This is a genomic window from Caenimonas soli (genome assembly GCF_013155545.1).
Taxonomy (GTDB): Bacteria; Pseudomonadota; Gammaproteobacteria; order Burkholderiales; family Burkholderiaceae_C; genus Ramlibacter; species Ramlibacter soli.
In genome coordinates this window covers 54118-111788 of sequence record NZ_JABJVV010000010.1, presented here as the reverse complement: position 1 = coordinate 111788, position 57671 = coordinate 54118, and the positions used below count along the sequence as shown (strand labels likewise).

Genomic DNA, 57671 nt, shown 5'->3' with positions numbered 1-57671 from the left:
ATGTGACGGCACCGATGATCCTGATCCAGCACACGCTGCCCCACATGAAAAAGCGTGGTTGGGGCCGCATCGTGAACGTGGCCTCCATCAGTGGCATTCGAGCAGGGACCGGTCGCCTGGGATACGGCACCTCCAAAGCGGCACTGATCGCGTTGACCAGGCAATTCGCGATCGAGGTCGCCGAGTGGGGGATTACCGTCAACGCGGTCGCCCCCGGCCCCGTGGAGACGCCCCTGGTGAAAATCAATCACGACAGTGCCACGCGCGCCACCTATGACGACATGGTGCCCATGCGCCGCTACGGGACTCCCGAGGAAATTGCGAATGGCGTGTTGTTCCTGGCCTCGGACCAAGCCAGCTACGTCACCGGACACACCCTCGCGATCGATGGAGGTTTCATCGCAGCCGGTGTCCTCGTACGCGACATGTTCGAAAAGCAACCAGTTCCCCCTATCCCCGCTGCTGCATCGCTCGCGACAGTGGCGCCCTAAGAAACCGCGCTTCACAAACCCCAGGAGACAAAAAATGACGATCTCTCGCCGCAAACTGATCCAGGGCGTTGCCCTGTCCGCTGCCGCAACCGCAGCGCCCGTCAAACTTGTATACGCCCAAGGGGCCGAGTTCACTTACAAGTACGCCAACAACACGCCGCTCACGCACCCGATGAACATTCGGGCCAAGCAGGCTGCCGACGCCATCCGCGCCGAAACCAATGGCCGCCTGGACATCCAGATCTTCCCGAGCAGCCAGCTCGGCTCCGACACTGACACGCTGAGCCAACTGCGCTCGGGTGGCGTCGAGTTCTTCACGCTCTCCGGGCTCATCCTCTCCACGCTCGTGCCGCCGGCCGCCCTGAACGGTCTTGGCTTTGCCTTTCCCAACTACGACACGGTCTGGCGCGCCATGGACGGCGATGTCGGCGCCTACGTACGCGCCCAGATCGCAAAGGTCAACCTGGTCGCCATGGACAAGATCTGGGACAACGGGTTCCGCCAGATCACCACTTCGACGAAGTCGATCACGAATGCCGATGATCTGCGCGGCCTGAAGATCCGCGTGCCGGTTTCGCCGATGTGGACATCCATGTTCAAGGCGTTCGATTCTTCGCCTGCTTCGATCAATGCGTCCGAGATGTATACGGCGCTGCAGACGAAGGTTGTCGACGCCCAGGAGAACCCGATCTCGGTTGTCTCCCTTTTCAAGCTGAACGAGGTGCAGAAATACTGCTCACTGACGAACCACATGTGGGATGGTTTCTGGTTCCTCGCGAATCGCCGCGCTTGGGAACGCCTGCCTCCCAATCTGCGCGAGATCGCCTCGAAGCACCTCAATGCGGCCGCCGTTTCGCAACGAGCCGATGTGGCAACGCTCAACGGCACCCTGCAGCAGGAACTCGCTGCCAAGGGAATGGTGTTCAACGCGCCGAAAACCGACTCGTTCCGGGACAAATTGCGGTCTGCCGGCTTCTACGCGGAATGGAAGGCCAAGTTCGGGGACGAGGCCTGGGCGACCCTCGAGAAATACACCGGCAAGCTTGGTTGACGCGAGGGCTGATTGATGGATCGCGCAACTCCGGTCTCGGCGATGAACCCTACGGCCGACCCAATTGTCACGCTGACGCCGAGTGCTGGAGAGGGCGGATCCGCCGCCTCGACTCCCTGGTGGATGCGGCCGCTCGAGGCTACAGCGGCCGCGCTCATCGCGTCCATCACCGTCCTTCTGCTCCTGGGAGTTGTCTCCCGCTACGTGTTTGGCCGGGCGATCGTCTGGGTGGACGAGGTGGTGTCGATGCAGTTCATATGGGCAGCGATGATCGGCGCGACCATTGCCGTTTACCGCAACGAGCACCTGCGACTGAGCGTGGTCGTCGACCGCCTGCCCGAGAGGTTGCGTGAATTCGTTCATGCATTTGCGCTGGTAGCAATGGCCGCTGTCCTCGTTGCGCTGGTCGGACCCGCCTTCACGTACGCGCACGAAGAGTGGGCCATCCTGACGCCGGCGCTGAACATCCCCAACACGTTTCGTGTTGCTGCCATTGCTTTCGGTATCGTGGCCATGCTGACGCTCCTGGTGATGTATGCGGGGCGCTCCGTCCGCATGAGGCCCCTGATCCTTGCGACGGTGCTGGTCGCAGCGATTGCAGGGCTGTGCTGGATGTTGTCGCCCCAGCTGTCCAAGTTGGGAAGCATCAACATCGCGATTTTCCTGGTTGGCTTTGTCGCCGTGTGCCTGGCTGCCGGCGTCCCGATCGCGTTCTGCTTTGCGGCGGGGGCGGTCAGCTACCTTGCGTTCACCACCCAGGTTCCATTGCTGGTGGTCGTCGGCCGCATGGATGAGGGCATTTCGAGTCTCGTGCTGGTGTCGGTCCCGATCTTTGTTCTCCTTGGCTGCGTGCTCGATGCGACAGGCATGGGAAAAGCGATCGTCGACTTCCTCGCTTCCTTGCTGGGCCATATCAAGGCGGGCATGTCCTATGTCCTGCTTGGGTCACTCTTCATCGTATCCGGCATTTCGGGATCGAAGGTCTCCGACATGGCAACGGTAGCGCCGGCGCTATTTCCGGAGATGAAACGGCGCGGGCACAAGGGACCCGACATGGTGGCGCTGCTCGCGACGGGCGCGGCGATGGCCGACACGGTCCCGCCGAGCATCGTGCTGATCGTGCTTGGGGCGGTGGCGGGCGTATCGATCGCCGGACTCTTCCAGAGCGGCTTCGTCGTCGCCATGGTGTTGCTTGTATCTTTGCTGCTCCTGGCGCGGTGGAAAGCGCGCCACGAAGACATGAGTGGCACCAAGCGCGCGCCGATGCGCGTGGTGGGCCGCATGCTCCTTCTGGCTGGACCAGCTTTGGTGCTCCCGTTCCTGATTCGCAGCCTGGTCGGCGAGGGCGTCGCGACCGCCACCGAGGTCTCCACCGTCGCGGTGATCTATGCGTTGCTGATCGGGCATTTCATGTACGGCGGCCTTGGCCTGCGCAAGCTCTACACCATGCTCGTGGAAACCGCCGCGCTCTCCGGGGCTGTGCTTCTGGTCCTCGGCGCCGCATCCGCAATGGCTTGGGCCATCACGCAAAGCGGTGTCGTGCAGCAACTGTCGCATGTTCTGACCACGTTACCGGGCGGGCCGATCGCGTTCATGGCTGTCACGATCGTGGTGTTCGTCTTGCTCGGATGCCTGCTCGAAGGGTTGCCTGCCGTGCTTTTGCTCGCCCCGATCATGTTCCCGATCGCGAAGAAGCTGGGGATCAACGACATCCAGTACGCGATGGTGGTCGTCTGCGCCATGAACGTAGGAATGATGCTGCCTCCCGTGGGGGTCGGCTTCTACATCGCCTGCAAGATCGGCGGCGCGAAGCCCGACGAAGTGATGGGCGCGATCTGGCCCTACTTGCTGGCGCTTCTCATTGGCGTCGTCGTTATCGCCGCAGTCCCGTGGATTTCCACGGTGGCTCTGTAGGTCTACGCAATTCAAATCAGGAGAAATTCCATGTCCAAGCGTGCCGTTATCGTCGGTTGGTCCCACACACCCTTCGGCAAGCTCGATGCCCCCGATGTCGAGTCACTGATCGCCAGCGTTTCACGAAGCGCCCTCGATCATGCAGGCGTGGCCCCCAAAGACGTCGACTTCGTGACCGTCGGGGTCTATAACAATGGCTTGACGCCCCAGGGTTTCGAAGGAGGCCTGGTATCGCTCGGCGAACCGGCCCTTCGCTTCACGCCGGCGATGCACGTCGAAAACGCCTGTGCCACCGGTAGTGCCGCGCTCTACAGCGCGCTGGACTATGTCGAAAGCGGACGTGGCCGCATAGCGCTCGCCATCGGCGCGGAGAAAATGACTGCGGTTCCGTCACGCCTGGTGCCGGATATCCTGCTCAGCGGTTGCTACCGAAAGGAAGAACAGAACCCCGACGGGTTCGCCGGGATCTTCGCGCGCATTGCCGAGACGTATTTCCAGCGGCACGGCGATCACCGCGAAGAGATGGCCATGATCGCGGCGAAGAACCACGCGAACGGCGTGCACAACCCCTACGCGCACGTCCGCAAGGCCTACGACGTCGAGTTTTGCAACACGGTTTCCGACCGTAACCCGCTGGTCGCGGGGCCCCTGCGCCGTACTGACTGCTCGATGGTGTCCGACGGCGCGGCCGCGCTGGTCGTGGCGGACGAAGAGACCGCAGCGACATTGCTGCGCGCCATCCGGTTCCGGGCGCGCGCGCACGTCAATGACCTCATGCCTTTGTCCCGCCGGGACCCCATCGCCTTTGAAGGCGCGCGGAGGGCCTGGGAGAAGGCGCGCGCTGAATCCGGTGTCTCGCTGGACGACCTGGCATTTGTAGAAACGCATGACTGCTTCACGATCGCCGAAATGATCGAGTACGAAGCGATGGGCCTGGCCAAGCCCGGCGAGGGGTGGAAAGTGATCCGCGAGGGCGTGACCCGCCGGGATGGACGGCTGCCGGTGAACCCCTCAGGTGGATTGAAGGCCAAAGGCCACCCGTTGGGCGCGACTGGAGCGTCAATGCACGTGATGGCGGCCATGCAGCTGTGTGGCGAAGCAGGCGATATGCAAATCCCCAACGCCCAACTGGCGGGCGTCTTCAATATGGGCGGGGCGGCCGTGACCAACTACGTTTCCATCCTGGAACGAACGAAATGAAGACGATCCATCAGGCCCCGGTGTCGCGTCGGGCTATGAACCTGGCTTACTGGGCGACGCAGAATTCCCGCCGCCTGCCGGCGCACATCGCGTTGGTCTGGGGCGAACACTCGTGGACCTGGGCCGAACTTGATGCGCGCGTCTCCGCGCTGGCCGCCGCTCTCGTCGATCTGGGAGTCCAGCAGGGCGAAGCCGTCCTCGTTCACAGCAAGAACAGCAACGAGATGCTGGAGTCCATGTTGGCAACATTCCGGATCGGTGCGGTCTGGGTGCCTACGAATTTCCGGGTGCTGCCAGACGACGTCGTCTACATGGCTAGCGTGGCCAAGCCCCGCGTGTTTCTCTGCCAGTCCGACTTTCCAGAGCATGCGGCGGCGGTGCTCCGCGCCAATCCTGAAACGCAAGTCGTCTGGCTCGCGGGAGACCGCGCTGCCGACGACGATCGCCCTACGGCCGACGCACTGAGCCGTGCATGCAGCGGTCGAGTCGTTCCCAATGCCGCGGTGAAGTGGGACTCAGCTTGCTGGCTTTTCTTTACTTCGGGGACCACGGGACGTCCCAAGGCGGCCGTGCTGACGCATGGGCAAATGGCGTTCGTGATCAACAATCATCTCAGCGACCTCATGCCGGGGGTGACCGAGGAGGATGGATCCCTCGTGCTGGCACCGCTGTCGCACGGCGCCGGGGTCCACCAGCTCAACATGATCGCGCGCGGCGGCAAGACGGTCTTGCTGCCGTCGGATCGGTTCGATCCAGAGCAGGCGTTCGCGCTCATCGAGAAGCACCGGCTCACTAACCTGTTCACCGTTCCGACCATCCTGAAGCTTCTGGTGGAAGACAGCAGTGTCGACCGGCATGACCACTCCAGCCTGCGCTATGTTGTGTACGCCGGCGCGCCGATGTATCGGCAGGACCAGAAGCTGGCACTGCAGAAACTCGGCAGCGTACTCGTTCAGTATTACGGGCTGGGCGAGGTTACCGGCAACATCACCGTACTGCCGCCGCGCGATCATGATGGGTCTGACGATGCAGGCCGTACCGGCACATGCGGCTACGAGCGCACCGGAATGGAAGTGTCTGTGCAGGATGACAAAGGACTTGAGCTGGAACCCGGGCAGCCGGGAGAGATCTGCGTCATCGGGCCGGCGGTGTTCGCCGGCTACTTCGAGAATCCGGAGGCGAACGCCAAGGCATTTCGCAACGGCTGGTTCCGCACGGGAGACATCGGGTACAGGGACCGCGATGGGTATATCTACCTGACCGGACGATCGTCCGACATGTACATCTCAGGTGGATCGAACATCTATCCCCGCGAGATCGAAGAGAAAATCCTCACGCACGAGGCTATCTCGGAGGTGGCCGTCTTCGGCGTGCCTGACCCGAAATGGGGGGAAATCGGAGTAGCCGTGTGCGTGGCACGTCCTGGAGCGCAGGTCGACGAAGGCCAGATCCTGGAGTGGCTGGCTACCCGCGTAGCTCGCTACAAGCTGCCGAAGCACGTCTACTTCTGGGACGCCCTGCCAAAGTCCGCCGTCGGAAAAGTGCCGAAGCATATGATGAAGGATGAGCTGCGGCGCCGAGGGCTCGTGCCGTCGGAGGAGGGTGCCCGTGCGCAGCATTGAACATCCGGGACCAGTGCACGCAGAGCGCGTCCAAAGCATCCCGACTGCAGTCCGGAAGGTCGAACTCGAGTTGCCGCGTGGCAAGTCATTGCTGGACAGCCTCACTGAAGCGGTAGCGGCCAATGGCGCCACCAGTGCCGTGTTCTCACTCCACGGCGGCAGCCTGGCCCCAATGGCATTCTTCATGCCAGCCGAGTCGAAGTCGCCGGAACATGCCGTCTACTTCAGCGATCGCTTCGAAGCAGTCGGCGCGGCGCGCCTTGAGTCTGGGTGCATCACATTCGGGCTGCGCGACGGCCAGTCGTGGCTTCACTGTCATGCGGTCTGGACTGAATCCGACGGACGGCGCCGCTGCGGGCACATCTCGCCAGCGGAGTCGCTGGTGGCCGAGCCCATTCGGCTCAGCGCCTGGCTAATAGCTGGCGCCAACTTTGTAGTCAGCGCCGACGCCGAGACGAATTTCAGCTTGTTCCAACCCGCGGCAATTCCAACCCCCAACATTGACACCAACGCGTTGGTGGTCCGGGTGCGTCCCAACGAAGACCTCTGCACTTCGCTCGAAAACGTATGCATGGCCCACGGCATCCGCAATGCGCAGGTTCGGGGGGGTGTTGGAAGTCTGGTGGGTGCTGCGTTCGATGACGGTAGAACTGTTGAACCGTTCGTGACCGAGGTCTTCATCCGCCAGGGACACATCGCGCCTGGGCCTGACGGCTCGCTTCGCGCGGATGTGGACATCAGTTTGGTCGACCATACGGGCCAGATGGCAGAGGGGCGGCTTAGACGCGGGCAGAACCCTGTGCTGGTGACGTTCGAGATCGTTCTCGAAACAACCGCAGGCCGGTGAGTTCGAAGGAGCAGTAATGGATCGACTGAAGGGAAAAGTGGCCCTGGTGTTCGGGGCAGGGTCATCGGGACCCGGATGGGGCAACGGAAAAGCGGCGGCAGTCGCCTATGCACGCGAAGGCGCACGCGTCGTCGCCATGGATATTGCTGAGGCGGCTGTGTGCGAGACCGTTCAGATCATCGAATCGGAAAATCACGTGGGGATGGCGATCCAGGCTGATGTGACCAGTTCGGACTCGGTGGCGGCAGCGGTCGAGCGAGCGATGCGGGCCTTCGGGCGGATCGACATCCTGCACAACAACGTGGGTACAACGCTCATGGGCGGGCCCGTCGACATAGACGAGGCGGCATGGCATCGGTCCATGGACATCAATGTAGGCAGCGTCTATCGCACCTCAAAGGCCGTATTGCCCCAGATGATCAAGCAAGGAAGCGGCGTGATCATCAACATCTCGTCGCTGGCGGCAATTCGATGGGCCGGGTATCCGTACTTTGCGTATTACGCGGCCAAGGCCGCAGTGAACCAAGCCACCGTGGCGATCGCTTTGCAGTACGCCCGCCACGGTATTCGCGCGAATGCCATTCTTCCCGGCGCGATCGATACCCCGCTGATCTACCGCGAGATCTCGTCGCAGTATGCGTCCGTGGAAGAGATGCGTGCAGCTCGTGACCGCGCTGTGCCAACGGGGAAGATGGGCACGGCATGGGACATCGCCAACGCCGCAGTGTTCCTGGCATCGGACGAGGCGTCCTTCATCAATGGCGTGTGCCTGCCGGTGGATGGCGGCCAGAGTTGCAGTATTGTGGGCGGCGGTGATCAAAAGTGAGCCCCTCCCATGACATCAGTCCCAAGCTAAGCAGTACGCCGTAGGTGCTTTGTACGGGGCAGAAAGTGTCATTTACACCAAACTTGAGTTGGCAGATAGCACGCTAATGAGTACTCATCCCGTAGAGATAGGCGGTCAGCATGAGTACCAGGCAGCTCTGTTTGGCATGGATTCTGTTCCTCTCGTTCAGCGCCCACGCATCTGAATGGTGCCGAGAGCCTGAACTCAATATCTTTGGGCTTTCCGCACACCTCTACGAGACGAAGTACTCCGCCCGGCATGGGTGGAACGAGTGGAACTACGGGGCCGGGTTGACGTGCCACCTCGGCGGCGTGGGACGCTGGAACGACGAGGCCGAGGCCGGCGCTTTCAAGAACTCCTACAGAAGGACATCGTTCTATGCGGGCTATGGGCTCTACTACCCATGGACGCCCGAGATTTCGGGGGGAATCCGAGCTGTCCTCGCCTCCGGCTACCGCGAGGTGAACAGCAGTGGCCTTCGAGTGGGAATCATGCCGGCGGTCAAAGTCAAGCTCAACGAGTCGGTCACCTTGAACCTGCTGGCCAGGCCCTTTTACAGGCCCTTCTTTTGCGCCCACGTCGGGATCAAATTTTGAGCCCGGCAAAATCCATCCGGACATAGGAAGTAGCCTACCTCGCGCTACCCGTGCAGCCTACGGCAAGCTCGGTGTCGCACAGATAGAGTAAGTCTGGATGCCAACGCTGAACATGACCAACATGCAACGTCAGGGAAGCTGATCATGGAGACTGCCCGCGTCTACGTGTGGCGGATCAGGCTCTGCCTCCTCGCGCTGGCCTTGGCGCTGGTCGGCGTCGACAAAGGCGTCGACAAGCCCACCCCTGTGTCTGAGTCAACTCAGCTAAGCCAGTCCAGCCCGACCGTCGAACCAGTCGCCGTGTCATCCGCCAATGCCGGCCCCGTCCGTGTCGGCACCGCCGCTTTTCCGCGGTCGGCGGCGCAGCCACTGAAGCCGGCTCGATCGAAGATCATGGCGCCGCGGCCCCTCGACCTGCGCTGCTCTGGGCGGGGAGCGAAGCCTTCCAGTCCGCTGATCGCGGGAAAGTCAACCAGGGCGCAGAAGTCGAGTGGCTGCAGACTCACTACCGGCGGCAGTACAAACATCAAAACGCCGATTCCCGGACAACGGAAACCGTTCATCTCGGCGGCAAAGAAGCGCGACATATCGATGGCGCCGACCCGCAACGCCGAATCGCCAAAATCCCGGCACAAGGTAGCTCGAAAAGGCGACGGCAAACCTGCCGACAACGTCGCCGCGCTGCGTCAGGCGCGCACCCGGTCAAACGCCTGAAGCAGTTCGCTTGCGGCGCCTCGTTCTCGGCCGCTACGCCACCCGCGATCGCGGCGGTTTCGGATCGCCATCCAGGAGATCCAGTTCCTTCTTGAAGGCTGCGATCAACTCGGACACCCCCGGCTCGGCCATCATCGAGAAATGCGAGCCCGCGATGGTGGTGACCCGGATGTCGTCGCTGATGTGCTCGTCCCACCCCAGCGTGTCGCCTGCCCCCAGGTACTGGGTGTCGGCCTGGGTCGCCTTGAACAGCACCATGGAGCCGTCGTAGGGCGCGGGGTGATAGCGCTCTTGCGCCGCCACGAAGCTGCGGAAGAGGTGAAACTCCACCAGTTCGGGTGGCAGCGGCTCGCCGCGCGCCAGCCGTTGCAACGCCAGCGCATAGGTCGCGTCCGCCAGCTTGCCCCTGCGGCGGCGGCCGGGCCAGTCCAGCGCGAACTGCACGGTCCAGTGCCGCATCAACCAGAGCTTCTTGAAGTTCGATACCTTGCGCCTGGCCGCGGTGGGCGAGAGGGTGTCGATCATTGCCAGAAGTTCGACCGCAGCGCCGTCTCTCTTGAGCTGCTGTGCCATCTCGAGGGCGATCACGCCGCCGGCGGAATAGCCGGCCAGGCGATACGGACCGTGCGCATCGACGGTCCGGATGGCCTCGACATACTGCGTGGCCATTTCCTCGATCGTGGCGAGCGGCGCCAGGCGGCCGTCCACACCCTGAGCTTGCAGTCCATAGAAGGGCTGTTCATGGCCCAGCCGGTCGGAAATGATCTTGAAGTTCAGCACGTTGCCGCCGGCGCCATGGACGCAGAACAGCGGCCTGCGCTCGGCTCGCCCCTTACAGATCGCCACCAGCGGCGACCAGCTGCGAGTGACGAGCGAGATCACATTGGAGGCGTGCTTCTTCGGCTCGGCTGCCGGCTGCGCCGTGTCCAGGCCGCCCGCGTGCGCAACCACGGCCGCCAGTGCTCCCAAGGTGGGGGCCTGGAACAGGGTCGCCAGCGGCAGGTCGACCGCGTACTGCTTCCTGATCCGTGCGAACAGCCTCACGGCCGCCAGCGAATGCCCGCCCAGGGCGAAGAAGTCGTCTTCGGTGCCGATCTCCTCCACGCCCAGCAGTTCGCGCCAGACCTCGGCGAGGATGCGCTCGACCGGATTGAGGCCGGCGCTGCCGGCCGTCTCGCCCGCGGTGCCCGGCTTGCGCACTGTCACCTTGGGCCGGGCTTCGGCCATCGCGCGCTTGATCTGCGAGAGCTCGATGGAAGAAACCATGATGTCGCGGCCGGCACCCGAGAACACACGGGCGAACAGCTCGTGCGAGTCTTCTCCCCTGATGCCACAGGCCAGCATCGCGTCCGTCAGGCTACGCTCCCGCCGGGCGGGGGCCTGGTGCGACACCGCGTCGGGTTTCACGCCGCGCAGGGAGAAGCCCTCGAAGGTGGCGATGGGCGCGCCGTCCGGCGCGTGGAGGCTGACGTCGAAAGCGGCGAACCGATTCTTGGTCTCGCCCCTGAGCTCGACGCGGCTGGTTAGAGTTGCGGGCACCGGCGCGACCAGGCGGATGCGCTCCACGGAGAGCGGCACGTACAGGTTCTGGTCGCGTTCCGCCGCGCTGACCAGGTGAAGGCCGAAGGTCGCGGCCATGTCGGTGATGGCGGGATGGGCGGTGTACGCGGCCAGGTCCCCGGCGAACTGCGCCGGCAGCGCCAGCTCGGCCATGGCGCTGCGCTCGGCGAGACGCATCCGGGTGATGTTGCGCCAACGCGCACCGAAGGCGACGGCTTTCTCCTGCGGGATTTCTCCCCTGCGCCATCCGGCGGACGACACCGGCGCCGCCGCCGGAAGCGTTCCCAGGAACACGCTGACGCTCGCCCTCGCATGCTCCAGCCAGCGGTCGTCGAGTACATCGCGGCTGCGCACCAGGAAATCGTAGCCGGCGGGCGTGCGCGGCATCTCCACGCGAACGATGCGCGCCGACGTGCCGTCGAACACCATCGCTTCCTCGAAAGACAACGAGCGAATCTCAACGGCAGCCCCGGGATGGAGCACTTCCATCGCCGCGCGCGCAATCTCGATGTAGGCAGTGCCCGGAAGCACGGCGCGCCCGGCCACTGCATGTTCCTGCAACACCCACAGGTCGCGGCTGGCATAAGTCGCCTCGAAGGCCGCGCCGTTCTCGCTGTCCACCTGTGCGCCCAGGAGCGGGTGGCCTTCATTCGCCGCTTCGTGGCCCAGGCTCTGGTGGCCGTAGGTGCGCACGGCCATGCCTTTGTCGCCCCACACACCCCAATGAACGGCCAGCCCGTCCGAACGAGAGGCGGCCAGCGAATCGACGAAGGCGTTGGCCGCGACGTAGTCGACTTGTCCCGGAACGCCGAGATAGACGCTGGTGGAGGAGAACACCGCGAAGATGTCCAGATCGCCGGGCGGCAACAGTTCGTGCAGCACCTGCGCGCCACAGGCCTTGGGACTGATCACGCGCGCCACGCTGCCCGACGTCTTGGTGGCGATCGGGCCGTCGTCGAGTACGCCGGCCGCATGGAAAACACCATTGATCGTGCCAAAGCGGGCCCGGCATTCCGAAACCACCCGCGCCATCGCTTCGCGGTCCGCCACGTCGGCGCTGATCGCCAGCACCTGCGCGCCTTGCTGCTCCAAGGCGAGCAGCCGGCGCACGAGCCGCACCTGTGCCGAATGATCGCCGCTGGCGGCAAGGCCAGGCCAGCTGGCCTTCGGCGGCAGGGCGCGCCGGCTGACGAGGGCCAGCCGCGCCTTGTGCTTGGCGGCCAGGAAAGCAGCCAGGTCCAGTGCGATGTCGCCCAGCCCCCCGGTGATGAGATAGGCGCCCCCCGTCCGCAGCAGTTGGCGTTCGCGGCCGGCCGGCTTCGGGGATGGTGCGAGCTGCTGCGTCCAGCGCTCGCCGTCGCGATAGGCGACCAGGTCGGATTCATCCGCGTGCTGGGCCTCGCAGACGATGGCGCGCGCGACCGGTTCCGACGAAACATCGAAGGGGGCCAGATCGATCAGGCGCGTGCTGACGTTCGGTATTTCCTGGGGTATCACGCGGCAGGGCCCCAGGGCCAGCGCCCGCTCGGGATGCGGCACCGCCTCGCCCATCACGGCTTGGCTGCCAGCCGTCACGACGGTGAGGCGCAGTGGTGCGGCCAGATCGAGTTCCTGCAGGGCCTTGGCCGTATTGACCAGGCTGTCGAAGGCCAGTGCCTGCCCCGCGAGCTGCTTGCCCGTACCGCCGGGCATGGTGTCCATGGACCAGAGGTGCAGGATGTGGTCGGGCAGCATCGCCGACTGGTCCAGCGCTGCCAGAAGCTTGCCGTAATGCTGCGCATCGGCCGGCGCGATCTTGAAGCTCCCGTTGCGCTCCCGGGCGAAATCCTGGCCGCGGTGGACCAGCGTCACGCTGCCACCGTCCTGGGTGACCCGGGTAACGATGTCGGCGGTCAGCTTGGAATGATTGCCGAAGACCAGCCACTTGTGGCCCGGCTGCGGATTTGCCGCCGGCAAGGGCGAACGCGTCCACTCGGGAACGCGGAACCAATCGTCGTAAGCGGGCAGGCGCGTCACCGCCGCGGCAGCCGGTGCCGTGGCTTGCGCGCGCTCCTCCTGCTGTTGCTGCGGGCGGATGCCGGGCTCGATCCAGTGGCGCTGGTGATCGAAGGCGTAAGTCGGAAGCGAAACGCGGCGGGGCCGTGCCGGGCCGCGCAGGGCCGCCCAATCAGGCGTGACGCCGCGCGTCCAGAGCGCACCGGCGGCGGTGAGCATCAAAGCGAGATCGGCGTTCGGCTCCTGGGCCTTGCTGGTCGAGGCCAGGATGGTTCGGGCGTGCCCGGCACTGTTCTGCCGGGCGAGGGCGCACAGTCCCTGGCCGGGCCCGGCTTCGACCAGGATGCTGTCCGGCATCTCCTGCAGCAGCTGGCCCAGGCCCGCCGAGAAACGAACCGGGTGGCGCAAATGGCGCACCCAGTATTCCGGGTCGGTGAGTGCCTGCGCGTCGGCCCAGGTGCCGGTGAGGTTCGAGATGAACGGGATCGCCGGTGCATTGAAGCGGATGCGCGAGACGCGCTCGCGGAAGGTATCGAGCACGCCGTCGAGCAAGCGTGAATGCGCCGCGACGTTGATGCGCACGCGCCGCCCCTCGATGCCGCGCGCGGCCAGCCGCTTCTCGAGTTGCGCGATCGAATGCAGCGGGCCTGAGGCCATGCACAGGTCGGGCGCGTTGACGGCCGCGATGTCCAGGTCCAGCCCCGCCATCACGGCTGCCAGCTCGGCTTCCGGCAGATCGACGGACAGCATGCCGCCGGGCCGCGCTTCCTCGAACAGCTGGCCGCGCAGGACGACGATCGAGAGCGCGTCCGGCAGCGACATCACGCCCGCCAGGCAGGCCGCCACGTAGTCCCCGGCGCTGTGGCCGATGACCGCGGCGGGCTTGATTCCCCAACTCTCCCACAGCTTGGCCAGCGCGTACTCGAGCGTGAACAGCGCCGGCATGGCGTAGGTGGGGCGGGCCAAGGTATCGGCGGCCGAGCTACCTGCAGCGTTGTCGAACATGACCTCGCGCAAGTCATGCGGCGCTTCGGCCGGCATCGCGCGCAGGCACTCGCCTATTGCACGTTGGAAGGCCGGCTGGCCCAGCAACTCGCGTCCCGCGCCCGGGTAGTGGGCGCCGCCACCGGGGAACATCAGGACGACGCCTGGCGCGCGGGTCTCTGCCTTGCCGGCGACGCGGTGGGCATGGCTCTTGGCAGCGAGCGCGTCGCGCAAGCCGGCCACGTCGCGCGCCGCGATCGCACAGCGATGCTCGAACGGCCTGCGCCCGACTTGGGCGGTGTAGGCGGCATCTGCCAGCGAAAAACCGGGTGGCGGATCGGCCAGGAAGCCGTGCCATTTGGACTTGAGCCGTTCCAGCGAAGCAGGGGTGCGCGCCGACAGCGTCACGAGCTGCCATGCATCCTGTTGCGGGGCCGTGTCGGCCGCCGGCGGCTCTTCCACGATCACGTGGGCATTGGTTCCGCCAACGCCCAGCGAATTGACAGCGGCGCGGCGCGGCGTGGCGCCGCGGAGCCAGGGCCGGGCCTTGTCGACCACGCGGAAGGGCGTGCTCGCCATGTCGATGCGGCTGTTGGGCCGGCTGAAGTTCAGGCTGGCCGGAATGAGCCCGTGGCGCAGCGCGAGCGACACCTTGATGAGCGAGGCCACGCCTGCCGCCGTGTCCAGATGGCCGATGTTGGTCTTGAGCGAGCCGATGCCGCAAAAGCCGGGTCCGCCCGCACCGTAGGCTTGGGCCAGGGCGGCAATCTCGATCGGATCGCCGACGGGCGTGCCCGTGCCGTGCGCCTCGATGTAGGCCACGCTGCCCGGCTCGACGCCTGCGACCCCCAGCGCCTCGACGGCGGCGCGCGCCTGGCCGTCCACACTGGGTGCGAGGTAGCCGGCTTTCTGCGAGCCGTCATTGTTCACTGCCGATCCGCGGATCACCGCGTAGATGTTGTCGCGGTCGCGGATGGCATCCTCCAGGCGCCGCAGGACGACGATGCCCGCGCCGCTGCCGAAGAGGGTGCCGGCCGCGTCGTCGTCGAAGGCGCGGCAATGGCCATCGGGCGAGAGGATCTCGCCCTGCGCATACCGATAACCCTGGCGATGCGGCAGCTCGATGCTCACCCCGCCCGCGAGCGCCATGTCGCACTCGCCCGACAGCAGGCTCTGGGCGGCCATGTGCACGGCAACCAATGAGGTGGAGCAGGCCGTCTGCACCGAAATGCTGGGCCCCTTCAGGTCGAGCAGGTAGGAAACGCGCGAACAGAGAAAGTCCTTGTCGTTGCCGGTGTGCCGCAGCAAGAACATGCCCATCGATTTGACGAGCTGGGGGTTGGTGAGCAGGTTGTACGGCAGGTACGCCTGCATGCCGCAGCCGCCGAACACACCGATGGCACCGGCAAACGTCTCGGGCATATGACCGGCGTCTTCGAGCGCCTCCCAGGCGCACTCCATGAAATGCCGGTGCTGCGGGTCGAGCACGGCGGCGTCGCGCTTGCTGAAGCCGAAGAACTCGGCGTCGAACATCTCCATGTCGGGCAGCACCAGGCTCGCACGCACGTAATCCGGGTCTTCGATGTCGGCTTCGGCAACGCCGCCCGCCCGCAGTTCATCCGGTGTCAGCCACTGGGTTGCTTCCTTGCCATCCCGCAGCAGCGACCAGAGCTCCGCGGGCGAGCGGGCGGCCGGGAAGCGTCCCGCCAGCCCCACGATGGCGATGCTGCCGGGATCGATATCGTTCATGCGACAGGACTCTGGGTGGGCTGCACGCCGGAGCGTGCCCGCATGAGCCGGCGCGCGTTGGCCCGGTTCAATCCGTCGCCAACCGCGCTGGTTACCGGGTTGCCACCCAGGTGCGCGGCCAGCGAACTGATGGTGGGCAGGCGGAACATGTCCGTGATCGAAACCTCGCGCCCGCAGGCATCGCGCAGCCGCCGCTGCACTTGCACCACCAGCAGCGAGTGGCCGCCCAAGTCGAAGAAATTGTCCGAAGTTCCCACGTGGGGCAGCCCCAGAACCTCCTGCCAGATGGCGGCGATCGTCTTCTCGAGCTCGTTCTCGGGCGCTGCCGATGGCCGCACCGCCAGCGCCGAGTGCGGCTCGGGCAGGGCGCGCCGGTCCACCTTGCCGTTGGGCGTGAGCGGCATCGCCTGCAGCACGACGACTGTGGAGGGCACCATGACCTCCGGCAGTTCCTGCGCCAGCGCCCGCCGCAACTGCTCCGCGTTGGGCACGCCGCCTGCCTTGGCCGTGACATAGGCCGCCAGGCGCTTGTCGCCGGAGATGTCATCGCGCGCGACGACCACGGCTTCCTTCACGCCTGCTTGCCGCGCCAGCGCGGTTTCGATCTCGCCGAGCTCGATGCGATGGCCGCGTATCTTCACCTGATGGTCGATGCGGCCCAGGAATTCGAGCGCGCCATCGGGATGGCGGCGCACCAGGTCGCCGGTGCGGTACATGCGCGATCCGGGTTGCGCCGGGTCGTCGACGAAGCGCTCGGCCGTGAGCTCAGGGCGCTTCCAGTAGCCCTGGGCAACGCCATCGCCACCGATCAGCAATTCGCCGGGTACCAGCGCCGGACATTCATTGCCCCAGGGCGCGCGGATGGCCAAGCGGGTGTTGGCGATCGGCTGCCCGAGCGGAACGAAATCGCCGATGTCATCCAGCTCGCAGGTCGTGGACCAGATGGTGGTCTCGGTGGGCCCGTACATGTTCAGGACCTTCCCCGGCACCAGCGTTTTCAGTTCCTTGGCGAGTTTCAGGGGCAGGGCTTCGCCGCCGACCATGAGCACGGACAGGCGCGACAAGGCCGAGCGGCCGGCGGCGTCCGCCACCAGCATCGAAGCCATGGAGGGCGTGCACTGCAGGTGGGTCACTGCGTTCTGTGCAATCTGCTCGGCGACCGAGGCGCGGTGCACGGAAGGCTGCGAGTGCCGGGCTGCCTCCATCAAGCCTTTCAGATCCGTCAAATGCGCGAGCACCGTATCGGTTTCGATGCCGAAGTCGATCAGGCAGGCGATCTCGTCCACGCCCGCGCCCTTGAGCTTGTCGACCAGCGCCAGGCAGCGCCGCGGCGTGCCGAACAGGGCGCTGGTGCCGTAGTAGCGCGTGAACGCGTGTTCCAGCAGGGCGTCCATGTCTTGCGGCGACAGCGGCTGCGCATCCATGATCTCGACCGGGCTCTTGCCTTGTTCGCCGCCGCGCTGCACGAACGTGGGGAAAGTCCACGCCGCCTGTTTGATGAGGTCCACCGAACTGCGCAGGTATTCCTTCATCGGCCCGCGCACGGTCTCGCGCACTTCGTCCTCATCCTGGCCGATGAAGGTGTGCAACATGAGCGTGACATGACCGTCGCCCGGATGGCCGGCTTTGTGCCAGGCCACGCGGTACAGCCTGATCTTCTCCGCAACGTCGTCGATGTTCTGGCCCAGCAGGTGCGTGAGCAGGTGGCATCCCAGCTCGCCGGCCTGCTGGAAGGTCTCGGGGTTGCCGGCGGCGGTGAGCCAGATCGGCAGGTCTTTCTGGATCGGCCGCGGCAGGGTCCGCACATCGACCGGCTTGCCCAGCGGGCCCGGGAACGCAACGCTTTCCCCGCGCCACAGCCGGCGGACCACGTCGATATTGGCGAGCATCTCGTTCTTGCGGTTGGCGAAGGCGGCCGGCGCGATGACGAAGTCGTTGGGCTGCCAGCCGGATGCGAACGAAACGCCCACCCGGCCTTGCGAGATGTTGTCCACGAAGGCCCATTCCTCGGCCACGCGGATCGGGTGATGCAGCGGCAGCACGCAGCTGCCGGCGCGAATCTTCAGCCGTGTGGTCATGGCCGCGATGGCCGCACTGGTCAACGCAGGATTGGGGTAGAGGCCGCCGAAGGCGTGGAAATGGCGCTCGGGCGTCCAGATGGCGGCGAAGCCTTCCTTGTCGGCAAACTTCGCGCCCTCCAGCAGGAGCTTGTAGCGATCCTGCGGCGTGGACGAGTTGTCGCTGGCGAAATAAAAGAGGCTGAAGTCGACCGGCCGGGTCTCGGTCCGTGCGGTGTTCGAATGCAGCTCGATGGTGAGCCCGCGCGCCAGGGTCCAGCACAGTTCGAGTACCGAGATGTCGAAGGAGAGGCTGGTCACCGCCAGCCAGCGCGCGCCCGGCTCGTGCGGGATCCGCAGGTCCATCCCGGCAAAGAAGTTCATTACGTTGCGATGGGTGAGCACCACGCCCTTGGGCCGGCCGGTGGAGCCCGAGGTGTAGATCACATAGGCAGCGTTGTCGGGTCTTGCCGCCGGGAGCTTCGCAGTTGCATCCGCGGCCGGAAGCTCCGCATCGAGCAGGAGCGCCCTGTCCAAGGGCAAGGTGAGCGAGGCGGCCAGAGCGCCATTGGTGACGACGAGCCGCGTTTGCGAATCCTCGATCATGAAGGCGATGCGATCCGGCGGATAGTCGGGATCGAGCGGCAGGTAGGCGGCGCCCGTCTTCATGATCGCCAGCACGGCAATCACCAGCTCGGGAGTGCGTTCCAGGCACAGGCCGACCATGTCGCCGGGGACGACGCCGCGCTCCAGCAACCGCGCGGCGAGGCGGGTGGCTTTCTCATCGAGGTCGCGATAAGAGAGGGACTGGCCCTGAAAGGAGATCGCCTCTTGCTGGGGTGTGCGCGCTGCCTGTGCGGCGATGGCTTCGTGCACACAGCCTGCAGTGTCGTAGGCCATCGCCGTGGCGTTGATCTGCGCGATCGCCTGCACCTCACCGGGGGGCGCCAGCGGGATCCGGGCCACGGGGCCGGACGCCGAGTCGAAGGCCCTGAGCCATGCGCCGAGGTGGGCTGCCATGAGCTGGACCGTTTGCAGGGCGAATACGCCTGCATCGGCTACCAACTCGAGCCCGGTGCCGGAAGCATCCGCTGTCAGCAGCAGTTCGAAGTCGCCGAGTTGTGCGGCATGGCCGAGGCAAATGCCGGTCTTTCCGACTTGTCCCAAGCCCGGTTGCTTGTCGCCCAGGCGCGCCGGCAGATCACGCGCATAGGGACCGGCTTCGCGAATCCTGGCGACCTGGGTCTCGGCGGCGGCGCCGACCTGCACGGCGCTGTCCTGTGGCGATGTGACCAATGTGAGTGGAACCCAGGGCGACAACCAACTCTCCAGGCCACGCGCCCACTGGGTCAGTACGGTGTCGCGATACATGACCGAAACGCGCTCCTGGCCGGTGAGCGCCGACAGCCATGACAAGAAGGCGGCGGCAGTCTGGCCGCCATGCGCCGGAACATCCAGCCTCTCACGCAGAGGCGCACCTCGGCTCGGGCGCGGCGCCGAAAGACTCCTCGGATAAGGAAGTTCAACCGGCGCCAGCGCCCCGAAAGCCTTGCGCCAGAAAGCCTCGCCCTTCGCGACTTGCGGAACGCACGCCGCCAGCCTTTCGCGCAGCGCGGCATCGATATGGGGGAGCACCGTTCCCGCAGTGAGTCCCTGCGGCGGCCGGCCCGCCGGATCCGTGCATCCGCCAAGAACGATGTCGCCTTCGCCCGTGGCAATGCGCAGCGTCTGCCCATCGATTTCGATCAGGGTTCCCGGTGCGGCGAACGAGGGCTTGGACGCGATGCGCGCCGAAGCAGCCAGCAGCATCGAGTCCCGAAGAAGGACCTTTGGCCGTGCCAGCGGGTTGGGGTAGGGCCCGAAGTCGAGCGCGCGTACCAGCGCGGCAATGTCCGTTGCGGTCTGCGAAAAATCCAGGGTGGCCAAGGCGTCGGGCCGGCGATCGCGGCCGAAATAGCTGCGATGGCCGGTCTGTTCGGTGAGGGGAAGATCGCCGCGACCGATGTCGTGGACGATGGACTTGAAGGTGGCCAGGCCCGCCTCGTAGCATTTGGTGTTGAGGCTGAATGCGGTTTCGGCGGCGTCGATTGCAAATTTCGCCTGGCGAACGATCCGGCCCGCATCCACCGCGGGCGTCATCTCGTGCCAAGTCACGCCGTGTTCTTTTTCCTGGGCGAGCAGCGCCCAGGACGTCGCGTTCAGTCCGGCATACCGGGGCAGGGGCGCGTCGTGGAAATTGATTGCCAATTTCCGCGCCCGCGCAATGAGGTGGGCGGGCAATACATGCAGGTTGGCAATGCTGAAGAGATAGTCGAACTGGTTCGCCGGAATCTCGATGGGCGAGTCCACGTCCAGGTGCACCGCTTCGATTCCCTTCGACTCGGCCCACTGCAGGATATGGGGTGCGTGGCTGGCCACGCACCGGATCGCATGCCCGGCGCTCAGATAGGCCTCGCCGCACTGGACCAACAAACTTCCGTCGCCGACAAACACAGCGCTTGTACTGCTCATCACATTCTCGAACAAGGTCACGATCGATATGTCATCAGGAGGTTGAGTAACTTTTGTTCATCAGCGTCCTCAGGGCATTGCTGGGAACGAAATTCGAGTTGAACTTACGGCATTGCTCGCGCGCATCGCGGCCGCCCCAGAAGAGGAATCGTCCCAGGGTCATGCGGTCGTATTCGCTGTCCAGCGGCAGCGCATTGCGAGAAGGGCGCACGGTGAAGCCGACGCGCAAGCCTGCCGCCAGCGCTGCGTCCACCGCGGCCTGGCAATAGTTGCCGTTGGGGTAGGCGATGGCGATCGGCGCGTAACCGGCAATCTGCGTCAATTCCTTCTGGCACTCTTTGATTTGCCGGAGCATCTCGCAACGGGAATAGTTGGGAAGGATCGCGTGATCGTGGGTGTGATTGCCCAGGCGCACCCATTTGTTGCGGGTGAAATCTGTCAGTTCGCCGGCAGTGAACGGCCGATCGAGATCGCTATGCGGTTGCAGGACCGACTTGCCAAAGCGCTGCTGCAGGTAGTACTCGATTCCCCCGCTGCTCAGGGCCTTGAATTTCCGGATCTGCGTGTTCAGCATCCGCTCCTTCACGCCGGCCCGCGCGAGCTGGCGGCTGAAGGCGTCCCACCAGAAAGCCTTGTTCTGCAGCACATGGCGGCTGGAGACAAAGAAGGTGGCGGGGACCTGGAACTGCTCGAGCACGTCCAGGGCCCGGGTATTGTTGTAGTACCCATCGTCGAAGGTGATCAGCATGTAGTTGCGGCCCGGCTCGAGGCCTGAATCGACCTGCTCCGGAGATATCACACGATAGCCACTGTCCAGCACGGCATCGACGAAACTGCGGAAGTCTTCTTGCGTGACGCCTTGGCCCGGCGCCAGCGCGGCATCCCTCAGTTCGGCCTTGTTCCGGTACAGCGCGTGAAAGAGCACGGAGACCAGGCCGCCGCTTTCGGGAAGCGCCCTGGGACCCAGAGCCACGAAGAAATCATCGGCCAGCCTCAAGCCCTTCCTGACGACCGACCTCAGCATGGGTATCGGCCCGGCAGCGACACGCCTGCATCGCCGTACGACGCAGCCAAATCCTTGGTTGGCGAAGTCATCATCGTCGTCCCTAATTGTTCCGTTTGAAATGAGATGTTGCGCCAGCTGCAAGCCCATCAATGGGTAACTGAATGCATCCACGATCTCGTCCTACAAGGTCGAGATCGGCCGCAGCCTTCCTTGGGCACGTGGATTGCCTGCTTGCATGACATGACAGCGCTGATCGCCCTCATTGCCATAGCCTTGCTCGCAGGGCTTGTCGGGTCGCTGTGGCTGCGTCGGGGCGAACTCGAGATCAACGGCGAATCGGGCTCGATGCTGATCGGCGTTGTCTTCTGCTTCGTTGCCGTGGTGCTCATCCTTGTCGCCGCCGGCAAGCTGTGGGCATGAAGCAGAAGCAGGTACTTCACGGCTAGTCGAGCAATGCGCGCCTGATCGGCTCCAGCCAGGTGCCGGTCTTGGGTGAATACATGCCGAAGGCCGGCGACGCGAATTCCCAGTACGTCCAGCCGATGCCTCGGCGCTCGGCCTCATCACGAACCATGCGCGCATAGGTTTCGCGCGATTTCATGTCTGCCACGTGATGAGTCCCAAACTCGCCCAGATGGAGTGGATAGCCTTTTTCCTGGCTCCATTTGCGCGCCGTGTCCAGCGCATTCGTGAGGGCCTTGCGCTGTGCCGCGTCGCAGCAGGTGGCGCCGACCGGGAAGGGCGTGGCCAAATGCTCTACGCCCTGGTGCGTGAAAGGGAAGGGGTCGTAGTTGTGAATGGACACGATGAGGTTGCGGTCCGCAGGCAGCCGCAGCTTGGACAGCGCGGGGATGCCGTTCCATTCACCCGGCCCGATGAGTACGGTGCGCGTGGGATTGCTCGCGCGTACCACGGCCAGCACCTGCGGCGCCAGTTCGTTCCAGGGTTCGCCGTCCAGGCGGCCCGTAGGCTCGTTGAGCAGCTCGAACAGCAGCTTGGGCGAGCGGTCCTTGTAGCGCACGGCGATCTGGCGCCACATGTTCACCAGCCGCGGTTCCAGCACCGCCGGCTCCACGGGAAACTCGTTCCAGTGCAAGGCGCTGCCGGAGAGCTGGCTGTAGTGATGCATGTCCAGGATCACGTACACGCCCTTGGCCAGCAAGGCGTCCACCACCTGGTCCACCCGCTTGGCAAATGCCTCATCCAGTGTCGCGTCGGCAGTGGGTGCCGCGTGGTTGCTCCAGCGAACGGGTAGCCGCACCGTAGTGAACGCTCCGGCAACGATGTCGATGTAGGCCGGCTCGAGTTTCACGCCCCATTGGCCTTCGACAGGCGCTTCCAGCATATTGCCCAGGTTGATCCCCCGTCCCAGGGCGTTGGCGATCGCGCAGGTCTGGGGGGTGACGGAATGGCAAGCCTGGGGCGCGCGCGCGGGCGCCCGGGAGGCGCTGGAGGATTGGGCATACGCGCCCGTCATCCCCGCTGCAACGAACAGTGCGGCGAACAGTGTGCTTTTCAAAGTGGGTGCATTCAGGAACATGGGATCAAAGCCGCGGCGGTGAGCCGCAAGAGAACAACGTTGGCGAAATTCTCTCTGCGGCAGAGCCGTGGTGGGTGGCATCGGCGCATCTCGCGGCGAAGTCCTACACCTGCGTGCCAATGGAACAACGGGTTGCAATACCACCAAAGCCAAGCGTGACCAATTCACGCCAAAGAGGTAAAGAAGTTCGCGGGATTCCTGCGATCGGTAACTTTTGCTACGCGTGCGGGGGCGCTTTGATGAGCTTTGTTTCTGATGAGCTAGAGCGGGGCTGATCGGTTGTAAGAAAGGTAAGTCGTTCCCTTACCTTTTGTCAGAACACACCTACTGGCCTTGTAGTCCATGTCCTACTACATTCGCGCATGGCTGAGCAGCCGCTCATCCGCAGAACTCATCAGTACCATGCAAAGACGCAGTTTCTCCAAAGCGGCAGCTCTTGCCGCGGCCGCCGCCACCGGTGCCGTTTACGCGGCGCGAAAAAGGCCACGCGCCGAGCCCGCGCCAGCCCCGGCGCCAACGCCCGCTCCAGCGCCGGCACCAGCGCCGGCACCCGCTCCTGCGCCTGCGCCTGCGCCCGCTCCCGCGCCGGCCCCGGTGTCCGGTCTGGCGATTGGCACCAACCTGTCCGGCATGGAGTGGACCCGGCCCGGCCTGCGCTACGGCCAGAGCACCATGCCGAATCTGAACTTCACGGTGCCGCGCGCGGCTGACGTGAGTTACCTGGCGGCAAACGGCTACAACAAGAATCGCCTGCCCATCCAGTGGGAACTGCTGCAGCCCATGCTGCACGACACGGTTGCCAATGCCGCGGCGCAGTCGCTGATCGGTGCACCCGGCGTCTTCCATGAGGGCTATGCCGCCTACATCACCGGCGTGCTGGACGCCCATGCCGCCGTCGGCGCCAAGTGCATCATCGACCTGCACAACTACTGCCGCTACCAGGACTTCAAGTTCCAGGCCGATGGCTCCGTCATCGGGCTGACCGCATCGAACAATGCCTTGATCCGTCCCTATACGAGCGATTCCTCGCAGGTACAGGAGCGCATCTTCGCGCTGGCGCCCGGCGCCACGCTCAAGCCCGCCAACTTCACGGATTTCTGGGTTCGCGCGGCCAACCGGTGGAAAAACCACCCCGGCTTTGGCGGCTACGGCCTCATGAACGAGCCGCACGACCTGCCCGCGCCCGGTGGGCTCGAGGCTGCCTACGGCGGCAGTGAAGACCTGATGATCTGGCCTGCGTTCGCGCAAGCGGCCATCAATGCCATCCGCGCCGTCGACCCGGTGAATCCGATCTATGTGGCGGGCAATGAATGGGGCGCAGCCATGAGCATCGGCACCAAGAACCCGGCCTGGCCGCTGGCCGGCAGCAACCTCATCTATGAGGTTCACATGTACCTGGACGCGTTCAGCAACGGCTTCGCGTTCGACTACGACACCGAAGTGGCGAAGAACTACAGCGCCGGCTTCGGCGTGGGCTCGATCAACCTGGACACCGGCCTGAACCGCCTCAAGCTGGCCACCGACTGGGCCCGTGCCAAGGGCGCGAAGCTGGCGCTGACCGAAATAGGCATGCCCATCGACGATCCGCGCTGGCAGGAAATGTTCAAGCGCGCCATCAACCATGCGCGCCAGGAAGGCGTGGAGATCTACAGCTGGATGGGCGGCAACCACTGGCCGATCCGCAACTATCCGATCAACCACGTGCCCGGCTGGCACCAGAACAAGACCCTGGAGCCGTCCGTATCCGGCCCGATGAAGGCATCGGCGGGCATTTCGCAGGCCACGCTGTTCGACGCCGGTGGCGGCTTCGCACCGGCCGGCACCTCGGTGACCATCACCGTCTATGCCCGCGGCAACCTGGCCAGCCCGGTCAACATCACGGTGTCTTCCAACAACGGCGGCACCCTGAGCAAGTCGGTGCTCACCATTCCTGCCGGCGCCAACGGCCAGGACACTTACACCTACACCTCGGCCTCCAACACCGTGGCCACGCTCAGCTACACCAGTGATGGCCAGCTGGGCGGGCAGGTGCCACCGCCGCGCAAGGTGTATTCGCTTTCCGACCCGGTCGCCTACGCGGCCACCAGTCTGTCCGACGCGGCCATGGCGATCCTGGCCAAGTACAGCGCCTGCAAGTGGGAGATGGCCGACGGCTACACCGATTACCTGCAAGGCGGCCCCGCGGCCGACGGCCAGCCGGTGCGCGCCGTCTCGGACTCGGGCTTTGGCTCCAGCCCGGGCAACGCGATGGAAATGCTCAACTGGATCAACAAGGAGATGGGCGCCACGGGCACCATGTCCGTGCCGGTGATGCGCGTGACCAACGGCAAGAAGAACTCGGACCACACCACCTACGACACCTTCGGCTTCTGGTGCAAGAAGGCCGAGAGCATGCCCGGCGTGCAGGCCAACCCCAAGAACAAGGTGCCGTACAACGTCAACGACGCCCACTTCGCCATCGCCGCCGTGAGCGTTCCCGGCACGGGCAACACCGGCACGGTGCTTCAGGCCTCCAAGGCAGAGGACTACTACAACTCGGATCTGGGCTTCACCAACAGCCAGCCTCGCGCCCGGTGGGTCGATGCCGGCGGCCAGACCGTGGAACTCACCAGTCCGTCCCGCCTGGTGGCCAATACCCCCGCCGTGATCGCGATGACCTCGGTTCCCGGCGCCCAACGGCTGCGCGTCAATTCCACCGTGGTCGGCAGCAGCAGCGCGACATTGGGCGCGGGCGCCTGCACCCAGTTGCTGATCGGGTGGGGCTTCCTGGGTTACTATCCGCGCGACAGTTTCATGGGGCGCGTCTATTCGGTGATCGCCGGCAAGGGCGCGCCGACCACGGGCGAGTTGGCAGTGCTGGAACGCTATCTCGCCTCGACCGCAGGCCTCAGCCTATGAACAGGTAAGTTTTACAGCAGCTGCAGAAAATTCCTTTCCCAACGGGAGCCTCACCGCGCATTTGCCGGTGGGGCTTTTGTCCTTTTTGGGTGCCGCCTCCTGCCTCATTGCCACTATCGCGCTCGTCCTACAAGAACTACGCAGCGTTTCCCACACCAACAAAAACGCGAGCGTTCTTACATTGGAAGCCCTTAAGAACATCAACTTTTACACGCCCATCCGGCTTCGAAATCTTCATGAGCCCCACAACAAACAAGCCGGATCACGATCCCGCGCAATTCCTGAAGATCGCAAGCCAGGGGGCCGGCTTGTCCAGCCATGCGGACCTCTGGCGCTGGCTCCAGGGCGATGTCCAACAGTGGCTCTCGCACGAGGCCATGCTCATCGGGTGGGGCGACTTCCGCACCGGCCAACTGCACTACGACATCGTGTCCAGCCTGCCCGGGATGCGCACGCACCACTGGACGGCCGCGACCATATCGCCCCTGATCAGTTACCTGCGCGATTGCTGGGTGGCCGCCCAGCAGCTGCCGTGCGCCATCGACTTGAGCGGCTGCGGCGACCTGCTGCGGCATTGCAGCGACGACTGGGCCCCACTGGAAACGATTGCCGGCATGCGCAGCGCGCTGGTTCATGGGGTCGGTAACACCCGCAACGGAGAGGAGCGGATCTTTGCGGCTCTCAGCAAGCAGCCCGCGCAGGCGCCGGCTGACGGCGGCGCCCTGAAGCTGCTTTTGCCATTCGTGGACAGCGCATTGCGGCGCATGCCGCCCGCGCCGCTCCGGCAGGCTTCTTGCGAGCGCCGCATGGTGGCGAGGCATCTGGTTCCGCTCACTGCCTTGAGCGAGCGCGAGCGGCAGATCATGGCCTGGGTCGCTATGGGCAAGACCAACCCGGAGATCGGTTGCATCCTTGAAATCAGCGAGTTCACCGTGAAGAACCATATGAAGAGTATTTTCAGCAAGCTCGACGTCACCAATCGCGCACAGGCAGTTTCCAAGCTGACACGGATGACCGCCCATGCGTGAAGCCGAACCGTTGCGTCATGGCGTCCCCTTGCCGTTGCCGTTGCCATCCGCGGCCGCGGCCACTCCCCTGGCGCAGAGCCGCCTGCTGCTCGCGCTGGAGGCCATCCTCGAGCCGCTGGTTACCGTCCTGTCCTTGTGGCTGCTGGTCTGGCTCGTCGAGGGCGAGCTGACACCGTCGTGGCTCATCGCCTCCATCGTCGCCTTCGCCCTGGCGTTTCCCGGCCGCTCATTGCTGCGCTCGCCACCGGACCGGGTCGTCGTCAGCACCTTGCTGGCCTGGGGCTGGATTGCCGGCCTGCTGTTGGCCATGGGCTTCGCCACCGGGCATATCTACGATTTCTCTGCCACGGTCGTGGTGAACTGGTTGTGGTTTGCGCCAGTCTCGCAATTGCTGTCGCACTGGGCGCTGCGTACGGCGGCGCCGCATCTGGTCCGGCTGCAGGGTCCTCCTTTGCGTGCCGTGGTGGTGGGCATGAACGAGCAGGGCTGCTCGCTGGCGGACCGGCTCGCAGCCGCCTCGTACGCCGGCATCGAGCTGGTGGGGTTCTTCGACGACCGAACGCCGGACCGCCAGCACGGCGCCGACCGGCACCGATTGCTCGGGCGCGTGACCGACATCGCCACGTTCGTCAAGGCCAACCGCGTCCAGCTGATCTACCTGTCGCTTCCCATGGCTTCGCAGCCGCGCATCAAGGACCTGCTGGACGCATTGAAGGACACGACGGCTTCGGTGTACTTCGTGCCCGACATGTTCGTGACCGACCTGATCCAGGGCCGCACCGACACCGTTTGCGGGCTTCCCGTGATCTCGGTCTGCGAAACGCCTTTCCGGGGGCCGGCCGGCCTGCTGAAGCGGTCCAGCGACCTGGTCCTGGCGACCTTGATCCTGATACTTTTGTCGCCGTTCATGCTGGCGATCGCGGTCGCCGTCAAGCTCAGCTCCCCCGGGCCTGTCATTTTTAAGCAACGGCGCTACGGTTTGGATGGGCAGGAAATCGTCGTTTACAAATTCCGCTCGATGATCGTCACGGAGGACGGCAGCCAGATCAAACAGGCGCACAAGAACGACAGCCGGGTGACCCGCCTGGGTGCTTTCCTGCGCAAGACGTCGATGGACGAACTGCCGCAATTCATCAACGTGCTGCAGGGCCGCATGAGCATCGTCGGGCCCCGTCCCCACGCTGTGGCCCACAACGAGCTGTATAGGCCGCTGATCAAGAGCTACATGGTCAGGCACAAGGTCAAGCCCGGCATCACAGGGTGGGCCCAGGTCAACGGTTTCCGGGGCGAAACGCAGTCCCTGGAAAAGATGGAAGGGCGTATCCGCTGCGACCTCGATTACCTGCGCAACTGGTCGTTGCGGCTGGATTTGTTGATCATCCTCAAGACGGTACGGCTGGTTTTCCGCGATACCGCCGCTTATTGACTGGACTATAGTGCGATCGAGCCATTGCTGGAGGCGCGCCCTGTGCGCCACCATCCATCCCAGGCCTCGTTGCTCACCGGGGCCCTGGGCGCATGCCCCGGCGCACGGGACGCTTAAAAAGCGCGAGGAAACTGTCTTGAAGAAACTGCCTATTAGCCCATTGCTTTCGATCGCCGCCGTGCTCTTGGCGCCTGCGGTGACGCATGCCCAGTCACCGGGGCCCACGACGCCGAGCGCACCGAGCACCGCTGCCACCCCCAGCACCCCGACGCCCCCGACCGGCGCCAGCATGCCGGGCGCCTGGAGCGGCCCGACCACATTCCCCGGCATGCCGGGCATTCCGCCCGTGGCCGCTCCCGGCGCCCCTGCGGACATCTTCCAGTTCAGGGCGGGAGCCGGCGTGGAGCGTGACAGCAACGTGCTGCGCCAGTCCACGGCCATTTCGGACACGATCGGCATCCTGTCGGTCGGGCTGAGGGCCGACAAGCGCTATGGCTTGCAGCGTTTCCGCGCCGACGTCGAGGCAACCGCCTACAAGTACAGCGACATGGGTGCACTGGACTACAACACGCTCAACTACAACGCCGCGTGGGACTGGTCATTCACTCCCAAGCTGCATGGCGTGGTCAGCGCCGATCGCAAGCAGTATCGCGAGGCGTTCCTGGACACGGCTACCGGTATCAACCGCGTCGGCCGCCGTACCGAACGCAGCGAACTGGCCGAAGGCATCTATGAATTGGGCGCGGCCTGGCGCCTGCTGGCCGGGGCCGCACAGACCAGCAGCAAGAGCAGCCAGCCCGGCAGCTGGGACGCCAGCCCCGAGGTGCGCAGCGTGCACGCCGGCGTGGGCTATGAGATGGCCTCCGGCACCTCGCTGACCGCGCGCCTGCGCCGCGGCGATGGCGAATACAACGATCCTTCGGCTGCGGCGGCAACGGGTGACTTCAAGGAAACCGAAACCGACTTGCTGCTGAAGTGGCCCGTCACCGGGAAGACGGCGGTCGAGGCCCGCGTGGGCCATCTCGATCGCGAGCATTCGGGCGCGCCCCAGCGCGACTTCAGCGGGCTCGTCGGCAATGGCACGGTCAGCTGGGATATCACGGGCAAGACCCGCCTTCTCGCGGGCGTTTCGCGCTATCTCAGCGCGACTGGCCTTGCAACGGGCGGCCACATCGAAAGCGACCAGGTGTGGCTCGGCCCCGTCTGGAAACCCACGGTGCAGACGGCAGTGAAGCTGCGTTACGAGCGCACGGCCCGCGAATGGCGCGACGTCCCGGCGGCTTCCCTCGATGTCGGGCGGCGCGAGGTCATCGAAAACATCATGGCCGGCTTCGATTGGGAACCCCGCCCGGCCATTGCGGTGTCCACTTCGATCCGCCGCGAACGGCTGAAGTCAAACGTTTATTCCGGCTTCCGCGCCACCATCTTCGGCGTGGCAGCGAAGGTCTATTTTTAGACCCGATCCGCAACCTCAACCACGGGAGTACCTTCCATGTCCAACCTGATCCGAACCACGATGTTCCTTGTCGTAGCGTTCTGGGCCGCACTTGTGGTGGCCCAGCCTGCGAGGGCGCAAAGCGCCGACTACAAGCTGAGCCCCGGCGATTCGATCAAGGTCCAGGTCTACCAGCAACCTGACCTGACAGTGGAAGCCCGTGTGTCCGAAAGCGGCTCCATCAGCTACCCGCTGGTGGGGGCCGTGCGTCTCGGCGGCCTGAGCATCAGCGAAGCCGAGAAGAGTATTGCCAGCGCGCTGCAGAAGGCCAACATCCTGAAGCAGCCGCAGGTCAACATCGTGTTGCTGCAAGTGCGCGGCAACCAGGTATCCGTGCTCGGCCAGGTCCAGAAGCCCGGCCGCTTCCCGCTGGAGGCGAACAACGTTCGCGTGAGTGACATGCTGGCCGCGGCCGGCGGGGTCACGCCCACCGGCGACGACGTCCTCGTCTTGAGCGGTACCCGCGACGGCAAGCCCTTCCGCAAGAGCATCGACATCCCCGGCCTGTTCCTGGGCGCGCAGTCCAAGGACGACGTCCTGCTGGCCCCCGGCGACACCATCTTCGTCGACAAGGCGCCGATGTTCTACATCTATGGCGAAGCCCAGCGTCCCGGGACGTACAAGATCGAACGCGGCATGACCGTGCTGCAGGCCCTGGCCCAAGGCGGCGGCCCCACCAACCGTGGCAGTGCCAACCGCCTGCGCCTGAATCGCCGCGCTGCCGACGGCACCGTGGTGCAGACCGAACCGCGCCTGACCGACCCGGTCCAACCCGGCGACGTGCTGTTCGTGCGCGAGAGCCTGTTCTGAAGGACCCACGATGAGCCTGTTCCAACTATTCACAATCCTGCGCGCGCGACGGGGACTGGCGGGTCTGATCGTGCTGAGCACGATTGCGCTGGCTCTGGTCTGGGTCGTGCTGCGGCCCGCCAACTTCACCGCGCGCGCTCCCGTCCTCATGGACGTGAGAACCGACCCGGTGGGGGTAACGTCCCAATACAGCCCGCTGGTCACGCCCGCCTTCATCTCTACCCAGATCGACATCGTCAAGAGCGAGCGCGTGGCCGAACGCGCCGTCCAGTTGCTGCCGGCGGACCAGCCGCCGCTGTCGAAGTGGATCGACTCGGCCAAGAAAAAGCCCGTACCGCCCGCCGTGCTCGCCCATCAGCTCCAGCAGCGGCTGGAGGTGAAACCGGCGCGCGAGAGCAACATCATCAACATCGCCTGGACCGGCCGCACCCCGGCCGAGGCGGCCCGCGTGGCCAATGCCTTCGCCCAGGCCTACCTGGAAGTCGGCCTGGAACTGCGCACCGACCCGGCCAGGAAATATGCCGACTGGTTCGAGGAGCAGGTCAAGGCTTCCAGGGAGAAGCTGGAGAAGGCCCAGGCCAAGCTGTCCGCCTTCCAGCAGCAGTCGGGTATCTTGTCCGCCGACGAGCGTGGCGACTTCGAAACAGCGCGCCTGACGGAACTGTCGCAGCAGCTGATGGCCGTGCAGGGCCGCAGCCGGCGCGGCGGCGAGACTTCCGGCGCGGTGATGGAGAGCGGGTTGGTCAACAACATGCGCGCCGACGTCGCCAAACTGGAAGCCAAGCTCCAGGAAGGTTCCGCGACCATGGGGTCGGCCCATCCGCAGATGCAGCGGATGCAGGCCGAACTGTCGGCCATGCGCAGCAGGCTGGCCAGCGAGTCTTCGCGGGTCGGATCGGCTGCCGACTCTTCCGTCGCAGCCAACAAGAACCGCGAGCGCGAGTTGCAGCAGGCCCTGACCGAACAGAAGACCCGCGTGTTGTCCCTCAACAAGCAGCGCGGCGAACTCAGTTTGCTGCAGCGCGACGTGGATTCGGCGCAGAAAGCCTTTGAAGCCGTGAGCGCCAGCGCCGCGCAATCGCGCCTGCAGAGCCTTAGCAACCAGACCAACGTGATGCGCCTGGCCTCGGCCGTCGAACCGCTCGATCCGAGCGGCCTTTCCCCTGTCCAAGCCTTGCTGGTCGCCGCCTTGGGAGGCCTGCTGTTGGCACTGGCCACGGTGCTCATGCTGGAACTGCTCAATCGCCGGATCCGTTCGGTGGAAGATCTTTCGACGGTCACCCGGTTGCCGATCCTGGCGACCATCCCCGCCGCAGCCTCGGCCTTCGTGCCCCTGCGCTTGCCGGCCTCACGCCGGCTGGCGCTCGCACCCCGCAGGAGCCTCGCATGAACACGCAGATTTTCCCCCTACCCAACCGGGCCGACCTGGAAATCAGCGTTCCCAGCCGGGAAGCATCGCAAACCATCGGAGCCTTGCTGGTCGGCGCCGGCCACCTGGCCCCCGAGAACGTGCAGCGCATCCTGGACTACCAGAAGAAGGCGGGCCTGTTGTTCGGCGAGGCCGGTGTGGCCATGGGCTTGCTCGAGGAAGAGGACGTGCAGCGCGCCCTGGCCTTGCAGTTCGGCCAGACCTACCTGGCGCCCGACTCGGGGCTGGGCAATGAGCTGATAGCGGCCACCGATCCCAACTGCGCCGCCGTGGAGCACCTGCGCGCCCTGCGCAGCCAGCTGATGCTGCGCTGGTTCGAAAACGACGCGCGCCAGGCGGCGCTGGCCGTGGTCAGCCCGGGCTCGGGCGAGGGCCGCAGCTACATCACCGCGAACCTGGCCGTGCTGTTTTCCCAGCTCGGAAAGCGCACGCTGCTGATCGATGCCGATCTGCGCAGGCCGCGCCAGCACCACATCTTCGGGCTGCCCGGGCGCATCGGCTTGTCCAGTGTCCTCGCCGGCCGGGCCGGATGGGACGCGGTCTGCGAGATCAAGCCGTTGCCTGGCCTTTGGGTCCTGCCCGCCGGCGCCATCCCGCCCAACCCGCAGGAACTGCTGGCGCGTCCCGGTTTTGCCAAGTTGATCCAGGCGCTGCGGGCCAGCTACGACGTCATCCTGGTAGATACGCCGGCGGCGGAGAACTGCGCCGACGCCAGCACCATCGCGACGCGCGCCGGCGCGGCCCTGATGCTGGCCTGCCGTGACGCAACGTCGGTCCCGCGAGTGTCCGCCCTGGCGGAAGATTTGCGGCAGTTCGGCGTGACCATCGTGGGGGCAGTGCTCAACGGCGCCGCCAGGGCATGACCACATGGGGGGCCGGTGCCGCCGAATGGCAGATGCGCTGGCACGAACTGGTGAGGGCCGTGGTACGCGTGCACTCGGCCAGCGGCGAAGAGCAGTTGCTCGAGTCACTGGCCCAGCCTGCCGAGCCGCTGGTACTCGCCTTCGTGAATTCGCATGCCATGAATTCGGCGGCAACCTCCCCCAAGTTTTTCGATGCCCTCATGTCCGCGGACCTGGTGCTGCGCGATGGCATCGGCATGCAGATCCTGCTGGCGCTTCTCAACCAGTCACCTGGCCTCAATCTCAACGGAACCGACCTCATACCCAAGATCCTGCGTAGATACGCGGGCCGGCCGATTGCGTTGTTCGGCACGCAGGAACCCTACCTGGGCCAGGCGCAACAGGTGGTGGCTTCCAAGCTGGCGCCGGGCAGCGCCTGCATCACCGCGAACGGCTTTCTGGACACGGCGTCCTATGTTCGGCTGGCCGCCGCGCACAGGCCCAGCCTGATCGTGCTGGGCATGGGCATGCCCAGGCAGGAGGAGGTCGCTGGCGTGCTGAGGGCGGCACTCGGATTCTCCTGCCTGATCATTTGCGGCGGCGCGATCATCGATTTTCTGGGGGGCAAGGCCCCCCGCGCCCCGGGATGGATGCGGCGCGCCGGGCTTGAGTGGCTGTTCAGGCTGGGGCTGGAACCCCGGCGGCTGTTCAGGCGCTATGTGGTCGGCAACCCGCTGTTCATCGCCCGCGCGCTGAGCCTGGCGGCCGCAACCTTCGCGCCGAAGCCGCAAGGCCACAACTCAAGATGACCCAAATACTTCTCACAGGCGGTGCCGGCTACATTGGCAGCCACACATACGTCTCCCTGTTCGAGGCCGGCTACACGCCGGTCATCCTGGACAATTTCGCCAACAGCCAGCCCGCCGTGCTCGAACGGCTCCAGGCAATCACCGGCCGGCCGGCCTTGTGCGAGCAAGGGGACGTGCTCGACACGCCGTGGGTCGAGGAGGTGTTGCGCCGTCACCGGATTGCGGGCGTCGTTCATTTCGCCGGCGACAAGGCCGTCGGGGAAAGCGTCGCGAAGCCGCTGAAGTACTACCGCAACAACCTGGGCGGCGCGGTGAGCCTGATGCAGGCCATGGAGAACGTGGGCTGCGAGACGCTGGTGTTCTCCAGCAGCGCGACGGTGTACGGCGACCCGGACCATGTGCCCATCGCGGAGGACGCACCGCGCAGCCATACCAACCCGTATGGCCACACCAAGCTGGTCATCGAAGACATGCTCGCCGCCCAGCGGGTGGCGCAGCCGCAATGGAAGGTGGCGGTGCTGCGCTACTTCAACCCCGTGGGCGCCCATCCCAGCGGCCTCATCGGTGAAGACCCCGCCGGCATTCCCAACAACCTGATGCCCTACATCACGCAGGTGGCCTTGGGCCAGCGGCCCTACCTCCAGGTATTCGGCAGCGACTATCCAACGCCGGATGGCACGGGCGTGCGCGACTACATCCACGTGTGCGACCTGGCGGAAGGGCACGTCGCCGCGCTCAAGGCGCTGATGGAGCAGGGCCGCAGCTTGAGCGTGAACCTGGGCACCGGGCAGGGCTACAGCGTCCTTGACGTGGTGCGCGCGTTCGAGGCCGCGAGCGGCAAGGCCGTGCCTTATCAATTGGCGCCGCGGCGCGCGGGCGACGTCGCCAAAGTCTATGCCGACGCTCGGCTGGCGCGGGAGCTGTTGGGATGGCAAGCCACGCGCACGCTGGATGAAATGTGCGCGGATGCCTGGCGCTGGCAGAGCCGCAACCCCAACGGCTACCGCGGCTCGTAGCGGTCAACGAAACGCGAAATGCTTGCTGCCCAGGTAGTTGACGACCAGGGCAATGACGGAGGCGATCGCAAGCGGCAATATGGGCAGCGCGGCCATCGCTTGCGAGGCAAACACCAGCAGGCTGTAGATGATGAAATTCGCGCTGGCGCCGACAGCGCTCACCGCTGCATAGCGCATCAGGCTGGCCAGAGGCGGCCCGCCGTGCGACTCGGGAAAGGTGATGGTGCGATTGAGCAGCCAGGTGGCGAAGATCGCCAAAGGCAGGGCCACCGCTCGCGCCCCGACCGGCCCCCAGCCGGCGACACTTATCAGTCCCTGCAGGACGCCGGCGTCCACCACGAAGCCGACCGCGCCCACTAGCACGAAGCGCAGGAAGCGCGAGGACCCGGGCATGGGCAATTGGGCACTCATACGGCGAAGCCCTGGAAGTCGAGCAGCCGGGTGGCGACGCCGATCGCAACCACCAGCCCGACCGCGGCGAGTCCGGCCAGCAGCGGCACCGAGCGTTCACGCAAGCCCTGGACGAGTTGCGGCATGGCCAGCAACGTGGCCACCAGCATGGCGATGAGTGTCCAGTAGTGATAGCGCATGTCGGTCGCCACCCCCACGACGAGGTAGGCCAGCGAGTAGCCCAGGGCGGAGACGACCAGCACGCGGGCGAGCAGCACCGGGTGGGTGGCCGGCCGGCGGGCGAGAAAGGCCAGCAGGACAGCGCCCCAGACCATCCAGGTCACCGGCCAGATGAACGGGTTCTTGCGCAGCAGGTCGAATTTGAGGTCGCGCTCGGTCACTATCTCCATCGGCGGGAAGGCCGGGTCGCCGGTCCGGTATTCGGGCGTGAGCCGGATATGTTTGGGCGGGACCGCGAACAGCACCGCCGAGTTGAAGTGCTTGAGGCGGTGCACGGCGTAGGCCACGGGGTGCGCGACGATGGTCTTGGCCCACTGCGCGGCCAGCCCCTCGCCCACGGTGGCGTGGTCGGTGTCGGGGCGGTGGACGCGCGATGCGCAGCGGCCCCAGGGGCTCAGGGAATCCCACCAGTAGGGCGTGTAGCAGGCCTTGAGGTCAGCCGCGCTGAGCGTGGCGCGCGGTTCCACCAGGCTCGGATCGCCTTCGTGCGCGGCGATCCCCATCAGGTCGAACAGGAACAACGAATGAACCGGGTCCCTGGTTTGGGGATTGAACAGCAGGCGATTGGCTTGCTGCGCCGCGGGAACCGCCAACACGGCGATCACCACCGCGCCTGCCATCAGCCGCGTGCTGCGCAGCCAGCGCGCCGGTGCCAATGCATACATCAGCAACGGCCCCAGTGCAAAAATCGCGTTGCTGCGCACCAGCGTGCCGTAGAGCACCAGTGCCGCCACCGCCACGCCCACGAGCACGGGGATGCGCCGGTCCTGAGCGCGGAACCAGAACAACAACCCGATGGCGGCGAGCCAGAACGACACCATGCCGACGTCCTTGACGACGTTGGCATTGAGGTAGAGGAAAGGCGGGAAGGCCCCGGCCAATGCGATCAGCAGCGCCATGCGCGGGTACCCGGCGCGGCGCGTACCGTCGGCGATCAGGCCGAATCCGGCCCAGTACAGCGCGAGATGAAGCAGCAGGAAGGGCGCGGGGCCATCGCCGACCAGCCGCAGCAGCGACCACAGCCAGGCCATCACGGGCGGGTGCCAGTCGGTGTAGCGGCCGCTGATCGCTTCGGCGTACTGGTTGATCGAATCGTTGGTCATCGTCCCCGGAAAATGGAGAACGACGTTGGCCGCGAACAGCGCGCCGACCAGCAACGCAAGAAAGCTCGCATGCACGCCGGCCCAGGCGCTTGCGACGCCACGCTTCACCGGCTCGCCCGAAGCCGGCTGCGGTGTGAAGGGCAGATTCGAGTCGATGTCCAGGTTCAAAGGTGCCGCCCGGTGTCAGGACAGCGCCAGCGGACCTGGGGGAAGGCGAGCGTCGCCCGGATCGTTCTCTGCGCGCGTACCTGCGGCCACCCGGCCGGTCGAAGGCATCGGCAGGCCCTCGGGCACGGCGTTCGGCGCCACCGCAGGCGCGGGCCACCTGGGCGCGGGAATCTCCAGGTAGTGCAGGCGTTTGAGTTCCCGCCTCGAGTGCGTCACCGTGTCCAGGACCAGGCCGCAGACCAGGGACAGGAAGGCCAGCAGCATGATGGCAGCGGACAGTATGGCCGTGGGAAAGCGCGGCACCAGCCCGGTCTGCAGGAATTCGAGGACCAGCGGCGTCGCGAGCCCTAGCGACAGCAGCGCCAGCGCCAGGAAAGAGCTGCCGAAGAACATCAGGGGCCGTTCTTCCTTGACCAGCACACCGATCATCTTCAGGATGCGCAGGCCATCGCGGATGGTATTGAGCTTCGAGGTGGAACCTTCGGGCCGGTCCTTGTAGCGGATGGGCACCTCGGTGGTCTTCATGCGCAACTCGAGCGCGTGCACGGTGAGCTCGGTCTCGATCTCGAAGCCGCTCGAGATGGCGGGAAACGACTTGACGAAACGGCGCGAGAACACCCGGTAGCCGGACAGCATGTCGTCGAACTGCTTGCCGAAGATCCACTGCACCAGCCCCGTGAGCATCTGGTTGCCCAGGCGATGGCCGAACCGGTAGGCCTCCTTGATGGAGGTCACGCGGGCGCCATTGACCATGTCGAGCTGCATGTCGAGCAGGGCGCGAACGAGTTTCGGCGCCGCTTCGGCGTCGTAGGTGTCGTCGCCGTCGACCAGCACGTAGATGTCGGCTTCGATGTCGCTGAACATCCGCCGCATCACGTTGCCTTTACCCGGGAACGGTTCGTGTCCGACGATGGCGCCCGCCCTGGCCGCCACCTCGGCCGTGTGGTCGGTGGAGGCGTTGTCATACACGTAGATCTTCGCGCTGGGCAGTGCCTGCCGGAAGTCCTGGATCACCCGGGGTACGGCGATTTCCTCGTTGTAGCAGGGAATCAGGACCGCGATTTCAAGTCGCTCGAATTCGTGAGTCATTTTGTCTCTCCCTTAAAGGCTGCCCTTCGAAAACATGCGGCCGGGGCACTGTGCACATTCGAAACATTCGCCACATCGCGTATGAATTTCATCCTAGCAGTCGGGCTTGTAATCATGGGTAACCCAGCCGTTTTTCAGTGGGGAAAGTCACTACCCAAAAGAGCTATAGACGTTTTGGCCGTGTAGTCTTCTTGGTGGAGATACCAGGCCGCGCACTGGTCGAGCGCGTCGGTATAGGGCGTCCAGCGCAGGTCCAGGTCGCGCTCGGCCGAGGTCGAGTCCAGCCAGAGATGGCGCTCCCACAAACCAAGCAGCCCCGGCGGCAGTGCGTCGGGAAGTGCGCGCGAGGGCAGGCCCAGGCGCGCCAAGGCGAGCTGCGCAAGTTTCAATGGCGGACCGGCCAGCAGCGCGTCGATGCGCAACTGTAGGGGCGCGATCCGGCGCACGGGCGTGGCCCCGATGGCCAAGGCCAGGTCGACGAAATATTCGTTCCAGCGCGGGCTGTCGGGAGCCGCGAGGTTGTAGGTCCGGATCTCGCCTTGCGGCTGGGGCAAGCGCAGGGCGGCCAATACCGAGCTGCAGACGTCGTCCACGTGGACCAGGTTGGACCAGCCGTCGCCGGCGGCGCCCAGGTCGCCCAGGCGGCCGGCGCGCAGGAACCTCGCGATGCGGCCGACCCACAGTTCGCTGCCCGGACCCCAGACGCAACCTGGCCGCAATGTCACCACCGTACCGCCGGCGCGGGCGAATGCGGCCATGTGCGATTCGGCTTCGCACTTCGCCCGGGCATACCAGCCCAGGGATGGATCGCTGGGCGCCTCCTCGCGTACCGCGCCTTCCAGCGTTCCATAGACAGCCATGCTGCTGAGGTGCACGATGCGCGGGCACTTCGCCGTGATGCAAGCCTGCACCAGCGCCTGCGCGCCCTGGGAAATGGCGGCAGCGCTGCCGGCGACGCAGTTCACGACCGCATCCATGCCGTCGAGCGCCAGGGCCAGCGCGGCCGCATCCATCGTGTCCACGCGCACGCTCTCGATGCCGGCGGCGCGGCTGCGCGAAGAGCCGCTGACGGGACTGGCCCAACCGCTGTCGCGCAGCATCGCGCAAAGGCGTGAGCCGACATAGCCCGAGCCGCCCAGCACCAGCACTCTCATGAGGTCAGCTCCAGCCGCTGGGAAAGATGCTTGCCCAGCCGCAGCGACAGCGCAACCAGCGTCAGAGTCGGGTTCGCCTGGCCCGAAGTCGGGAATACGGCGCTGCCCGCCACGAACAGGTTGCGGACCGAGTGGACCCGGCAATCGGAATCGACCACGCTGGTGCGAACGTCGCTGCCCATGCGCGCCGTGCCGATGTGATGGCCGCCGTACGCGCCGAAGCGCATCAGGTCCTCCTCGAGCGTTTCGCGGCGATAGTCCAGCCGCCCGGCGCCACTGCGTTCCAGCTCCTGCGCGATCAAATCCAGCGTGCGCCCCACCGATTCGATGTCGCCGCTGCTGTAGCGCCAGTCGACGCGCAGTTGCGGCATTCCCAAGGCGTCGGTCTTCTCAACCAGCGTGATTCGGCTGTCCGCCCGCGGCGCTTGCTCGCCGTGCATTTCCAGGCTGAAGCGGTTGGTTCGGTTGCGCAGGATCACCGAAGGAAACTTGCGCTGCGCCAGCGTCCTGCGGGTGACCCAGTGCGCCAGGAACGCCGTGGTATCGATCGGGTCGGCCACCACGTTGAACAGATGGCGCGCATACAGGCCCGGCGTCATCCGGGTGCCGTCGTTGAGCCGCTTGCCGTATTCGTAGCTGATCAGCCCGCGTGCCAGGAACAGCCCCGACAGCACGCCGTTGCGATGGCATGGGTCGGTGATGCGCGGGAAGTGCAGCCGCGCCACGGCATTGGCCAGCCCGTGCCGGCGCTGCTCGCTCGCGGCAACCGCGAACCGCCGGCGGCAATACACGCCTTCGGGGGTGACCTCATAACCATGGCGCACATCGTTCGGCCGGCCATTGAGCACCAGGGTGCCGACATTGCCGGCCACATGGCACATGTAGTAGCGGCCGACGACGTCGTGTTCGTTGCCTACGCCCGCCGGCGCGACATCACGCGACGCCAGCAGCAACCGGGCGGTCTCCAGCCCGCCCGCGGCGAGCACGGTCGCCCGGGGCGCCACGCAGAAGCGCTTGCCGGCGAGGGTCGCGACCTCGAGTTCACGCACGTCTTGCCCGTCCGCTTCCAGCCGCACCGCGGTGCAGTTCGCGCCGAGCAGCACCTTCACGTCCGATGCGACCTGCAGGCGCCGCGCGTAGCGCGTGCCGAAGTCGGTCGGACAGGAGAAGCGTTCCAGCCCGTTGGTCCGCACGATGGGGCTGTCGAAGCCGCGGATCATCGGCTGCGCCGCGGGCCCGAGCGCTTCTTCGGCGTCATAGCTGAAACGGCCGGCTTCGGCCAGGGCATTGGCCTGCGGATAAAAGGGCAGCAGGTCGTCGAAGGAGATGGGCCAGCCGCTGTGCGGCACCTGGCTGCGTGTCTCGAAATCGATGGGGTCCAGCGGCATGCAGCGGCCTCCCCAGATGGTGGTGGAGCCACCCATGCGGCGCTGGCGATATTTGTCCGGCGGGCTGTGCAGGCGCTCGTCGCTGACTTCGCCCTCATAAAGGGCCTGGGTCGCCTCGTGGGGGGTGGTCCGGCCCGACTCCAGCAGGAGCACCGTCAAACCCTGGCCCGAGAGGGACAGCGCCAGCGATATGCCGGCGGCCCCTCCACCCACGATGCAGACGTCGGCCGCCAGGCGGGAACCGGATTCGACTGTGTTGGCGTCGACGATCAAAGAGCGTGCTCCTCGGCCGCTGCGCCGCAATCCCGAGGCTGCGCGGCGACGCCGAAGGCACGCTGGTGGATGCGAGCGACGCTCGAGAAGAACCGGGATAGCGAGAACTGCTGTTCGTACAGCGCCCGGCCGTTGCGGCCCATCGCCTCCAGCTGCGCAGGCTCCTTCAGCACGTCCTGCAGCACGGCCGCGAGGTCGTCGACGTCGCCCGGCGTCACGAAGCGGGCATCGATGCCGTCGGTCAGCAGCGAGGGAATTTCGCCGACCGGTGTGCAAACGACAGCCACGCCGTTGGCCAGCGCTTCGAGGATGACCAGCGGCAGGACCTCATCGAGCGAGGGGAGCACCAGCACATCGGAAGCCGCCAGCAGGCGCGCCGTCTTCTGCTGGTCGCACCAGCCTTCGAACTTCACGAATTCGTCGATGCCAAGCGCCCTGGCCTTGGCCTGATATCCCGCCACGTCGCCGCCACCGGCGATGACCACCTGCAGGCGGCCGCGATCGAATCCCGGCTTGCTCAGGGCCTGCAGCAGGATGGACACGCCCTTGAGATCGGAAAGGTTGCCCAGGAACAGCACGCGCTGGGAACCGCCGGGCTGGGGCGTGCGCCGCGGCTCGATGGCCTCCGGGACCCCGTTGATCACGATGGCCACGCGCTGGGCGGGAACGCGAAGTGCCTGGATCACGAAATGCCGGGCCACTGGCCCGATCACCACCACCGTGGTGGCCATGGCGAATACCGACCGCGTCATGCGCTGCAGGACGGCGGGGAGGGCGGCATAGAAACTCTGCATGTCGGCGTGCAGGTGAAGCACCACGGGGACGCCGAGCGCGCGGCACACGGCGACGATCGCGCCCTTGCGGAACAGGCTCATGCGCGCGGCCAGGTTGACGTGCACGCCGGCGAGCCGGCCCGACAGGTGCCCGCGGATGATCTTCACCAGGGCCGTCAGCAGCACCCACAGCGAGAACGCCGGACTGGCCGCGCCGCGCGAGTCCAGCGGGCGCAATTGCGCGGCATGCGGCGGGGTCTGCGCTGCCTGCGACTGGATCAGGTAATCGGCCACCTTGAACATGCCGCCCCCGACCGGTGTCCAGGGACAGGCGATGTAGATGTACAAGCCGGTGCTGTCGGCCGCGGCCGGGACGGGAAAAGCTTCGGACGAAAGAGGAGCTTGCTGTGTCATGCGTAGTGTTCGTAGCGGGGTTCCAAAGCCTGGGGCGGTTCCTGGACGACGCGGCTTGCAATGCGCTCGCGTGCCGGGCGGCGTCGATGGAGTAGTCCACGCACCAGCCCGGCGGCGGCGAAGCACCATGAGGCGACCGAATAGGCGGCGCGCGTCCAGGAACGTTTGCGCCACGCCATGAGCAGCAGCGGTGCCGCAGCCGCCGCCGCGAAGCCCAAGACGCGCACGGGCACCGGCGCTTGCCAGAACGGAATCGCGAGCAGGACGGCCCACCAGACAAGCACGCCCAGGTAGATGCGCAGCTCGCGCAGATCACGCCACACCAGCCGCATGTGCCGCTGGCCGGCCGCGGCGCCGAGCAGCTCGCCGAGGCCGAACGCGTACCTGCTGCGCCAGCGGCGCAGCAGCAACTGATAGGGCGGGATGTCATGGCCGTAGTGGGTGGCGACATCCACGGGAATGCGCCACAGCTTCCAGCCAAGCGACCGCAGGCGCGCGGCCAGATCGAATTCTTCGTAGCTGTGCAAGTTGCGGTCCGAGACGTAGCCGCACTCCTCGATGGCCCGGCGCCGGTAGAGCCCGCCGCCGTCGAGCCGATCGACTTCACCCGGCGACAGGTGCGCGGCCGCGCGCAGTCCGCGCTCGCGGTACTCGAGGCTTTCGGTGTTGAGCTCGACCAGCCGGCCACCCACGCCGGCAGCCTCGGGATGCTGTGCGAGAAACGAGAGCGCGTCCGGCAGGAAGCCCCGCACCATCCGCATGTCGCCATCCAGCAAATAGACATACTCGCCGCGCGAATGTTGGTAGCCCAACTGCGGACCGACGCCGCAGCATCGCTCGCTCCCGTTCAACAGCTGCACGACGCGAATCGGATACTGCGAGGCCAGCTCCACGGTGCGGTCGGTCGAGTGGCCGTCCGCGAGGATCACCTCGCCGCCCACCTCGGCAACCGCCGCGAGGCTGGACTCGATGGCCGCGCAGATGTTCTTCTCTTCGTTGTACGCCTTGATGATCACGGACACGTTGCATCGCGCCGCCCGGCGTCCGGGATTTGAAGGGGACGCTGCGTTCATGGGAGCGTTCCTTGCTGGGCGAACTGGTCGGCGGCGCGAAGGCGCCAGCGCTGCCAGCGGTCGGCCACGTTGGCGGGCAGCAGCAGCGCCATCAGCGCCGTCAACTGCCACCTTCTGCCGGTTGCCGCATGCCGGGCGCGCATCAGGCAGCGCAGTGCATCGCGGCGCCTGCCTGCGGCCAGCAGTTCGCGCGCCAGCGTGATCTCTTGCTGGGCCACGAACCACAGTGCCGAGCGCCTGTGCCGCGAGGGGATGGTGCCATCCAGTGCCCGCTGGCGCATCCTCACCATGAAAGGCGCCAGCCCGCGGGGTTGCGCCGCCGTCAGCGAACCGGGCACGGCGACCCGGTAAGCGGCGAGCGGCACGTGAGCCAGTGCAACAGGGGTTTCGTCGGCGAGGCGAAACCACAGGTCGAGATCCTCCCCATGCGACTCGCCCTCCACGAAGCACGGCCGCATCTGGCGCAGGCGCTCGGTGCGCACGGCCAGGCTGCTGGTGAAGAAGGGCATGCTCTTCATCCAGCGCGCGCGCAGGTCGTCGATCAGTTCGATTTCGCAGAACGCCTCTGGCACGGGCCACTCGTCCAGGTCGCCGCCATCGCTTTCGTACACCTGCCGGAAGGCCGTCGCGAGCATGTCGGCGTCGGGATAGGCCCGATGCGCGCGAGCCAGCCCCGCCAGGAATTCAGGGTGGTGCCAGTCGTCCCCGTCCAGGAACGCGACCCACTCGCCCTGCGCCATCGCGATGCCACGATTGCGCGCCGCCGAGACGCCGGCGTTGGCTTGCCGCACCAACCGCACCCGCGGGTCGCCGATTGTCTCGACCAGTTCGGCGCTGCCGTCGGTGGAGCCGTCGTCCACCACGATGATCTCGTGCGCAGGCAGGGTCTGGGCCAGGGCCGAGCGCACCGTTCCTTCGATGAACCGGGCCTTGTTGTACAGGGGTATGACCACTGAGAATTTCATGAGGCGGTCCGGTAAATGGTGCTCGTGCGGACATCGGCGGCAGGCACGCGGGCGCTGGCGGCCGAGGCCAGCGTGATGATCAGCAGCAGGTGCGCGAAGATTTCAGTTCCATAGCCGAGCAGGATGAGCGGGACTTCGCTGACCGACAGCAGTGCCAGCGCCACGAACAGGGCAAGGCTGAGCCCTTGGGTGGACCTGGCATAGCGCACGGAAAGGACCAGCAGGACAAGGGCGTAGAGCACCAGGGCGGCAGCTCCCACGCTGCCGGAGCGCGCCAGCGTGTCCATGAATTGATTGTGCGCATTGGTCGCGTTAGGCATGTTGATGCTCGCGCGGAACGCGTCGTTCCACAGATCGGGCCCGTAGCCGAACAGCGGGTTGGCCTGCCACTCTTCCATGGCAACCGCCCAAATCTGGTCGCGTCCGGTCATCGATACCAGTTGTGCGCCCTGCGCGGTGTCGAAGAAGCTGGCGACGTCGGAACCGACGTCTGCGAACACCAGTCCCCACAGAAGCACCAGGGCGATGGCGATGGCCGACAGGCAGGCGGCGACGCCGAAGGCGCCGTCCCTGGGGTCGCCAAGGCGGTGCCAGGCGCTTGGGCCGTTGCGCACGGCCAGCATGGTCATCGCGCAGAGCAGGAAAGCAATCCACGAAGTCTTGGACTGTGCAATGAACAACACCCCGAGACCCAGGAGCCACGCGGCCCGGTTGAGCCAGCGATTGCCGAATGGCTTGCACCACAGGCAAAGAAGCGCCGTGACGGTGAACATGCCCATTGCCACTGGATGCGGCGCCAGGCCACCGTGGCGCGGCAGGCCCGGAATCAAACCCTGCCGGTACGAGGCGTCCATGACGAGCGCCGGCATCAGCGGTATGAGCAAGACGCCGGCCAGTATCAACAAGAACAATGCGTTGCGGGACGCGCCCAGGATCTTCTCGCGCTCCGGCACCGTGGTCAGCAAGGCCGCGAAGCCGAAGACGAGCGGGTAGAGATACTCGTGCGCGATGCGCGGGTGCGAGCCGAGCAATGCCGGAACGGCCACGCCGCACAGCCAGAAAATGACGAAGGCGGCGGTGAGCACCGGCGAAGGCATGCGCCTGTGCGAAGCGAAATGGTTGAAGATCCGTTCGGCGGACGCGGCCAGGAGGATCAGCGAGACAACTCGCTGCGCCCACGGAATGAAAGGATGTTGAACGCCGCCGCCGCCCGCCAGCTCGTTGAAATTTTGTGAAAGGTCGCGCCCCGACAGCAGCGCGGTGAGGGCCACCATCGCCAGCATCGCGGGGAAAACCCAGTGGAGGAAACCGATAGGGCGTTTCATCATGCCTGCCCCCCGGGATCGCCCAACCCGAAGCCGGGAACAAGCCTGGCGAGGGCGCTACGTGCCTCCAGGCCCAGTACCTGGGGCCGCACCAGGATCAGCAACAGCATCGCCGCCATCGCGCACATGCCACCCGCATACAGCGATACACCGGGGAAGGTCAGCGTGGCGACAGCGTGCTGGCCCGCCAGCACGGCAACGGCTGCGACGACTGAAAGGCACAGTCCGCGCGCCGCATAAGGCACGATCGTCAACCACCGCAGTTGCAGGGCATTCAGGGCGGCCGTCACGATCACCAGCGCGCGGGCGAAGATGACGATCGCCGAGACGATAGCGACACCACGAATGCCCGCGGGCGCAAACAGCCACCAGGCCGGCCCGGCCAGCGCCAGCAAGGGCAGCTGCAGCAGGCATTCCTGGTGCTTGCGTCCGGTGTTCCACAACACGGGCGTCGTCAGTCCCAGGCACGCCCAGGCCGGCAGGCACAGGAAGAGCACCGCCAGCACCCACGCCGATTCCATCCACGCCCGTCCATACAGCAGGCTCACCAAGTCCGCGGACAACAGCGCCAGCGCCACCGAGACGGGAGTCACCAGCACCAGGATGCAGGCCATCGCCAGTAGCCATCCCTGGGCCAGCCGCTCGGGTTCACCCTGCAGCTTGGCGCCCGTGGCCAGGAAGGCCGGCTGCAGCGAACCTACCAGCAACACGTTGGGAATCGAGGCGAGGTTGTACGCCACGGTGTAGAGGCCCACCGCGTGCGCATTGAGCACGCGCCCGATCAGCACGCGATCGAGATTGCCCAGCAACCAGTTCACCACGTTGGTGAGGAAAACGGTACGCCCGGTGGAGAGCGCGGCGGCGCCGCCCACGTGAGAGAAGAGGGGGCGCAGCGGATGGGGCCTGGCCGCATAGACCCCGATAAGGGTGACGGCCGACTGCACCACGCATGCGGCGCCCAGCGCATAGGCGCCATATCCGTTCAATGCCATCGGAATGCCCACTGCCAGGTAGCCCGCCGCGTAGCTGGCGATCTGTATCAGGCCGAGCGCGCGGAAGTTCAGGTCGCGCTGCAGCAGGCAAGTCGCCGGCGCGCCGGCGGCCATCAGCAAGCTCGCGAGTGCAAGCAACTGCACCATGCCCTCCACGCGCGGGTCGGAGAAGAAAACCGCGATCGCCGGCGCCGCTGCGTACATCGCAGCGGCACACAGGAGGCCGGCCATCATCTGCCAGGTGAATGAAAAGCGGATGTCGTCACGCGTCACGGTGGGCAGCAGCATCAGGTTCCAGCTGAAACTGCCGCCCGCCAGGAATGTGGCGAAGGTGAGGATCGCCATGCCGATGCCGTACACGCCGAAATTCTCCGGCCCCAGCATGCGGGCCAGTGCGATTTGTGCCACCAGCTGCAGCGCGAACCGGGCGATGGTCGTGAGCGCGCTCCATTTCAGCGCCCGCTCCGCCGAGGTGGCCAGACCGCCTGCTGTCATTTATTCGCGCCGTAGCGCCGCAGCGCTATGCCTGACATGAGCGCCAACGCCGCGAGCAGCATGGCGGGCCCGCCCCGCCGTGGCGGCTCCTCCTGGTCCGCGGTGGCCCTGGCTGAAACTTCGCGTGCGATGGGCGGTGCGTCGTGCGTGCCGGCTGCAGCGGTCTTGATCAACTCGCCCCCGGGACGCACGGCGCCTGCTGTCGGCATGGGTGCTGGCTTGGTCTTCTTGACGACTTCGGCGCCCGGACGCGTGTCGAGAGCGGTAGGTAAGGAGTCCACGCACTGCGCGAGGGCAGCGTGCGCAAAAATGCAGAGAACGACAGCGGTCAGTAAACTGTGCATCTGGCTCTCCTGGCAATAAGGTCAAACTGATTTTGCGTCACCATCAACAATCAAAAAGGCGTGGGTCATGGCTCGTTCAGGCTATTGCACGGATACGCTTGCCGCCATCGATGAAGGCAGAGCTGCATCGGTGCGAGAGGATGAGCCTGACTGATCGTAGGAGCCGCCCATGGGGCACCGTGTAGGACTCGGGCGATAGTTCTGGTGCGCTTACGCGACGACGCGTAAAAGCGTGTTTTTACGACGCGGACGCACCGTCGTCGCCCTCGTCATGAAGTGGGCGCCGAACCGCTGCCGGGTTGCCCTGCGGCAACTGGAGACCTGCTGCCTCGCAACCACGGTCCGGACCGGGCCGGAGGGGGCCTGCGGCAGTTGTCTGACTTGTCCTACACGTGAGAAATGTCGCGCTACTTAGCATGCTTGCATGCGCCACAGCCGAACCGAACATTCGAGATTGCAGGCCTTGCAGCAGGAAGTTGCGCGTGCGGAGGCTGACTATCAGCGCCTGCGCGCCGCTTATCTCGAAATTGCGCGCACTGAGCCTGGCCACGAAGTGGCGCTGGCCATGATCGGCAGCGACATGGACCGCGCCCACGCCAACCTGCAGGCCCTGATCGGGTTGCCGCGCCTGCCTTTCACGCATGAGCCCAGCACCGTCGTCAGACGTGAAGCTCAGCGGCTGGTGCACGAAAACACCTGACGCGCCCGTCGGCGCGGGCCGACACGCGTTTGGCGTGCTCGCTGAGGCCGCCCCGACCGGACCACTGCCACCATCGGGTCAAAAGGAGTTCGCATGATCCCCTATGACGTTGACCCGAGCTTGCATTCCAGCGAACCCGAGGCGCCCTCGCTCGAAGATGGCTTTTCGCCGCCGAACGAAACCAGGCCTGAAGCGCGCGAAGCGGCGGCCACCCAGCCCATCGATCCCGCGCTCTGGAACAAAAGCGCGTTCTGATCATGTCGACTCACCCTGTCGAACCCGAACCTTTGTCGCCGGGGCCAGAGCCCACGGCCCCGAATCCGACCCGCCTGCCGGTGGAGCCCGAATTCGGCCCGCAACTGCCGCCGGCCGAGCCGGAGGATCCGCGGGGAAAACCGCCTACGCTTTGAGGAAAACGAGATGAACCATTCCATAGCACCCGGCGCGATACCAGCACCTCGAGGGCTGGAAAAGGAGGAGCCTGAGTTCGCGAACGAGGAAGACATTCCGAGTGACGACGACCGCGTCGGCACCTCGGGCGAAGCCGCAACCGACGGGCGGCCACTGCGCGACGTCGAACGCGAGTAACCGCCATGGCCAGCACCCCGGCGCCTACGACCCCGCCGGCGGAGCAGCCCAAGCCTGTGAACCCGGAGCCGCAGCATGAGCCGCTTGACCCGGAAAAGGGCCGCGTGAAGACGCCTGAGCCCGGCAAGTCCGATCACCCCACCCAGTAGGGGGGCCTACGCAGGGGGCGTGCCGAGCAAGGCCTGCGCCTCTCCGTCCTGCCCGGGTACCGGTGTCGCTTTCGCCAACGCCATCCATACGCCAAACGGCAGGCCAGTTCGCTTCCTGCGTGGCGCTGCACGGGCCACGACCAGGCGCCCGCCATCCAGCACCAGCACGCCGCACTCGGGCGGCACTTCGTCCGGCTCGGCAATACACCGCCCCTCGGCGTCGCAGCCGAGTACGTACCAGCACTCTCCCAGATCCAGGTAGGCCGCCCGCTTGGCTTCCTGCCGCAAATCGCCCAGCAAGTCGGCGCGCCGCACCTTCACCTCATGAACGATGGGGTCCACATAGGTCTCCACCGATGTATTGCGAATTGAAAAAACGTCGGGCTTGGCCACGCACCAGCGCAACGGCTTGGCGGGATCCTCGGCGGGGACTTGTGCGCGCAGGCCAAGCCCGCGCCAGGCGATGCGGCCGGCGCGGGACATCTCCAGCGCCACGCGCTCAACCAGTGCTTCGTGGGCGGAAAGGGCCGCGCGGTTGGCGGCCAGGGTCGCGGCCAGCAGCCGCACACCGGCATCGGTCACCCGCAGTGACTCGTGGCCGGACGGAGCCTGGACACGATCGAGCATGCCGGCCGCCAGCAGCTCGATCTCGAGCGGATCCTGGCAAGGCCAACCGGCCGAGCGGTATATCTCGCGCAGCCTTCGTGAGTGGGCCTTGCCGAGAGCAGCCGGCGGTGCGGAGGCGAGAGTTGTAATCGGAGAAAGGGGGCTCATACTTCGCAAAGTCAGTTTAGCGCCGGCCGGCGTCTACGACGCGCACCGTAGGCTCGGTCCCACGGCTTTTGTCGCGGTTGCCTTATCGCCTTACTTAAGTATTCCTCCACAATGATCCTATGGTTGAGAACGCTAAATACGGCATCACAGCCCTGCGCTACGCGGGTGCGCAGATCGTCGAGGCCATGATGGGCTTGATCGACACCACCCAGGCGAACTGGGACTTGCGGCCGACACCCACACGCCTGACCGAAGTCGTCGACCGCCTGGTCGAGGGCGACACCGTGATCAGCCTCTTCCCCGATGACGAAGGCGGCCTGCAAGCTGGGCCTGAGGTCAAGGTGGACGTATTGCCCGAGGGCACCGAAACCCTGGCCCTGGATGAGGAAGAACCCGGCCGCAGCCTGCGCGATCTGCCGCGCTTTTAGGTGCTCGTCCTAGCGGCCACGCGACCCGGCAGTTTCAGCAGCCCGGTCGACAAGGCCGTGCCGCAGACGATAACCAGACCGCACAGCAGCATCCAGCCCGTGACGCTTTCGTCCAGGAACAGCACGCCGTAGAACACGGCGAAGACCGGCACGACGAAAGTCACGGCCAGTGCACGTGCAGGGCCGGCCTGCTCGATCAGGCGGAAGTACAGCACATACGCAATGCCGGTGCAGACCACGCCCACCGCCACGAGAGACAGCCACGCCTGCACGCTTGGCATCTGCGTGGGCCAGAACCAGAGCGCGGGCAATGCCAGCCCGAGCGTCGCACCCAGCTGGCTGCCGGTGGCGGTGGCCAGCGGGGGCACGCCGCTCAGGTAGCGCTTGGTCGCACTCGCGGCCAGGCCGTAGCACAGCGTCGCGAACAGGCAGGCCATCACGGCCCAGGCCGGGGCCACACCCGAGGCGTCCGGCTTGAAGCTGGCCTTGTCCCATGCGAGCAAGGCGACGCCCGCGAACCCGATGGCCAGGCCCAGTACACGCGATCCGGTCGGCCGGTCCTTCAGCCACAGCCACGCGATGAGCGCGCCGAACAAGGGCACAGTGGCGTTCAGGATGGCGGACATGCCCGTCGTGATCGACAGCAGCGCGAACGAGTAGCAGGCGAAGGGGATGCCCGAGTTGAGCACACCGATCAGGAAGACGGGCTTCCAGTGCTGGCGCAGTTGCGGCCCGAGGCCGCGCAGCCACAGCAGCGGCAGCAGGAACAGCGAGGCTATCGCCACGCGCACGGCCGCCGTGGGCAGGGCGCCGAATTCCACGGCGCCCAATCGCATGAAGAGGAAAGACGCGCCCCAGATGGCGGCCAGCAGGATGAAGTCGATGATCGAGCCTCGGGTCACATCAATGCGCCTTCGAGCCGCAACAGGGCGCCTTTTCGTTCCAGCCCGCCCGCGTAGCCGGTGAGCGAACCATCGGACCCCAGCACCCGGTGGCACGGCACGACGATGCTTACCGGGTTACGTCCCACCGCCGCGCCCACCGCGCGGACGGCCGCGGGCTGCCCGATGCGATGGCTCAGGGTGCCATAGCTGGTGGTCCCGCCGCGGGGGATAGAGAGCAGTGCCTGCCACACCGACTGCTGGAAGGCGGTGCCGCCCTGCAGATCCAGCGGCAGGTCGAATGCGGTGCGCGTGCCGGCGAAATATTCGTCCAGCTGCTGCATTGCCTTGCACAGCAGGGGGTTGCCAGGCGCTGCCGGCCAGGCCGAGCAGTCGGGCAGGTGGCGCTGGCCATCGAACCACACGCCGGCCACTCCGCGCGCGGTGGCCGCGACGATCATGGGACCCAGGGGGCTCCGGTAGCGCGCCTGGACGATGGAAGTGTCGAATCTCATTGGGACTCCTGTGGGATTGTCATTGCGTGCCAGGCCCGGATCACGGCGTAACTGCGCCATGGCTTCCATGCCTGCGACGCGGCTTGCGCCGCCCGCGCCGGGTGGGGGCCGCCCTGCACGCCCATTGCTTTGTGCAGCGCCACGTCGCCGGCCGGAAACGCATCGGGCCAGCGCAGCGATCGCATCGCTATGTACTGCGCGGTCCAGTCGCCGATGCCCGGCAGTTCCTTGAGCGCGGCGATGGTGGCCTGCACGTCGGCGCCGCCGTGAAGCGCAAGACGCTTTTCGGCCACTGCCTGCGCGATGGCGACGATCGCGGCCTGCCTTTGCTTGACGATGCCCAGCTGGCCGAGCGCGTCGCCGCCGGCGCCGGCCAGTACCGCAGGTTCGGGGAAAAGGCGGGTGAGCTCGGGCAAAGGCGTGGCTATGGGTTCGCCGAAGCGGTCCACCAGTCGCTGGGCAAGCGTGCGCGCGGCTGCCACCGTGATCTGCTGGCCGAGCACGGCGCGCACTGCCAGCTCGTAACCGCTCATCGCGCCCGGCACGCGCAAGCCGTCGCCGTGCGGAAAGCTCTCGTGCAGGACGCTGTTGATGGCCATGGGGTCGGCGTCCAGATCGAGCGCCGCTCGCATGCGATGGATCACGATCGGCAACACCTCATGCAGGGTGTCGCTCACGCGCAGCACCAGTTGGTGCCGGGTTTCGTCGAACTCGGCGACCAGCCATCCCTTGTGCCATTTGCCGGCGGATTCGATCGCCAAAGTGCGGCCGGTCTTGTTGCCGTCGCCTTCAGCGCTCACGAACTCGATGCCCGAGATCCGGCGCTTGCGGAAAAAGCCGAGCATGGCCTGCACGTCATAGGGCGGCCGGTAGCCCAGGCGGATGGCGAAGCCGTGGGCCGGGGTCGCCGTGCCTTCGCGCCGCAGCTGCGTCGGGTTGAGGCCATAGTGTTCGACGAACGCCGAGTTGAAGCGCCTGACGCTCTGGTAGCCGCTCACGAGCGCAATCTGGGTCATGGGCAAGTCGGTATCGGCCAGCAGTTGCTTGGCCGTGAGCAGGCGCCTGGTCTGAAGGTATTGCACGGGCGAAACGCCGAACTGGGCCTCGAAGATGCGCCGCACGTGGCGGTCGCTCACGCCCAGCCGCTTGGCCAGCTGCTCCACCGATGGCGAGTTGTCGGCCCAGGCTTCCGGTTCGTCGAGCAGGCGGGCTGCCTGGTGCGCCAGGATATAGCTCGCATCCTGAATCGACCAGGCGACCGACTGCGGGGCCAACTCGGGCCGGCAGCGCAGGCAGGGGCGGAAACCCTCGCGCTCGGCTTGGGCGGCATGGCCGAAGAAGCGGCAGTTCTCGCGCTTGGGCATGCGCACCCTGCAGACCGGCCGGCAGTAGATGCCGGTCGAGGTGACGCCGATGAAGAAGCGGCCGTCGAAGCGCGCGTCGCGGGCCTGCAAGGCCAGGTAGCAGGCGTCGGGTTGCAGGGTCGCGGCATCGGGGTTCATGCGGTCCATGATACGCAGCGCCGCGCCCTCGGCTAGCCGTTTTCGGACATGTCCCTACAGGTCGGCATCCACGCCGACGGCCTCTTCGACGCGGGCCACGCCGTCGGCTTCCAGGAGCCGGTCCAAGCCGTGGGTGACGGCGCCGACAATGCCCGGCCCTTCGTAGACGAGCGCCGTCATCAGCTGTACCAAGGAGGCCCCCATGCGGATCTTGCGGTACGCGTCCTGTGCCGTGAAGATGCCGCCCGAGCCGATGATGCGGTAGCGCGAGCGGTCCATGCGGCGGTAGAGCTCGCGGATGGTCCGGTCCGCTGCATGCGAGGCCGCGGGCCCCGATACGGCACCCGGCATCGTCGCCAGCATCGAGGCGGGCGTGACCAGGCCGTCGGGCTTGCCGGGAGGCAGGTTCACCGAAAAGCCGGCCACCCAGGGCGAGGGCTCCACCGTGCCCAGGAACCTCTCGAGGTCCAGCAAGGTGGCGAACGGTGCGACCTTGAGGAAAAGCGGTTTCGTGAGGTGCACCGCGTCGAGCCCATCGAGCAGCTGGCGCAGGCGCGCCGGCTCGTGGAAGAAGCCGCGGCCTTCGCGCGTGTTGGGGCAACTCAGGTTCAGGCACAGGTAGTCGGCTGCTGGTTGCAGGCGGCGCACCGATCGCAGGTAATCGCCGATCACCGCTTCGTCCAGCTCGGCGGCGCCGGACGGCCCGCGGTTGGTGCTGACGATATTGATGCCCAGTGGCGCGCAGGCCCGCAAGCTCGCCAGGCGCTCGGCGACGCGGATGGCGCCATCGTTGGGCAGGCCGTAGTTGACGACGATGCCCCGGTCCTGCGGGATGCGAAACAGGCGCGGCTTGGGATTGCCCTCGGAAGGCTCGGCCGAGATCGACCCGACCTCGACGTGGCCGAAACCCAGCGCCGCCAGAAAAGGAACCGCCCGGGCGCTCTTGTCGAAGCCGGCCGCCAGTCCCAGCGGCGTTCGAAACCGCAGGCCCTTGATTTCGATCTCCAGTCGGGGCGCCCGCACCGCGCGGCTGCGCTCGATCTGCGAACACAGCCATGGCGACGACGAGGCAAGCTCGGCAGTGGCGATGGCGAACCTGTGCGCCGTTTCCGCACCAGTGGAAAAAAGCACCGGGCGCAGCAGCGACCGATAAATGTCCATGGCCCGATTGTGCTGCCGCCGCGGCCCTCGAAGGTGGGCCCAAAGCCTACAATTCGCCCTTCGCACTCGACCCAGGGAAGACACATCAATGCAACTTTCGCCGTCCATCTTCAAGGCCTACGACATTCGCGGCATCGTGCCGTCCACATTGACCGAAGAGGTGGCGCAAGCGCTGGGGCACGCATTCGGCACGCTCGCGCAGGTTGAAGGCGAAAAAGTGGTCGCCGTCGGGCGCGATGGGCGGCTCAGCGGGCCGGCCCTCAGCGCGGCGCTGGTGCGGGGTTTGGTGGCGTCGGGGGTCGACGTGATCGATATCGGCATGGTGACGACGCCGATGCTCTACTTTGCGGCCAGCACGTTGTGCACGAGCGGCATCCAGGTGACCGGCAGCCACAACCCCAAGGACTACAACGGCTTCAAGATGGTGATGGCCGGGCGGGCCATCTACGGCGAGCAGATTCAGGCCCTGCGCCGGGAGATGGAGAAAACCGGGACGGGTGCTACCGCCGCGAAGCCCGGAACCATCCGCAACGTCAACCTGCTGGCGCCGTACCGCGACCGCATCGTCCAGGACGTGAAACTGGCGCGGCCCATGAAGATCGTCGTGGACTCGGGCAACGGCGTGGCCGGTGCATCCGCGCCCGGCATCTTTCGGGCGCTGGGCTGCGAGGTGATCGAGCTCTTCAGCGAGGTCGATGGCAACTTCCCCAATCACCACCCCGATCCGAGCAAACCCGAGAACCTGCGGGACCTGATCGCCGCGATCAGCAAGCACGGTGCCGAACTGGGCCTGGCCTTCGACGGCGACGGCGATCGCCTGGGAATCATCACCCGCGGCGGTAACAACATCTATCCCGACCGCCAGATGATGCTGTTCGCGCAGGATGTGCTCACCCGCGTGCCCGGCGGCACCATCCTGTTCGACGTCAAGTGCACGCAGCGCCTGGCCCCTGCCATTCGCGAGGCCGGCGGCATACCGCTGATGTACAAGACCGGCCATTCGCTGATCAAGGCCAAGATGAAAGAGGTGGCGTCTCCACTGGGCGGCGAGATGAGCGGCCACATCTTCTTCAAGGAGCGCTGGTTCGGCTTCGACGACGGCACCTACGCCGGCGCGCGCCTGCTGGAAATCCTGTCGCGCCATGCCGATCCCAGCGCCGTGCTGGATGGATTGCCCACCAGTTTCTCCACACCCGAACTCAACGTGAAGTGCGCCGAGGGCGAACCGCACGCCCTGGTCGAAAAGCTGGTGGCCAGCGCCTCTTTCGAAGCGCCGGCCCAGATTTCCACCATCGACGGCGTGCGAGTCGACTGGCCGGACGGCTTCGGCCTGATCCGCGCCTCGAACACGACGCCGGTGCTGGTGCTGCGCTTCGAAGGCCAGACCCAGGACGCATTGCACCGCATCGAGCGCGACATGCTGGCGCTGCTGCGGCGCCTCAAGCCCGACGCGCAGATCGAGCAGGCGGCGCACTGATCCCGGACCGGGTGACCCCGGTCAGCCGGACAGTACACAATGGCGAGTTGTGAAGATTCTGATCGTCAAGCTCTCCTCGCTGGGTGATGTCGTCCACGCCATGCCGGCGGTGCAGGATATCCGCGCCGCCATGCCGCAGGCCCGCATCGACTGGGTGGTCGAAAAATCCTTTGCGCCGCTGGTGCAGCGCTGCGAAGGGGTGCAGGCGATCATCGGCTGCGAGCTGCGGCGCTGGCGCAAGTCGCCGCTCGGGGCACAGACCAGGCATGAGTGGCGGGCCTTCCGCGACGAATTGCGCAGCCAGGCTTACGACGCCGTGATCGACCTGCAAGGGCTGACCAAATCGGCGCTGGTGGCACGCGTCGCCCGCATGGCCGAAAACGGCAAGCGCTTCGCACTGGCCAATCAAACCGAAGGGTCGGGCTACGAGGCTGCGACACGCTGGGTGGCCGACGTCGCGATCCGCATCGAGCCGCGCGTGCATGCGGTGGCTCGCTCCCGCGAGCTGTGCGCCCGGGCGCTGGGCTACGAGGTTCCGGCGCCGCTGCGGTTCGGGCTGAAAGCCGGCGCGGACACGGCGATGCGTTGCGTGGCATTCGTGCACGGCACGTCGCGCGACGACAAATGCTGGCCCGAGGCACATTGGGTGGACCTCGGCCGCCGGTTGATCGGGCAGGGCTTCAGCCTGGGCCTGCCGCACGGCAACGAGCCTGAGCGCGAACGCAGCGAGCGCCTCGCCGCAGCGCTGGGACCGCAGGCGCAGGTGTGGCCGCGGCTTGACCTGGGACAGCTCACCGATCGGCTCGCGGCGTGCGCGGGCGTGATCGGCGTTGACAGCGGCCTCAGCCACATCGCGGTGGCGTTGGATCTGCCGCATGTGCAGATCTACAACTTCGACACGGCATGGCGCACTGGCCCGTCGCTGCACTCTGGACCGCAGCGGCAGCAAGCTGTCTATGCACAGCCCACGCCCTCCGCCGACGCGGTGTGGCAGGCATGGCAACAGGTGCAAGAAGCGGCTTCATGATCCGCTCGCTCTATTCGCTGCTGGCATCCGGCGCCCAGCTGTTCCTGCGTCGAAAGCTCAGGCGGCGGGGCGTTGCGGAGCCGGGCTATCTCCTGGCCATGGAGGAGCGCTTCGGCCGCTACGCCGACACGGCGCAGCCGGGGGCGTTGTGGATCCATGCCGTATCGCTGGGCGAAACCCGGGCCGCGGCGATCCTCATCGAACGCCTGCGCGGCTTCGAGCCCGGCCTGCGCATCCTGCTCACGCATGGCACGGCCACCGGCCGGGCCGAAGGCGAGCGCCTGCTGCGGGGCGGCGACCGCCAGGCCTGGCTTCCCTGGGATACGCCCAAGGCCGTGCGGCGTTTCCTCAACCATTTCCAGCCGAGCGCGGGCGTGCTGATGGAAACCGAGGTCTGGCCCAATCTGGTCGCCGCGGCGAAGGCGCGTGAGCTCCCGCTGGTGCTGGCCAACGCGCGGCTGAGCGAGAAGTCGCTGTCGAAAGCGCGGCGCCTGTCGCGGCTGTCGCGTCCTGCCTATGCATCGCTGACGGCGGTATGGGCGCAGACCGAGGCTGATGCCCAGCGCCTGGCCCAGGCCGGTGCAACCGTCAAGGGTGTCTTCGGCAACCTCAAGTTCGATGCGCCGGTCGATGTGGGGCAGGTCGAGCAGGGCCGGAATTGGCGTGTGGAATCGGCACGGCCGGTGGTGATGTTCGCCAGCTCGCGCGAAGGCGAGGAGGCCGATTTCTTCCGGGTCCTGAAGGCGAACCGCGAAGTGGCGCAGGCCGGCTGGGCGCGCCGCTCCACCGACCTGATCGAGCCGCATGTGCAGTGGCTCGTCGTGCCCCGGCACCCGCAGCGCTTCGACGAGGTGGCCGCGCTCGCCCAGCAGCATGGCATGACGGTTTCGCGCCGCAGCCAGTGGACGGCGCAGCCGGAGGCCGCCGACGTGTGGATCGGCGATTCGCTGGGGGAGATGGCGCTGTACTACGGCCTGGCCGACGTCGCCTTGCTGGGCGGCAGCTTCGCCCCGCTGGGCGGACAGAACCTGATCGAGGCGGCCGCCTGTGGTTGCCCGGTGGTGATGGGCCCGCACACCTTCAATTTCGCCGAAGCAGCGCAGCTGGCGCAGGAGGCCGGGGCGGCGCTGCGGGTAATGAGCATGGAGGAAGCCGTGCGCAACGCGGTCACGCTGGCCGGCAATGTGATGCGGCGTGGCGCGGCCGTGCAAGCAGCCACCGCGTTCTGCGCTGCGCACCAGGGCGCCGCCACGAAAACCGCCGAAGCGGTGCTGGCGCTGCTCGCGCGCTAGAGTTACTTCGTCACCAGCGCGTTGAGCCTTGCCAGGTCTTCCGGCACCAACGTGCCGTTGGCTTGCCGCAGTTTCAACTGGCCCAGCAGCACGTTGTAGCGGGCTTGCGCCAGGTCGCGCTTGGTCTGGAACAGCTGGCTCTGCGAATTGAGCACGTCGATGTTGATGCGAACGCCCACCTGGTAGCCCAGCCGGTTGGCATCCAGCGCGCTCTGGCTCGACGCCTCGGCGGCTTCCAGCGCTTTGACCTGGCCTTGGCCCGAGACAACGCCAAAGAACGCGGTGCGGGTGGCCTGTGCGACGGCGCGGCGCGTTCCTTCCAGGTCGGCCTGAGCCTTTTCTTCCAGGGACAGCGTTTCGCGAATGCGGTTCTGCGTGGCGAAGCCGGCGAACAGCGGCAGGTTGAACGACACGCCGATGCTGCCGGTGTTGTTGCGCGTAGGCACAGGTATCGTGGGGCTACCGTTGGGATTGCGCGTGAGGTTGTAGCTGGCCGTCAGGTCCAGGGTGGGCTTGTGGCCGGCCTTGGCCTTCTCGGTTTCGAGCTGGGCGAT

At 66.1% G+C, this 57671-nt stretch carries 48 protein-coding genes (2 of these 48 only partly in view); 27 read left to right on the top strand and 21 right to left on the bottom strand.

The genetic code is table 11. The features are described from left to right. From HNE04_RS16870 to HNE04_RS16830, 9 genes are all read left to right on the top strand, one after another. Nucleotides 1–491: the 3' portion of an SDR family NAD(P)-dependent oxidoreductase gene (locus HNE04_RS16870; protein ID WP_172221548.1), read on the top strand. The gene continues 349 nt to the left of window position 1, outside the view; only the last 491 of its 840 coding nucleotides appear in the window; the start codon falls outside the window, past its left edge; the stop codon is at nt 489–491. Between the two features lie 34 nt (nt 492–525). Further along, nucleotides 526–1542, top strand: a complete 1017-nt coding sequence (locus tag HNE04_RS16865) for a TRAP transporter substrate-binding protein (RefSeq protein WP_172221545.1) — start codon at nt 526–528, stop codon at nt 1540–1542. A gap of 15 nt (nt 1543–1557) precedes the next feature. Beyond that, on the top strand, nt 1558–3456 hold the full coding sequence (locus HNE04_RS16860) for a TRAP transporter large permease (RefSeq protein ID WP_235965097.1): 1899 nt from the start codon (nt 1558–1560) through the stop codon (nt 3454–3456). A 30-nt stretch (nt 3457–3486) separates the two neighbouring features. Continuing rightward, nucleotides 3487–4656 (top strand): acetyl-CoA acetyltransferase, encoded by a 1170-nt coding sequence (locus HNE04_RS16855; protein WP_172221542.1) that lies wholly within the window; start codon nt 3487–3489, stop codon nt 4654–4656. Then, nucleotides 4653–6278, top strand: coding sequence for an acyl-CoA synthetase (locus tag HNE04_RS16850; RefSeq protein ID WP_172221539.1), 1626 nt, complete (start codon nt 4653–4655; stop codon nt 6276–6278). The genes HNE04_RS16855 and HNE04_RS16850 overlap by 4 nt, the downstream gene beginning before the upstream one ends. Further along, a complete protein-coding gene (locus HNE04_RS28315) occupies nt 6265–7125 on the top strand; it encodes a PCC domain-containing protein (protein ID WP_172221536.1) in 861 nt (286 codons plus the stop codon). Before HNE04_RS16850 ends, HNE04_RS28315 begins: the two co-directional genes overlap by 14 nt. A 16-nt stretch (nt 7126–7141) precedes the next feature. Then, on the top strand, nt 7142–7951 hold the full coding sequence (locus HNE04_RS16840; protein WP_172221533.1) for an SDR family NAD(P)-dependent oxidoreductase: 810 nt from the start codon (nt 7142–7144) through the stop codon (nt 7949–7951). A 140-nt stretch (nt 7952–8091) separates the two neighbouring features. Continuing rightward, the gene (locus tag HNE04_RS16835) at nt 8092–8568 is read left to right on the top strand and encodes a hypothetical protein (RefSeq protein ID WP_172221530.1); all 477 of its coding nucleotides are present in this window, start codon (nt 8092–8094) and stop codon (nt 8566–8568) included. Between the two features lie 144 nt (nt 8569–8712). Next, nucleotides 8713–9282 (top strand): hypothetical protein, encoded by a 570-nt coding sequence (locus HNE04_RS16830; RefSeq protein WP_172221527.1) that lies wholly within the window; start codon nt 8713–8715, stop codon nt 9280–9282. 33 nt (nt 9283–9315) lie between these two features. Here HNE04_RS16830 and HNE04_RS16825 read toward each other — a convergent pair whose 3' ends face one another. The 3 genes from HNE04_RS16825 to HNE04_RS16815 are packed head-to-tail and all read right to left on the bottom strand — an operon-like array spanning nt 9316 to nt 21162. Next, on the bottom strand, nt 9316–15570 hold the full coding sequence (locus HNE04_RS16825) for a type I polyketide synthase (protein WP_172221524.1): 6255 nt from the start codon (nt 15568–15570) through the stop codon (nt 9316–9318). Further along, nucleotides 15567–20138, bottom strand: coding sequence for a MupA/Atu3671 family FMN-dependent luciferase-like monooxygenase (locus HNE04_RS16820; protein ID WP_172221521.1), 4572 nt, complete (start codon nt 20136–20138; stop codon nt 15567–15569). The genes HNE04_RS16825 and HNE04_RS16820 overlap by 4 nt, the downstream gene beginning before the upstream one ends. 34 nt (nt 20139–20172) lie before the next feature. Beyond that, nucleotides 20173–21162, bottom strand: a complete 990-nt coding sequence (locus tag HNE04_RS16815) for a polysaccharide deacetylase family protein (RefSeq protein ID WP_172221518.1) — start codon at nt 21160–21162, stop codon at nt 20173–20175. 105 nt (nt 21163–21267) lie between these two features. Here HNE04_RS16815 and HNE04_RS16810 point away from each other — a divergent pair, with 105 nt between their 5' ends. Continuing rightward, nucleotides 21268–21564: a hypothetical protein gene (locus HNE04_RS16810; protein WP_172221515.1), complete on the top strand. Its 297-nt coding sequence runs from the start codon at nt 21268–21270 to the stop codon at nt 21562–21564. A 22-nt stretch (nt 21565–21586) separates the two neighbouring features. Here the strand turns inward: HNE04_RS16810 and HNE04_RS16805 are convergent, their stop codons facing one another. Continuing rightward, complete coding sequence (locus HNE04_RS16805) at nt 21587–22663, bottom strand: glycoside hydrolase family 5 protein (RefSeq protein ID WP_207717601.1); 1077 nt, start codon at nt 22661–22663, stop codon at nt 21587–21589. Between the two features lie 423 nt (nt 22664–23086). On the opposite strand from HNE04_RS16805, the gene HNE04_RS16800 reads away from it, so the two are divergent. From HNE04_RS16800 to galE, 9 genes are all read left to right on the top strand, one after another. Continuing rightward, complete coding sequence (locus tag HNE04_RS16800) at nt 23087–25582, top strand: glycoside hydrolase family 5 protein (protein WP_172221512.1); 2496 nt, start codon at nt 23087–23089, stop codon at nt 25580–25582. Nucleotides 25583–25818: 236 nt separating this feature from the next. Further along, the gene (gene epsA / locus HNE04_RS16795; RefSeq protein WP_172221509.1) at nt 25819–26610 is read left to right on the top strand and encodes an XrtB/PEP-CTERM-associated transcriptional regulator EpsA; all 792 of its coding nucleotides are present in this window, start codon (nt 25819–25821) and stop codon (nt 26608–26610) included. Continuing rightward, nucleotides 26603–28036 carry an undecaprenyl-phosphate glucose phosphotransferase gene (locus tag HNE04_RS16790; protein ID WP_172221506.1) on the top strand — a complete coding sequence of 478 codons (1434 nt, stop codon included), beginning with the start codon at nt 26603–26605 and terminating at the stop codon, nt 28034–28036. Before epsA ends, HNE04_RS16790 begins: the two co-directional genes overlap by 8 nt. Nucleotides 28037–28172: 136 nt before the next feature. Next, nucleotides 28173–29492 carry an XrtB/PEP-CTERM-associated polysaccharide biosynthesis outer membrane protein EpsL gene (gene epsL, locus HNE04_RS16785; protein WP_172221503.1) on the top strand — a complete coding sequence of 440 codons (1320 nt, stop codon included), beginning with the start codon at nt 28173–28175 and terminating at the stop codon, nt 29490–29492. Nucleotides 29493–29528: 36 nt separating this feature from the next. Beyond that, a complete protein-coding gene (gene epsE / locus HNE04_RS16780) occupies nt 29529–30341 on the top strand; it encodes a polysaccharide export protein EpsE (RefSeq protein ID WP_172221500.1) in 813 nt (270 codons plus the stop codon). A 10-nt stretch (nt 30342–30351) separates the two neighbouring features. Then, nucleotides 30352–31731, top strand: coding sequence for a chain length determinant protein EpsF (locus tag HNE04_RS16775; RefSeq protein ID WP_172221497.1), 1380 nt, complete (start codon nt 30352–30354; stop codon nt 31729–31731). Continuing rightward, a complete protein-coding gene (gene epsG / locus HNE04_RS16770) occupies nt 31728–32633 on the top strand; it encodes a chain length determinant protein tyrosine kinase EpsG (protein ID WP_172221494.1) in 906 nt (301 codons plus the stop codon). Before HNE04_RS16775 ends, epsG begins: the two co-directional genes overlap by 4 nt. Then, entirely contained in the window at nt 32630–33421 is a 792-nt protein-coding gene (locus HNE04_RS16765; RefSeq protein WP_172221491.1) for a WecB/TagA/CpsF family glycosyltransferase, read from the top strand. The genes epsG and HNE04_RS16765 overlap by 4 nt, the downstream gene beginning before the upstream one ends. Continuing rightward, nucleotides 33418–34437: a UDP-glucose 4-epimerase GalE gene (gene galE / locus HNE04_RS16760; protein ID WP_172221488.1), complete on the top strand. Its 1020-nt coding sequence runs from the start codon at nt 33418–33420 to the stop codon at nt 34435–34437. The genes HNE04_RS16765 and galE overlap by 4 nt, the downstream gene beginning before the upstream one ends. Nucleotides 34438–34440: 3 nt before the next feature. Here galE and HNE04_RS16755 read toward each other — a convergent pair whose 3' ends face one another. The 11 genes from HNE04_RS16755 to HNE04_RS16705 form a co-directional block, all read right to left on the bottom strand. After that, entirely contained in the window at nt 34441–34848 is a 408-nt protein-coding gene (locus HNE04_RS16755; protein ID WP_172221485.1) for a GtrA family protein, read from the bottom strand. Then, entirely contained in the window at nt 34845–36338 is a 1494-nt protein-coding gene (locus tag HNE04_RS16750; RefSeq protein WP_172221482.1) for a glycosyltransferase family protein, read from the bottom strand. Before HNE04_RS16750 ends, HNE04_RS16755 begins: the two co-directional genes overlap by 4 nt. A 15-nt stretch (nt 36339–36353) precedes the next feature. Beyond that, nucleotides 36354–37427, bottom strand: a complete 1074-nt coding sequence (locus HNE04_RS16745; protein WP_172221479.1) for a glycosyltransferase family 2 protein — start codon at nt 37425–37427, stop codon at nt 36354–36356. Nucleotides 37428–37561: 134 nt separating this feature from the next. Beyond that, nucleotides 37562–38581: an NAD-dependent epimerase/dehydratase family protein gene (locus HNE04_RS16740; RefSeq protein WP_172221476.1), complete on the bottom strand. Its 1020-nt coding sequence runs from the start codon at nt 38579–38581 to the stop codon at nt 37562–37564. Continuing rightward, nucleotides 38578–40242 carry an FAD-dependent oxidoreductase gene (locus HNE04_RS16735; protein WP_172221473.1) on the bottom strand — a complete coding sequence of 555 codons (1665 nt, stop codon included), beginning with the start codon at nt 40240–40242 and terminating at the stop codon, nt 38578–38580. Before HNE04_RS16735 ends, HNE04_RS16740 begins: the two co-directional genes overlap by 4 nt. Next, complete coding sequence (locus HNE04_RS16730) at nt 40239–41429, bottom strand: glycosyltransferase family 4 protein (protein WP_172221471.1); 1191 nt, start codon at nt 41427–41429, stop codon at nt 40239–40241. The genes HNE04_RS16735 and HNE04_RS16730 overlap by 4 nt, the downstream gene beginning before the upstream one ends. Next, on the bottom strand, nt 41426–42502 hold the full coding sequence (locus tag HNE04_RS16725; protein ID WP_172221468.1) for a glycosyltransferase family 2 protein: 1077 nt from the start codon (nt 42500–42502) through the stop codon (nt 41426–41428). The genes HNE04_RS16730 and HNE04_RS16725 overlap by 4 nt, the downstream gene beginning before the upstream one ends. Beyond that, nucleotides 42499–43467 carry a glycosyltransferase family 2 protein gene (locus tag HNE04_RS16720; protein WP_172221465.1) on the bottom strand — a complete coding sequence of 323 codons (969 nt, stop codon included), beginning with the start codon at nt 43465–43467 and terminating at the stop codon, nt 42499–42501. The genes HNE04_RS16725 and HNE04_RS16720 overlap by 4 nt, the downstream gene beginning before the upstream one ends. Next, nucleotides 43464–44795, bottom strand: a complete 1332-nt coding sequence (locus tag HNE04_RS16715; protein WP_172221462.1) for an O-antigen ligase family protein — start codon at nt 44793–44795, stop codon at nt 43464–43466. Before HNE04_RS16715 ends, HNE04_RS16720 begins: the two co-directional genes overlap by 4 nt. Then, nucleotides 44792–46279 carry an oligosaccharide flippase family protein gene (locus HNE04_RS16710; RefSeq protein WP_172221459.1) on the bottom strand — a complete coding sequence of 496 codons (1488 nt, stop codon included), beginning with the start codon at nt 46277–46279 and terminating at the stop codon, nt 44792–44794. Before HNE04_RS16710 ends, HNE04_RS16715 begins: the two co-directional genes overlap by 4 nt. Then, on the bottom strand, nt 46276–46623 hold the full coding sequence (locus HNE04_RS16705; RefSeq protein WP_172221456.1) for a hypothetical protein: 348 nt from the start codon (nt 46621–46623) through the stop codon (nt 46276–46278). Before HNE04_RS16705 ends, HNE04_RS16710 begins: the two co-directional genes overlap by 4 nt. Nucleotides 46624–47047: 424 nt before the next feature. Here HNE04_RS16705 and HNE04_RS16700 point away from each other — a divergent pair, with 424 nt between their 5' ends. The 4 genes from HNE04_RS16700 to HNE04_RS16685 all read left to right on the top strand — a co-directional run bounded on the left by HNE04_RS16700 (nt 47048) and on the right by HNE04_RS16685 (nt 48060). Then, nucleotides 47048–47323: a hypothetical protein gene (locus HNE04_RS16700; RefSeq protein WP_172221453.1), complete on the top strand. Its 276-nt coding sequence runs from the start codon at nt 47048–47050 to the stop codon at nt 47321–47323. 93 nt (nt 47324–47416) lie between these two features. Beyond that, nucleotides 47417–47578: a hypothetical protein gene (locus tag HNE04_RS16695; protein ID WP_172221450.1), complete on the top strand. Its 162-nt coding sequence runs from the start codon at nt 47417–47419 to the stop codon at nt 47576–47578. A gap of 165 nt (nt 47579–47743) precedes the next feature. After that, nucleotides 47744–47911 carry a hypothetical protein gene (locus HNE04_RS16690; protein WP_172221447.1) on the top strand — a complete coding sequence of 56 codons (168 nt, stop codon included), beginning with the start codon at nt 47744–47746 and terminating at the stop codon, nt 47909–47911. A 5-nt stretch (nt 47912–47916) separates the two neighbouring features. Beyond that, the gene (locus HNE04_RS16685; RefSeq protein WP_172221444.1) at nt 47917–48060 is read left to right on the top strand and encodes a hypothetical protein; all 144 of its coding nucleotides are present in this window, start codon (nt 47917–47919) and stop codon (nt 48058–48060) included. 6 nt (nt 48061–48066) lie between these two features. Here HNE04_RS16685 and HNE04_RS16680 read toward each other — a convergent pair whose 3' ends face one another. Continuing rightward, complete coding sequence (locus HNE04_RS16680) at nt 48067–48834, bottom strand: hypothetical protein (RefSeq protein ID WP_172221441.1); 768 nt, start codon at nt 48832–48834, stop codon at nt 48067–48069. 119 nt (nt 48835–48953) lie between these two features. Between HNE04_RS16680 and HNE04_RS16675 the strand changes: the two genes are divergently transcribed. Beyond that, entirely contained in the window at nt 48954–49262 is a 309-nt protein-coding gene (locus HNE04_RS16675) for a hypothetical protein (RefSeq protein WP_172221438.1), read from the top strand. On the opposite strand, the gene HNE04_RS16670 is transcribed toward HNE04_RS16675, so the two are convergent. Genes HNE04_RS16670 through HNE04_RS16655 form a run of 4 tightly spaced genes read right to left on the bottom strand, consistent with a single transcriptional unit; the run spans nt 49259 to nt 53321 of the window. Continuing rightward, entirely contained in the window at nt 49259–50164 is a 906-nt protein-coding gene (locus HNE04_RS16670; protein ID WP_172221435.1) for a DMT family transporter, read from the bottom strand. The genes HNE04_RS16675 and HNE04_RS16670 overlap by 4 nt on opposite strands. Next, entirely contained in the window at nt 50161–50658 is a 498-nt protein-coding gene (locus HNE04_RS16665; RefSeq protein ID WP_172221432.1) for a methylated-DNA--[protein]-cysteine S-methyltransferase, read from the bottom strand. The genes HNE04_RS16670 and HNE04_RS16665 overlap by 4 nt, the downstream gene beginning before the upstream one ends. Beyond that, nucleotides 50655–52160, bottom strand: coding sequence for a DNA-3-methyladenine glycosylase 2 family protein (locus HNE04_RS16660; RefSeq protein WP_172221429.1), 1506 nt, complete (start codon nt 52158–52160; stop codon nt 50655–50657). Before HNE04_RS16660 ends, HNE04_RS16665 begins: the two co-directional genes overlap by 4 nt. A 54-nt stretch (nt 52161–52214) precedes the next feature. Next, on the bottom strand, nt 52215–53321 hold the full coding sequence (locus HNE04_RS16655) for a quinone-dependent dihydroorotate dehydrogenase (protein WP_172221426.1): 1107 nt from the start codon (nt 53319–53321) through the stop codon (nt 52215–52217). A gap of 88 nt (nt 53322–53409) precedes the next feature. Here HNE04_RS16655 and HNE04_RS16650 point away from each other — a divergent pair, with 88 nt between their 5' ends. From HNE04_RS16650 to HNE04_RS16640, 3 genes are read left to right on the top strand one after another with little or no spacing between them, the layout of a single operon-like run. Then, nucleotides 53410–54798 (top strand): phosphomannomutase/phosphoglucomutase, encoded by a 1389-nt coding sequence (locus HNE04_RS16650; protein ID WP_172221423.1) that lies wholly within the window; start codon nt 53410–53412, stop codon nt 54796–54798. A gap of 49 nt (nt 54799–54847) precedes the next feature. Then, nucleotides 54848–55825, top strand: coding sequence for a lipopolysaccharide heptosyltransferase I (gene waaC, locus HNE04_RS16645; RefSeq protein ID WP_172221420.1), 978 nt, complete (start codon nt 54848–54850; stop codon nt 55823–55825). Next, nucleotides 55822–57117, top strand: a complete 1296-nt coding sequence (locus HNE04_RS16640; RefSeq protein WP_172221416.1) for a 3-deoxy-D-manno-octulosonic acid transferase — start codon at nt 55822–55824, stop codon at nt 57115–57117. The genes waaC and HNE04_RS16640 overlap by 4 nt, the downstream gene beginning before the upstream one ends. 2 nt (nt 57118–57119) lie before the next feature. Here HNE04_RS16640 and HNE04_RS16635 read toward each other — a convergent pair whose 3' ends face one another. Beyond that, on the bottom strand, nt 57120–57671 hold the 3' portion of the coding sequence (locus HNE04_RS16635; protein WP_172221413.1) for a TolC family outer membrane protein. 786 nt of this gene lie beyond the right edge of the window; 552 of the gene's 1338 nt are visible here — the last part of the coding sequence; its start codon lies off the right edge, out of view; it ends in the stop codon at nt 57120–57122.

Excerpts from the sequence above, each read along its gene's own strand:
- HNE04_RS16865 (WP_172221545.1), top strand. The coding sequence starts at position 526 with ATGACGATCTCTCGCCGCAAACTGATCCAGGGCGTTGCCCTGTCCGCT.
- HNE04_RS16860 (WP_235965097.1), top strand. The coding sequence starts at position 1,558 with ATGGATCGCGCAACTCCGGTCTCGGCGATGAACCCTACGGCCGACCCA.
- HNE04_RS16855 (WP_172221542.1), top strand. The coding sequence starts at position 3,487 with ATGTCCAAGCGTGCCGTTATCGTCGGTTGGTCCCACACACCCTTCGGC.
- HNE04_RS16850 (WP_172221539.1), top strand. The coding sequence starts at position 4,653 with ATGAAGACGATCCATCAGGCCCCGGTGTCGCGTCGGGCTATGAACCTG.
- HNE04_RS16840 (WP_172221533.1), top strand. The coding sequence starts at position 7,142 with ATGGATCGACTGAAGGGAAAAGTGGCCCTGGTGTTCGGGGCAGGGTCA.
- HNE04_RS16835 (WP_172221530.1), top strand. The coding sequence starts at position 8,092 with ATGAGTACCAGGCAGCTCTGTTTGGCATGGATTCTGTTCCTCTCGTTC.
- HNE04_RS16830 (WP_172221527.1), top strand. The coding sequence starts at position 8,713 with ATGGAGACTGCCCGCGTCTACGTGTGGCGGATCAGGCTCTGCCTCCTC.
- HNE04_RS16825 (WP_172221524.1), bottom strand. The coding sequence starts at position 15,570 with ATGAACGATATCGATCCCGGCAGCATCGCCATCGTGGGGCTGGCGGGA.
- HNE04_RS16820 (WP_172221521.1), bottom strand. The coding sequence starts at position 20,138 with ATGAGCAGTACAAGCGCTGTGTTTGTCGGCGACGGAAGTTTGTTGGTC.
- HNE04_RS16815 (WP_172221518.1), bottom strand. The coding sequence starts at position 21,162 with ATGCTGAGGTCGGTCGTCAGGAAGGGCTTGAGGCTGGCCGATGATTTC.
- HNE04_RS16810 (WP_172221515.1), top strand. The coding sequence starts at position 21,268 with ATGTTGCGCCAGCTGCAAGCCCATCAATGGGTAACTGAATGCATCCAC.
- HNE04_RS16800 (WP_172221512.1), top strand. The coding sequence starts at position 23,087 with ATGCAAAGACGCAGTTTCTCCAAAGCGGCAGCTCTTGCCGCGGCCGCC.
- epsA (WP_172221509.1), top strand. The coding sequence starts at position 25,819 with ATGAGCCCCACAACAAACAAGCCGGATCACGATCCCGCGCAATTCCTG.
- HNE04_RS16790 (WP_172221506.1), top strand. The coding sequence starts at position 26,603 with ATGCGTGAAGCCGAACCGTTGCGTCATGGCGTCCCCTTGCCGTTGCCG.
- epsE (WP_172221500.1), top strand. The coding sequence starts at position 29,529 with ATGTCCAACCTGATCCGAACCACGATGTTCCTTGTCGTAGCGTTCTGG.
- HNE04_RS16775 (WP_172221497.1), top strand. The coding sequence starts at position 30,352 with ATGAGCCTGTTCCAACTATTCACAATCCTGCGCGCGCGACGGGGACTG.
- epsG (WP_172221494.1), top strand. The coding sequence starts at position 31,728 with ATGAACACGCAGATTTTCCCCCTACCCAACCGGGCCGACCTGGAAATC.
- HNE04_RS16765 (WP_172221491.1), top strand. The coding sequence starts at position 32,630 with ATGACCACATGGGGGGCCGGTGCCGCCGAATGGCAGATGCGCTGGCAC.
- galE (WP_172221488.1), top strand. The coding sequence starts at position 33,418 with ATGACCCAAATACTTCTCACAGGCGGTGCCGGCTACATTGGCAGCCAC.
- HNE04_RS16755 (WP_172221485.1), bottom strand. The coding sequence starts at position 34,848 with ATGAGTGCCCAATTGCCCATGCCCGGGTCCTCGCGCTTCCTGCGCTTC.
- HNE04_RS16745 (WP_172221479.1), bottom strand. The coding sequence starts at position 37,427 with ATGACTCACGAATTCGAGCGACTTGAAATCGCGGTCCTGATTCCCTGC.
- HNE04_RS16740 (WP_172221476.1), bottom strand. The coding sequence starts at position 38,581 with ATGAGAGTGCTGGTGCTGGGCGGCTCGGGCTATGTCGGCTCACGCCTT.
- HNE04_RS16730 (WP_172221471.1), bottom strand. The coding sequence starts at position 41,429 with ATGACACAGCAAGCTCCTCTTTCGTCCGAAGCTTTTCCCGTCCCGGCC.
- HNE04_RS16725 (WP_172221468.1), bottom strand. The coding sequence starts at position 42,502 with ATGAACGCAGCGTCCCCTTCAAATCCCGGACGCCGGGCGGCGCGATGC.
- HNE04_RS16720 (WP_172221465.1), bottom strand. The coding sequence starts at position 43,467 with ATGAAATTCTCAGTGGTCATACCCCTGTACAACAAGGCCCGGTTCATC.
- HNE04_RS16715 (WP_172221462.1), bottom strand. The coding sequence starts at position 44,795 with ATGATGAAACGCCCTATCGGTTTCCTCCACTGGGTTTTCCCCGCGATG.
- HNE04_RS16710 (WP_172221459.1), bottom strand. The coding sequence starts at position 46,279 with ATGACAGCAGGCGGTCTGGCCACCTCGGCGGAGCGGGCGCTGAAATGG.
- HNE04_RS16705 (WP_172221456.1), bottom strand. The coding sequence starts at position 46,623 with ATGCACAGTTTACTGACCGCTGTCGTTCTCTGCATTTTTGCGCACGCT.
- HNE04_RS16700 (WP_172221453.1), top strand. The coding sequence starts at position 47,048 with ATGCGCCACAGCCGAACCGAACATTCGAGATTGCAGGCCTTGCAGCAG.
- HNE04_RS16695 (WP_172221450.1), top strand. The coding sequence starts at position 47,417 with ATGATCCCCTATGACGTTGACCCGAGCTTGCATTCCAGCGAACCCGAG.
- HNE04_RS16690 (WP_172221447.1), top strand. The coding sequence starts at position 47,744 with ATGAACCATTCCATAGCACCCGGCGCGATACCAGCACCTCGAGGGCTG.
- HNE04_RS16685 (WP_172221444.1), top strand. The coding sequence starts at position 47,917 with ATGGCCAGCACCCCGGCGCCTACGACCCCGCCGGCGGAGCAGCCCAAG.
- HNE04_RS16680 (WP_172221441.1), bottom strand. The coding sequence starts at position 48,834 with ATGAGCCCCCTTTCTCCGATTACAACTCTCGCCTCCGCACCGCCGGCT.
- HNE04_RS16675 (WP_172221438.1), top strand. The coding sequence starts at position 48,954 with ATGGTTGAGAACGCTAAATACGGCATCACAGCCCTGCGCTACGCGGGT.
- HNE04_RS16665 (WP_172221432.1), bottom strand. The coding sequence starts at position 50,658 with ATGAGATTCGACACTTCCATCGTCCAGGCGCGCTACCGGAGCCCCCTG.
- HNE04_RS16660 (WP_172221429.1), bottom strand. The coding sequence starts at position 52,160 with ATGAACCCCGATGCCGCGACCCTGCAACCCGACGCCTGCTACCTGGCC.
- HNE04_RS16655 (WP_172221426.1), bottom strand. The coding sequence starts at position 53,321 with ATGGACATTTATCGGTCGCTGCTGCGCCCGGTGCTTTTTTCCACTGGT.
- HNE04_RS16650 (WP_172221423.1), top strand. The coding sequence starts at position 53,410 with ATGCAACTTTCGCCGTCCATCTTCAAGGCCTACGACATTCGCGGCATC.
- HNE04_RS16640 (WP_172221416.1), top strand. The coding sequence starts at position 55,822 with ATGATCCGCTCGCTCTATTCGCTGCTGGCATCCGGCGCCCAGCTGTTC.